This is a genomic window from Pseudomonas sp. KB-10 (assembly GCF_018221585.1).
Taxonomy (GTDB): domain Bacteria; phylum Pseudomonadota; class Gammaproteobacteria; order Pseudomonadales; family Pseudomonadaceae; genus Aquipseudomonas; species Aquipseudomonas yangonensis.
Map to the genome: position 1 here is coordinate 615,761 of NZ_QYYB01000003.1, position 47,876 is coordinate 663,636.

51 protein-coding genes, 2 other RNA genes and 4 pseudogenes (1 of these 57 cut by a window edge) are annotated in these 47,876 nt (G+C 61.6%); 26 read left to right on the top strand and 31 right to left on the bottom strand.

The features are described 5' to 3' along the window. The 3 genes in view from DXK50_RS11455 to DXK50_RS11465 are tightly spaced (at most 51 nt apart) and all read left to right on the top strand, a layout consistent with a single transcriptional unit that may run on beyond the window. On the top strand, nt 1-279 hold the final stretch of the coding sequence (locus DXK50_RS11455; protein WP_212630384.1) for a multicopper oxidase family protein. Its footprint begins 1,134 nt before the window's first position; 279 of the gene's 1,413 nt are visible here — the last part of the coding sequence; the start codon falls outside the window, past its left edge; it ends in the stop codon at nt 277-279. A gap of 51 nt (nt 280-330) precedes the next feature. After that, complete coding sequence (locus DXK50_RS11460; protein WP_212630385.1) at nt 331-825, top strand: cupredoxin domain-containing protein; 495 nt, start codon at nt 331-333, stop codon at nt 823-825. 19 nt (nt 826-844) lie between these two features. Beyond that, nucleotides 845-1,138 carry a copper-binding protein gene (locus DXK50_RS11465; protein ID WP_161865263.1) on the top strand — a complete coding sequence of 98 codons (294 nt, stop codon included), beginning with the start codon at nt 845-847 and terminating at the stop codon, nt 1,136-1,138. Between the two features lie 44 nt (nt 1,139-1,182). On the opposite strand, the gene DXK50_RS11470 is transcribed toward DXK50_RS11465, so the two are convergent. Next, nucleotides 1,183-1,461 (bottom strand): HU family DNA-binding protein, encoded by a 279-nt coding sequence (locus tag DXK50_RS11470; RefSeq protein WP_037054278.1) that lies wholly within the window; start codon nt 1,459-1,461, stop codon nt 1,183-1,185. A gap of 346 nt (nt 1,462-1,807) precedes the next feature. Between DXK50_RS11470 and DXK50_RS25480 the strand changes: the two are divergent. From DXK50_RS25480 to DXK50_RS11485, 4 genes and pseudogenes are all read left to right on the top strand, one after another. Continuing rightward, nucleotides 1,808-2,584, top strand: a pseudogene (locus DXK50_RS25480) (HAMP domain-containing protein); the annotation flags it as partial. A gap of 78 nt (nt 2,585-2,662) precedes the next feature. After that, nucleotides 2,663-3,442: a methyl-accepting chemotaxis protein gene (locus DXK50_RS25485; protein WP_438810727.1), complete on the top strand. Its 780-nt coding sequence runs from the start codon at nt 2,663-2,665 to the stop codon at nt 3,440-3,442. Nucleotides 3,443-3,546: 104 nt separating this feature from the next. Beyond that, nucleotides 3,547-3,643, top strand: an RNA gene (ffs, locus tag DXK50_RS11480) — signal recognition particle sRNA small type. 81 nt (nt 3,644-3,724) lie between these two features. After that, on the top strand, nt 3,725-5,113 hold the full coding sequence (locus tag DXK50_RS11485; RefSeq protein ID WP_212630387.1) for a tyrosine-type recombinase/integrase: 1,389 nt from the start codon (nt 3,725-3,727) through the stop codon (nt 5,111-5,113). Between the two features lie 30 nt (nt 5,114-5,143). Here DXK50_RS11485 and DXK50_RS11490 read toward each other — a convergent pair whose 3' ends face one another. From DXK50_RS11490 to DXK50_RS11525, 8 genes are all read right to left on the bottom strand, one after another. Then, on the bottom strand, nt 5,144-5,344 hold the full coding sequence (locus tag DXK50_RS11490; protein ID WP_179545049.1) for a hypothetical protein: 201 nt from the start codon (nt 5,342-5,344) through the stop codon (nt 5,144-5,146). A 10-nt stretch (nt 5,345-5,354) separates the two neighbouring features. Continuing rightward, nucleotides 5,355-5,603 (bottom strand): hypothetical protein, encoded by a 249-nt coding sequence (locus DXK50_RS11495; RefSeq protein ID WP_074940354.1) that lies wholly within the window; start codon nt 5,601-5,603, stop codon nt 5,355-5,357. 512 nt (nt 5,604-6,115) lie between these two features. Next, nucleotides 6,116-6,955 carry a BRO-N domain-containing protein gene (locus DXK50_RS11500; RefSeq protein WP_212630388.1) on the bottom strand — a complete coding sequence of 280 codons (840 nt, stop codon included), beginning with the start codon at nt 6,953-6,955 and terminating at the stop codon, nt 6,116-6,118. A 272-nt stretch (nt 6,956-7,227) separates the two neighbouring features. Further along, a complete protein-coding gene (locus DXK50_RS11505) occupies nt 7,228-7,731 on the bottom strand; it encodes a ribonuclease H family protein (RefSeq protein ID WP_212630389.1) in 504 nt (167 codons plus the stop codon). Nucleotides 7,732-8,123: 392 nt separating this feature from the next. Further along, on the bottom strand, nt 8,124-8,843 hold the full coding sequence (locus tag DXK50_RS11510) for a hypothetical protein (RefSeq protein ID WP_212630390.1): 720 nt from the start codon (nt 8,841-8,843) through the stop codon (nt 8,124-8,126). Beyond that, nucleotides 8,840-9,124 (bottom strand): hypothetical protein, encoded by a 285-nt coding sequence (locus DXK50_RS11515; protein ID WP_212630391.1) that lies wholly within the window; start codon nt 9,122-9,124, stop codon nt 8,840-8,842. The genes DXK50_RS11510 and DXK50_RS11515 overlap by 4 nt, the downstream gene beginning before the upstream one ends. Nucleotides 9,125-9,461: 337 nt before the next feature. After that, entirely contained in the window at nt 9,462-10,079 is a 618-nt protein-coding gene (locus DXK50_RS11520) for a recombinase family protein (protein WP_212630392.1), read from the bottom strand. A 344-nt stretch (nt 10,080-10,423) separates the two neighbouring features. Beyond that, nucleotides 10,424-11,677 carry a reverse transcriptase domain-containing protein gene (locus DXK50_RS11525; protein ID WP_212630393.1) on the bottom strand — a complete coding sequence of 418 codons (1,254 nt, stop codon included), beginning with the start codon at nt 11,675-11,677 and terminating at the stop codon, nt 10,424-10,426. Between the two features lie 824 nt (nt 11,678-12,501). On the opposite strand from DXK50_RS11525, the gene DXK50_RS11530 reads away from it, so the two are divergent. After that, nucleotides 12,502-13,047: a hypothetical protein gene (locus tag DXK50_RS11530; protein WP_212630394.1), complete on the top strand. Its 546-nt coding sequence runs from the start codon at nt 12,502-12,504 to the stop codon at nt 13,045-13,047. Nucleotides 13,048-13,080: 33 nt separating this feature from the next. Here DXK50_RS11530 and DXK50_RS11535 read toward each other — a convergent pair whose 3' ends face one another. Further along, a complete protein-coding gene (locus DXK50_RS11535; RefSeq protein WP_249186772.1) occupies nt 13,081-13,539 on the bottom strand; it encodes an endonuclease VII domain-containing protein in 459 nt (152 codons plus the stop codon). Nucleotides 13,540-13,792: 253 nt separating this feature from the next. On the opposite strand from DXK50_RS11535, the gene ffs (DXK50_RS11540) reads away from it, so the two are divergent. Then, nucleotides 13,793-13,889, top strand: an RNA gene (gene ffs / locus DXK50_RS11540) — signal recognition particle sRNA small type. A 138-nt stretch (nt 13,890-14,027) separates the two neighbouring features. Here the strand turns inward: ffs (DXK50_RS11540) and DXK50_RS11545 are convergent. After that, complete coding sequence (locus DXK50_RS11545; protein ID WP_212630396.1) at nt 14,028-15,071, bottom strand: LLM class flavin-dependent oxidoreductase; 1,044 nt, start codon at nt 15,069-15,071, stop codon at nt 14,028-14,030. A 343-nt stretch (nt 15,072-15,414) separates the two neighbouring features. Here DXK50_RS11545 and DXK50_RS25490 point away from each other — a divergent pair. Next, nucleotides 15,415-16,347 (top strand): annotated as a pseudogene (locus DXK50_RS25490) (HAMP domain-containing protein); the annotation flags it as partial. Nucleotides 16,348-16,668: 321 nt separating this feature from the next. Next, nucleotides 16,669-17,205: pseudogene (locus DXK50_RS25495) on the top strand (methyl-accepting chemotaxis protein); the annotation flags it as partial. A 66-nt stretch (nt 17,206-17,271) separates the two neighbouring features. Here the strand turns inward: DXK50_RS25495 and DXK50_RS11555 are convergent. The 7 genes from DXK50_RS11555 to ribBA form a co-directional block, all read right to left on the bottom strand. Next, a complete protein-coding gene (locus DXK50_RS11555; RefSeq protein ID WP_212630398.1) occupies nt 17,272-17,757 on the bottom strand; it encodes a flavin reductase family protein in 486 nt (161 codons plus the stop codon). Between the two features lie 79 nt (nt 17,758-17,836). Continuing rightward, the gene (locus tag DXK50_RS11560; RefSeq protein ID WP_212630399.1) at nt 17,837-18,853 is read right to left on the bottom strand and encodes an ABC transporter substrate-binding protein; all 1,017 of its coding nucleotides are present in this window, start codon (nt 18,851-18,853) and stop codon (nt 17,837-17,839) included. Nucleotides 18,854-19,091: 238 nt separating this feature from the next. After that, the gene (locus tag DXK50_RS11565; RefSeq protein ID WP_212630400.1) at nt 19,092-20,240 is read right to left on the bottom strand and encodes an ABC transporter ATP-binding protein; all 1,149 of its coding nucleotides are present in this window, start codon (nt 20,238-20,240) and stop codon (nt 19,092-19,094) included. Nucleotides 20,241-20,258: 18 nt separating this feature from the next. Further along, nucleotides 20,259-21,068, bottom strand: coding sequence for an ABC transporter permease (locus DXK50_RS11570; RefSeq protein ID WP_212630401.1), 810 nt, complete (start codon nt 21,066-21,068; stop codon nt 20,259-20,261). Between the two features lie 2 nt (nt 21,069-21,070). Next, entirely contained in the window at nt 21,071-21,967 is an 897-nt protein-coding gene (locus tag DXK50_RS11575) for an ABC transporter permease (protein ID WP_212630402.1), read from the bottom strand. Next, on the bottom strand, nt 21,964-22,989 hold the full coding sequence (locus tag DXK50_RS11580) for an ABC transporter substrate-binding protein (RefSeq protein ID WP_212630403.1): 1,026 nt from the start codon (nt 22,987-22,989) through the stop codon (nt 21,964-21,966). The genes DXK50_RS11575 and DXK50_RS11580 overlap by 4 nt, the downstream gene beginning before the upstream one ends. A 225-nt stretch (nt 22,990-23,214) precedes the next feature. Next, complete coding sequence (gene ribBA, locus DXK50_RS11585) at nt 23,215-24,324, bottom strand: bifunctional 3,4-dihydroxy-2-butanone-4-phosphate synthase/GTP cyclohydrolase II (RefSeq protein WP_212630404.1); 1,110 nt, start codon at nt 24,322-24,324, stop codon at nt 23,215-23,217. A gap of 83 nt (nt 24,325-24,407) precedes the next feature. On the opposite strand from ribBA, the gene DXK50_RS11590 reads away from it, so the two are divergent. Next, a complete protein-coding gene (locus DXK50_RS11590) occupies nt 24,408-24,701 on the top strand; it encodes a DUF1330 domain-containing protein (protein WP_212630405.1) in 294 nt (97 codons plus the stop codon). Nucleotides 24,702-24,775: 74 nt separating this feature from the next. On the opposite strand, the gene DXK50_RS11595 is transcribed toward DXK50_RS11590, so the two are convergent. The 8 genes from DXK50_RS11595 to DXK50_RS11630 form a co-directional block, all read right to left on the bottom strand. Then, on the bottom strand, nt 24,776-25,339 hold the full coding sequence (locus DXK50_RS11595; RefSeq protein ID WP_212630406.1) for an NUDIX hydrolase: 564 nt from the start codon (nt 25,337-25,339) through the stop codon (nt 24,776-24,778). Between the two features lie 3 nt (nt 25,340-25,342). After that, complete coding sequence (locus tag DXK50_RS11600) at nt 25,343-26,095, bottom strand: GntR family transcriptional regulator (protein ID WP_212630407.1); 753 nt, start codon at nt 26,093-26,095, stop codon at nt 25,343-25,345. A gap of 63 nt (nt 26,096-26,158) precedes the next feature. Continuing rightward, a complete protein-coding gene (locus DXK50_RS11605; RefSeq protein ID WP_212630408.1) occupies nt 26,159-26,554 on the bottom strand; it encodes a carboxymuconolactone decarboxylase family protein in 396 nt (131 codons plus the stop codon). A gap of 18 nt (nt 26,555-26,572) precedes the next feature. Continuing rightward, a complete protein-coding gene (locus DXK50_RS11610) occupies nt 26,573-28,012 on the bottom strand; it encodes an NAD-dependent succinate-semialdehyde dehydrogenase (protein WP_212630409.1) in 1,440 nt (479 codons plus the stop codon). Between the two features lie 167 nt (nt 28,013-28,179). Beyond that, the gene (locus tag DXK50_RS11615) at nt 28,180-28,665 is read right to left on the bottom strand and encodes a flavin reductase family protein (RefSeq protein WP_212630410.1); all 486 of its coding nucleotides are present in this window, start codon (nt 28,663-28,665) and stop codon (nt 28,180-28,182) included. 12 nt (nt 28,666-28,677) lie between these two features. Further along, a complete protein-coding gene (locus DXK50_RS11620; RefSeq protein ID WP_212630411.1) occupies nt 28,678-30,159 on the bottom strand; it encodes an aldehyde dehydrogenase in 1,482 nt (493 codons plus the stop codon). Beyond that, a complete protein-coding gene (locus DXK50_RS11625; protein ID WP_212630412.1) occupies nt 30,156-30,989 on the bottom strand; it encodes an alpha/beta fold hydrolase in 834 nt (277 codons plus the stop codon). The genes DXK50_RS11620 and DXK50_RS11625 overlap by 4 nt, the downstream gene beginning before the upstream one ends. Nucleotides 30,990-31,013: 24 nt before the next feature. Continuing rightward, nucleotides 31,014-31,610, bottom strand: a complete 597-nt coding sequence (locus tag DXK50_RS11630; protein ID WP_212630413.1) for an amino acid synthesis family protein — start codon at nt 31,608-31,610, stop codon at nt 31,014-31,016. Nucleotides 31,611-31,929: 319 nt separating this feature from the next. Here DXK50_RS11630 and DXK50_RS11635 point away from each other — a divergent pair, with 319 nt between their 5' ends. Beyond that, on the top strand, nt 31,930-33,507 hold the full coding sequence (locus DXK50_RS11635; RefSeq protein WP_349292094.1) for a BCCT family transporter: 1,578 nt from the start codon (nt 31,930-31,932) through the stop codon (nt 33,505-33,507). Nucleotides 33,508-33,575: 68 nt separating this feature from the next. Here the strand turns inward: DXK50_RS11635 and DXK50_RS11640 are convergent, their stop codons facing one another. Both DXK50_RS11640 and DXK50_RS11645 read right to left on the bottom strand, forming a co-directional pair. Then, entirely contained in the window at nt 33,576-33,863 is a 288-nt protein-coding gene (locus DXK50_RS11640) for a DUF3509 domain-containing protein (protein ID WP_212630414.1), read from the bottom strand. Between the two features lie 55 nt (nt 33,864-33,918). After that, nucleotides 33,919-34,140, bottom strand: coding sequence for a hypothetical protein (locus DXK50_RS11645; RefSeq protein WP_090428363.1), 222 nt, complete (start codon nt 34,138-34,140; stop codon nt 33,919-33,921). Between the two features lie 463 nt (nt 34,141-34,603). Here DXK50_RS11645 and dnaX point away from each other — a divergent pair, with 463 nt between their 5' ends. The 7 genes and pseudogenes from dnaX to DXK50_RS25500 all read left to right on the top strand — a co-directional run. Further along, complete coding sequence (dnaX, locus tag DXK50_RS11650) at nt 34,604-36,688, top strand: DNA polymerase III subunit gamma/tau (protein ID WP_212630415.1); 2,085 nt, start codon at nt 34,604-34,606, stop codon at nt 36,686-36,688. 25 nt (nt 36,689-36,713) lie between these two features. Further along, the gene (locus DXK50_RS11655; RefSeq protein WP_003460931.1) at nt 36,714-37,040 is read left to right on the top strand and encodes a YbaB/EbfC family nucleoid-associated protein; all 327 of its coding nucleotides are present in this window, start codon (nt 36,714-36,716) and stop codon (nt 37,038-37,040) included. 253 nt (nt 37,041-37,293) lie between these two features. Next, nucleotides 37,294-37,893, top strand: coding sequence for a recombination mediator RecR (gene recR / locus DXK50_RS11660; protein WP_212630416.1), 600 nt, complete (start codon nt 37,294-37,296; stop codon nt 37,891-37,893). A 30-nt stretch (nt 37,894-37,923) separates the two neighbouring features. After that, nucleotides 37,924-38,502 carry an eCIS core domain-containing protein gene (locus DXK50_RS11665; protein ID WP_212630417.1) on the top strand — a complete coding sequence of 193 codons (579 nt, stop codon included), beginning with the start codon at nt 37,924-37,926 and terminating at the stop codon, nt 38,500-38,502. Between the two features lie 67 nt (nt 38,503-38,569). Beyond that, nucleotides 38,570-39,718 (top strand): acyl-CoA dehydrogenase family protein, encoded by a 1,149-nt coding sequence (locus DXK50_RS11670; protein ID WP_212630418.1) that lies wholly within the window; start codon nt 38,570-38,572, stop codon nt 39,716-39,718. 32 nt (nt 39,719-39,750) lie between these two features. After that, complete coding sequence (locus tag DXK50_RS25175; RefSeq protein ID WP_074676714.1) at nt 39,751-39,849, top strand: acyl-CoA dehydrogenase family protein; 99 nt, start codon at nt 39,751-39,753, stop codon at nt 39,847-39,849. Nucleotides 39,850-39,872: 23 nt separating this feature from the next. After that, nucleotides 39,873-39,980, top strand: a pseudogene (locus DXK50_RS25500) (acyl-CoA dehydrogenase family protein); the annotation flags it as partial. 98 nt (nt 39,981-40,078) lie between these two features. Here DXK50_RS25500 and DXK50_RS11685 read toward each other — a convergent pair. Continuing rightward, a complete protein-coding gene (locus DXK50_RS11685) occupies nt 40,079-41,026 on the bottom strand; it encodes an AraC family transcriptional regulator (protein ID WP_212630419.1) in 948 nt (315 codons plus the stop codon). 327 nt (nt 41,027-41,353) lie between these two features. Here DXK50_RS11685 and DXK50_RS11690 point away from each other — a divergent pair, with 327 nt between their 5' ends. The 6 genes from DXK50_RS11690 to DXK50_RS11715 all read left to right on the top strand — a co-directional run bounded on the left by DXK50_RS11690 (nt 41,354) and on the right by DXK50_RS11715 (nt 46,547). After that, the gene (locus tag DXK50_RS11690) at nt 41,354-41,500 is read left to right on the top strand and encodes a hypothetical protein (protein WP_177323702.1); all 147 of its coding nucleotides are present in this window, start codon (nt 41,354-41,356) and stop codon (nt 41,498-41,500) included. A gap of 19 nt (nt 41,501-41,519) precedes the next feature. Next, entirely contained in the window at nt 41,520-41,819 is a 300-nt protein-coding gene (locus DXK50_RS11695; RefSeq protein ID WP_212630420.1) for an antibiotic biosynthesis monooxygenase, read from the top strand. A 113-nt stretch (nt 41,820-41,932) separates the two neighbouring features. Next, nucleotides 41,933-43,222 carry an NAD(P)/FAD-dependent oxidoreductase gene (locus DXK50_RS11700; RefSeq protein WP_212630421.1) on the top strand — a complete coding sequence of 430 codons (1,290 nt, stop codon included), beginning with the start codon at nt 41,933-41,935 and terminating at the stop codon, nt 43,220-43,222. A gap of 1 nt (nt 43,223) precedes the next feature. Further along, complete coding sequence (locus DXK50_RS11705; RefSeq protein WP_212630422.1) at nt 43,224-43,781, top strand: helix-turn-helix domain-containing protein; 558 nt, start codon at nt 43,224-43,226, stop codon at nt 43,779-43,781. A 28-nt stretch (nt 43,782-43,809) separates the two neighbouring features. Further along, complete coding sequence (locus DXK50_RS11710; RefSeq protein ID WP_212630423.1) at nt 43,810-45,156, top strand: glutamine synthetase family protein; 1,347 nt, start codon at nt 43,810-43,812, stop codon at nt 45,154-45,156. Nucleotides 45,157-45,179: 23 nt separating this feature from the next. After that, nucleotides 45,180-46,547, top strand: coding sequence for an aspartate aminotransferase family protein (locus DXK50_RS11715; protein WP_212630424.1), 1,368 nt, complete (start codon nt 45,180-45,182; stop codon nt 46,545-46,547). 145 nt (nt 46,548-46,692) lie between these two features. Here DXK50_RS11715 and DXK50_RS11720 read toward each other — a convergent pair whose 3' ends face one another. Together DXK50_RS11720 and DXK50_RS25180 are read right to left on the bottom strand one after the other, a co-directional pair. Beyond that, nucleotides 46,693-47,709 (bottom strand): alpha/beta hydrolase, encoded by a 1,017-nt coding sequence (locus tag DXK50_RS11720; protein ID WP_212630425.1) that lies wholly within the window; start codon nt 47,707-47,709, stop codon nt 46,693-46,695. Between the two features lie 36 nt (nt 47,710-47,745). Then, the gene (locus DXK50_RS25180; RefSeq protein ID WP_349292095.1) at nt 47,746-47,865 is read right to left on the bottom strand and encodes a DUF2790 domain-containing protein; all 120 of its coding nucleotides are present in this window, start codon (nt 47,863-47,865) and stop codon (nt 47,746-47,748) included. Nucleotides 47,866-47,876 lie beyond the last annotated feature (11 nt).

Here is a 47,876-nt window from a genome sequence, read left to right on the forward strand (position 1 = left end):
ACCGTGCCGATGATGACCGGCGACGGCCCGTTCGGCTCGGTGGAGATGGGCGGCATGTTCACCATGCTCAAGGTGCGCAAGGAGCAGGCCGCCGGCGACTACCTCGACCCGGGCTGGTTCAAGCATCCGGCCGGCACCGTGGCCTATGAGTGGAAGGGAGCACTGGCCAACCCGAGCCGCTCGCATGATGGCGGCGGCCAGTCGATGCCACTCAAGCAACCGCTCGAGGCGCCGGTGGAAGTGCAGGTACGCAAGCCCGGCGGTCATGCCGGGCATTGACGGGGCGGGCTGCCACGCGGCCCGATCCCCACAACAAGCGAGGCCTCACCGATGAAAACAGCACAGCTACTAATTCTGATCCTGATCGGGCTGCTCGGCAGCCCGGCAGCGCTGGCCCACAGCGAGGCGCACAAGGAACATCACGCCGCCGCAACGATCAGGGAGCAGAAGCTCTGGGGCATTGCCGGCGATGCCGGTGAGGTCGACCGCACCATCGAGATCCGCATGACCGACCGGATGCGCTTCACCCCGGATCGGCTGCAGGTCACACAGGGCGAGACCATTCGTTTCGTCCATTACAACGACGGCAAGATCCTCCACGAGTTCGTCATCGGTACCCGCGAAACTCTGGATGAACATGCCGAGGCGATGCTGCGTTTTCCCGGTATGGAGCACGACGAGCCCTACATGGCCCACGTTGCGCCGGGGCAGAGCGGCGAGATGATCTGGACCTTCAACCGCGCCGGCGAATTCGATTTCGCCTGCCTGATCGCCGGCCACTACCAGGCTGGCATGGTTGGCACCATCCAGGTGCTGGCCGACTGACCTACGAGAGGAAACACGCATGAAGAAGCCATTGCTGATCGCGGCGCTGGCCGCCCTGTTCAGCCTGCCGCTGCAGGCTGCCGATCCCGCGCCGCTGAGTCAGGGCGAGATACGCAAGGTGGACGCCGCCGCGCAGAAGATCACTCTGCGTCACGGCCCCATCGCCAGTATCGGCATGCCGCCGATGACCATGGTCTTCGAGGTTGAGAAAGCGGAACTGCTGGAAGGGGTTTCGGCGGGAGAGAAGGTGCGCTTCCAGGCGCGCCAGGAGGGTAACCGTTACATCGTTACCGAACTGCAGGTAGTGGAGTAGCCCGCAGAGCCGGCCCGGGCATTGCGCTCCGGGCCGGCGAACACTCAGTTCAGCGCGTCGCTCAGGGCCTTGGCCGGCACCAACTTGACCACTTTCTTGGCCGCGATTTCGATGCTCTTGCCAGTCTGCGGGTTGCGGCCGGTGCGGGCCGGGCGCTCGCTCACTTTCAGCTTGCCGATGCCCGGCAGGGTGATCTCACCATCGTTTTCCAGCGCGTCGCCGACAATTTCGCCCAGCTGATCGATCAGGGTGCGGACCGTGGCTTTCGGCAGGGATACGGCCTCGGCCAGGTCGCTGATCAGTTGGTCTTTGGTGATTGCCATGATGTAACTCCGTTTGCAGGTAAGAGGTTCGGCGCGACAGGCGGGGCCGCACAGCCGAAAACGTGGGAACGCTAGCACAAAAGATACGGCTCGGCAGCGCCGTAGCAGGCACTTCCGATAGGGCTTAGTGTCGCATCGCTCGGCGTGGTTCCGGTGCGCGACCAAAAAAACGCAGCGGCCGGCGTGGCCCCGGGTACCGTGGGCGGCATCGGATCACACGGCGTTAGTCATACCCGGGCGAGGGCATTATTGATGGAGGCAATTGTCGCTGTTGTTGCTCACGCCGACGGCGACTCGGCGCGGCTCGGCTAAGCTACAGGAATCTGCCCAATGCTGGAGTGCCATTATGCTGCGCACATTCGCTGATCTAGGGTTTCGTTGGAAAATCGCGCTGCCCATCCTATTGCTGGCCGTGTTGCTGGTGAGCATGGGGACACTGGGGATGCGGGGTATCGCTCAGGTTGCTGAGTCCAGCACCACGTTGACCAATCGTCATTTACCGGCAATCAGTCTGCTGCTCAACGCAGACCGCGATCTTTATCAGGCCTTCATTGCCGAGCGCAGTTTGCTCGACGAAGACTCCGAGGCGCATGCGGCGGAGCTTCGTGCCTCCCATGCGGAGAATCTGCAGCAAGCCTACGACCGGGTGCATGAATTCGCCGCAATGCAGCCGAGTCGTGAAGCGTTGGCGCTGGTGGCGGAATTCGATCAAGGTTATGAGCGCTGGAAAGCGACTTCGCTGCGCGTACTGGAAATGGCCGACAGCGATCCGAACGCAGCCAGTAGGCTGAGTTTCGCTGACAGCGAAGTGCATTTCGAACAAGCGCGTACCGCTATCGATAAACTGGGTGAGCTGGAAGACAGTGCTGCCAATGCGGTCGGTACCAAAGCCATTGCGCACGGCGAGGCGTTGGCCTGGCAGCAGGGGCTGATAATCGCCATCGGCTTGCTGGTCTGCGTGGTACTGGTGGTCGGTTTTCCACTTCTGGTAACCCGTCCCTTGCACAGCCTGCTCCACCGCATCGAGCAGATCGCGGACGGCGATGGTGATCTGCGGGTCCGCCTGGATGTGCTGTCCCGGGACGAACTGGGCAAGCTCAGCCACGCTTTCAACCGCTTCCTCGACAAGCTGCAGCCTTTGATCAGGGAGGTCGGACGGGTAACCGGCGAAGTGGCTGATTCGGCCAAGAGCCTGGCGGGAATGGCGGCGGCCAACGACCGGCTGATCAGCAGCGAACATGCCGCGGTGGATCAGGTCAGCACCGCTGCGACCGAGATGAGCGTGGCGGTGCATGAAGTCGCGCGCAACGCACAGAATGCCGCCGATGCCGCACGGCATGCCGAAGTGCAGTCACGTGAAGGCGCGCAGGTCGTCGGCGTGACCATCAACTCGATTCGACAATTGGCTCAGGAGGTGGAAAGCGCCTCCGACACCATACAAACCCTGGAGCAGGAAACCGCCAATATTGGCGCCGTGCTGGCGGTGATCAAGGGCATCGCCGAGCAGACCAACCTGCTGGCGCTCAATGCTGCCATCGAGGCTGCGCGGGCAGGGGAGCAGGGGCGCGGTTTCGCCGTAGTCGCCGATGAGGTGCGGGCACTGGCTGCGCGCACCCAGGAGTCGACCAAGGACATCCAGCAGATGATCGAGCGTTTGCAGACCGGTGTGCAGAATGCCGTCAAGGCTACCCACTCCGGGAGCGCCCGCGCGCGACAGAGCGTGGAGCAGGCAGCCGGCGTCGATCAGGCGCTGAGCGTGACCGGTGATTCGGTGCAGCGTATCAACGATATGGCTGCGCAGATCGCCACGGCCTGCGAGCAGCAGAGCAGCGTTACCGAAGAGATCGCACGCAACATCAGCGACATCCGCGACCTCTCCAACGAAGCGGCGCAGACCTCCGAGCAGAGCACGCGGGCCAGCCAGCACCTGTCCGAGCTGTCCAATGGTCTGGCCCAGCTGGTGGGCCGGTTCCGGGTTTGAGGTGAGCGGTCGGCGTATCTAAGTGTTTGAAGCAGTTGTAAGTTTGCGTTTAGTCGTTACAATGGCGCGGCCCGTCGCAATGACGGGCAGCGTTATGGTGGCCCTGCCGGTCCCCTCGCATTGATCAGCCGTGAACCCGGTCAGGCCCGGAAGGGAGCAGCCGCAGCGGTGACATCGAGTGCCGGGGTGTGGCTGGTAGGGTCCACCTCCAGTGACCTAAGTCATTGATTCTGAACGGGTTTTCACTCCAGTCCACGCAGTGGTACAAGGAGTGATACATCCGTGTCTACTGTCCCCTCTTACCTTCTCATGTCGCGCCATTCGGTCTTCTACTTCCGTATCGTGGTGCCTGAAGTCATTCGCCCTTTGTTCCCCCAGCGGGAGATACGCAGGTCGCTCCAGACGCGCTGCCGTAGGGAGGCGTTGATCCGTGGGCGTGAGCTTCTGCTGCAGGCCCAGCGACTGTTCACAGAGGCATTCCAGGGGCGTCGGCCATCGTTGGACCTCCTGAGGGGCGCCTGGGAGGCGGGTGGGAAGCGCGTTGCTAGCTGGGCCTCCTGGCTGCGCCAGCAGCAGTTGGTTAGTACCTTCGAGGCCGTGATAGCTACTCCTCGGGAGCAGCCGAGCAGGGGGCCGCAGAAGGTCAGCACGGTCCCCATTCGTGACGAGCCGCCGCTGGCCCCGTTGTTCTCCAAGGTCGTCGACGAGTACCTGCGCCAGCAAGCTCGGGAAGGTGTCTCTACCAAGACCCTCGACGACAAGCGGGCAATGGCTTCCCTGTTCGTCCGCGTCATCGGAGACCATCCGATAAACCTCATTACCCGCAAGGAGACACAGCAGTTCCGGGAGACAGCGCTGAAGCTGCCGCCCCGGATACACCAGCTCTCCGTCACGTCCCTGGAGCAGGCCATTGCCGAGGCCAAGACCACCATCAGTCAGACCACGTTCAACAACTACGTGAAGAACCTGACGACGTTCTTCGCCTATGCCATCCGGGAGGGGTACTGCGATAAGAACCCGCTCTACAGGCTTGGCATCAAGCGCAGGGGGAAGGTGAACCAGGAGCGTTCGGCGTTCACTGAGGCCGACCTGAAGGCCTTGTTCGACAGGAGCAGGTACGCGCCTGCAAATGGGCCGAAGCCGAACCAGTATTGGCTACCCCTGTTGGGGCTCTATACGGGCGCACGGCTGAATGAGCTGTGTCAGCTGTACCTGGACGATATCGTGGTCGTTAATGGTGTGGACTGTCTTCACATACGGAAGGGCCGACCGGACCAGAAGCTCAAGAACGATGGCTCTGAGCGTTTGGTCCCGATTCACTCTCGCCTGAAGGCCCTTGGGTTCATGGAGTATGTCGCCAGGCAGCGTGGGGATGGAGATGCGCGGCTATTTCCGGAGCTGACCCTTCACAAGAAGCATGGCTACAGCGCTGCCCCCTCCAAGTGGTTCGCTCGGGTCAGGGCGCAACTGGGCTTTGAGGGGAAGAAAGACTTCCACAGCTTCCGGCATACATTCGCAGACCACTTGAAGCAGAAGGGGGTGTCTGAAGCGTTGGTCGGCGGTGTACTGGGGCATCAGACAGGCGGGGTAACATTCGGTCGTTACGGGAAAGACTTCAGGCCGGAGGTGCTGGTGCCCGTGGTGGAAATGGTAACTCTGAAAGCACCCTAAACAGGGGCCGCTCCCTGGCCCCCCTTATCGTCAGGTGGTGTGACAGACGTAAGAGCAGTAGTAGCAGCCATTGGCGGTGGGGTACATGCGGCGAGCCGCAACCACAGCGGTCTGGCAACCGGCGTGATAACCAAGGTCTGTACGATTAACAGGGAGGTACTGGCAGGTGGCCTTATGCACCTCATGGTCACCATTTGCCTGCTGACGCTGGTTGACGTAGTAACGTTCCATGATGGTCTCCTCAGCGCTTTTTGTTGCTCTGCGAAACCACCGAGCCAGCCAAGGCCTTGGTGGTGTCACTGGAGCGTGGGTTGCGGAGTGCCTGCGAAGCTTTGCTCTCCATGTCAGCTCCGGTCTCTTTCCCAGTGGTCGCTTGCGCAAGTGCGGAGCCGGCAAGACTCTTTGCGATTGCAGAAGCATTGGGGTCGCGGAGTGTTTCGGATGCCAACGTAGCGATGCTGGCCGATGTATCTTTGTCGTTCTTCGCCATGATGGTATTACCTCAAATAGGCGATTGCGGTAGTCGGCCAGCTCGGGGAACCATTCGGCAGCTGCGCGTTGACGGAACAACTGTCGCAATTGCTTAATTGGCCCCCCGTCAGGGCCGGTTCGTGTAACTACTGCTGAGCTCCCGGTGGGGCGGGTAACTGCGCTGTCGTCTCCACAACTTCAGGCGCAGTTGCTCGCTGACTTCCTTTCACTCGACCTCGCAATGAGGTCTGCAGCACGGGTAGAACACAATATATTGTGGTGTTCTGTTCCGTGAGCATCAAGATAATGTGCCCGGATAGGCGCTGCAACGCCACGGTGAAGAACAGCCTGTGGATAACGTGTGCGCTAGATGTGGTTGTTTTTTGATCTCCCTTTAGAATCTTGTACTTAGCTGACGATTACCGTTCGTCGGGGTCCTTTGTATTGGTGACTGCTTTTAGTTGATTTCTCTGCAGGCCCCGTCAATCCGGCGATAGCGCTGCCCCTGCTTCAGCGCGGTTCATGGTTCCGTCAATTTTCCAACCTTGTGTAGCTCTCTTTGGTGAGCCTTGGGTGGGGTATCTCCAGGTCGATACGTGCCAGGGGCTTGAAGCCGGTCTTCATGGTCAGGCGTCCGTCGTGATAGAGGTTGACCAGGAGCTGCTGCCCCTTCTCCAGGACGACGATTTTCGAGCGTCCATCGGGTGCCAGTACCTCGTCGAACAGGACGCCCTTGAACTTGTGCCGCACGGCCCAGTGCCCGTTTTGCTTGAACAGGTGCTGCATGACCATGAGGTCTTTCTGAACCTGCATGGTGTTGACGCCTTCGAGCTTGCGGGCGAACTCGACGACGCCGATAAGGGAGCGTTGGCCGACCGCCTGACTGACTTCAGCAGCCGGGAGGAGGCGTTGATTGGTTGCTTCGAGGGCGGCTTTCTCCTGGGGTAGGAGTTCCAGCTTGCGCTGCATGATACCCATAGCTTTCGGTATCAGCTCGTCCTCGCCCATTTCGCCGGTCGCTACCTTCTCCTCGACCAGGATGTAGGCGCCGTCCTTGCGGATGGCCGGCAGAACCACTCGAGTAACCCAGTCCTGGAAGGCTTTGGCCTCGGGCTTGTCGGAGCGCATGATCAGCTTGTAGAGGCCGGATTCTTTGACCAAGCGCCCCGGCACCGCCCCCCTTATCGGAGTAGTGGATACTTCTTCAGCGGACAGAGTCTTCAGGGCTTGCGTAGTGTTGACGCTGCCGTCTGCCTTCATGTTGTAGCCAATGGCCTTACACACGTCGGCGGCGATGAACCACGGCTGGCCATCCTGCTCGATGACGCGCAAGTCCATCAGGCCGAAGTTGAATTTCTGTACCTGGCTCATGCCTTCACCTCGCTCAGCTCGACCAGGGCTTCCCGGATGCGTGCTCGATGCTCCCGCATGTCCTCGATGTTCTTGTCCAGGACGAACAGGGCGTCGCGCATGGCTTGCTTGGCGTGCTCCAGGCGCTCCTCGATGGTGGGTTACTGGTTCATTGCTTGTCCCCCTGCAGGAGCGCTAAGCCGCGCTTGGTTAGGTCGGCCAGAAAACAGCAGGGGGGAAGACACGCCCGAGCGAACCTTCTGGCGAGGGCTCTGCAGGGGCGTGATAATGGGTTAGACCACGGTTATTTCTACAGCCGAAATCCGCTTCCGGTGTGGCTTCTGGAACTCTGCTGCCTTGGCGGCGAGTGCGTCGACACGTTCATTCTCGACGTGGCCGCTGTGACCTTTGATCCAGTGGGCGGTGACGTTGAACTGGCCGAGCAGGGTATCGATGACCTGCCAAAGGTCGTCATTCTCGACGGGCTTCTTATCAGACTTCCTCCAGCCCCTGGATTTCCAGCCTGGCAGCCATTCGTTGATGCCGAGGACTACGTACTTGCTGTCGGTGTAGAGGTCGACCACTGCAGGCTTCTTGATGATCTTCAGGGCCTCGATGGCGGCAGTCAGTTCAGCCCGCTGGTTGGTCGGATGGTGGCCGTCGTTCAATGGGCCAGCGGCTTCTATGGTGACGCCTTCCGCGTTGCGGATGACGACGCCCCAGCCAGCTCTGGCGATGATGGTGCCGTTGTTGAGGCAGGAACCGTCGGTGAAGGCGGTGTAGGTACGTGCGGTCATGTGATGTGTTCCTTGATAGTGAATTTGAGGTGCAACCTTCCCGGCATCCTCAGCGGAGGGCGCCTGGTGGCTGATGGGGGTAGGGTGGACAGGGCGGAGCGGACCAATTCCCGACAGAGTTATAGGTGGTTCACTGGTCCGCTTAGGAGGCAGTTTTCAATGCAGCCTCGGGAGCGTTATGTCAGGGGCGGTCGTGGAAGACGGCAGTAGCGCAGCTGCTGTCGGCTTTCCGAAGAGACCGACCAAGAAAGAAGACCAAGGAGGACGGACAGGGATGGGGTGTCCTTAGTCCATCCTCAATTCATTGATGGCTGGTCAGGCTTTCTAGGTCCAGACAGCCGCTGCGCGACTGCCCAGCCCACGCCTGCCCTGAGTATGGCTACCGTCTGAGGTCAAATGCATAGCCGGTCAAGTTCGGCATCGGGCTTGAAGGCTGGGGCATCATTTGCTGCTGGTCGTTGGGCCAGATGGCCAAGACGCCCTTGAAGCTGTTCTGCAACGTTGGCATTCCGTTTACATCGAACCTCAACTGGCTCTTTAGACGCCTGGGGGAAGGCGACGTAGATCAGCTCGCCAATTACCTTCTTCCACGACGTTTCGGGGAACAGCTGGGCAAAGTAAGCAGCATATTCCTCAGCCCGGTCATGAAGCTGTCCCGCCAGTATGGCCAGCATGTCATTGGCCGCAACGGGGGCTTGTCGAGGAAGCCATTCGGGGATGATCAGCGCTTCTTTGCCTTGGGAGGCTGCTGCTTCCTTGAACTGGTTCTTCAGGTACTGATACTGGTTCTCCGTCATGTTGAGAACCCACGAACCTCTCTCGCTGTCTAGGCGAAGACCATAGAACTCACGGAGGATCGGCCACATCTCAGAGCGACGTACCCCACCTGCTCGGGTGCTAAGTTTCACCAGCTCGGTAATGGCATCGGCGCGTGTCATTGTTGCCTGATGTTCGAAGGCAACTGGATTGTCGTCATCGGTCTTCTGCGCTTCTTGCTTGATCTTACGTATCTGGCGTCGGGAGAGTCCGGTCTGCTCGACGGTGGCGCGCTCGGAGGCTTTGGTCTGCAGCAGTTGGATTACCTGCTGTCTCTGGTTGTCGGTCGCTGTCACTGCTGCTGTCTCCCTGCTTCCAGGATGGACCTGGCACTGGGCCGTCTGACGATGGGGCCTAGGGCGAGCCAACGCGGCTCCTCCCGGTCGCTACGGGCCAAGTCCAGGAGGTCGTCATCCTCCCAAGACAAGCCCGCTGTCAGGGCCAGTTCCATGGCTTCAGCCAGGCGCGTGTCGCGGCATTTCTTCTTGCCCAAGGCGCAGGCCAGGGTGGTCAGTCGGTCAAGGTGGTCAGGCCGTAGGTGCAGGTTCAACCGAACCCGCTCGGTGTTGGTGTTCATTGGATCGAAGTCCTTGGTGATAGAGCAAACGCCAGCGCCCCGCCTGGAGTGCTCCGGGCAGGGTGTCGTGGTCGTCGCGGGGAAGTGGTTGGGGAGTGGCTACAGCGCTTCGCTTTCCCTTGGTCCTGGGGGGGAAGCCGGTGGGCTTCGCGTCTGTACTCACAAGGTATGGCCGTAAATAGCTCCCGGCCTCCAGCAGTGCGTTGCGCTGTTTACACAAGGGGTGGCCGTATTAGCCGGGGGGGTTCTGCAGGGGCTGTGGCTGGTTGTCCAATGGGGGGCCGTAAATAGCCAGGAGGATGGCGCGGGGGGGGCTCCTCCTCGATGGTGGTAGTGGTCAGGCGTCCGTCGTGGCTTGCTCCTGGAGCTGTTTGGCGCGTTGTTTGGTGGCAGTGCTGTTGTTGGCTTCAGCGGCCTTTCGCGCCCTGAAGACGGTTGCCCGGTCTATGCCTAGTAGGCGTCCAATCTCTGTATCGCCTTTACCATCGGCCTTCATCGCTAGAATCTGATCTTGAAGCGGTAGCCCTTTCGGCTTACGTCCCTTGTACTTACCTTCACGCTTTGCCTTGTCGATGCCCTCACGCTGCCGTTCCAGCATCATTTCACGCTCGAACTGAGCGACCGCCCCTAAGACATTGAGCATTAAGCGTCCGCTTGCTGTGGTTGAGTCGATATTCATGTCGAGGATGTGTAGACCGGCACCTACCTTGTCTAGGTGCTCGACTATCTCGCCAAGGTGGCGGACGCTGCGGGCCAATCGATCCAGCTTAGTCACTACCAATGTGTCCTCTGGCCGAATGTTGGCCAGCATATTCTCCAGCTCAGGCCGGGCGGCAACGGAGGAGACCTGCTCCCTGTAAATTCGGCCGGCTCCTGCAGCAGCCAGCGCCCTTTCCTGAGCTTCAAAGCCAGCTACTTGGTCTAGTGTCGAGGTGCGTGCATAGCCGATTCGCATGCGGGCTTCTCCGTTGCGGGTGGTGTTGCATTGGGATCTTAGATGTCCGAAGGCTATCGTTGCAGAAATAGAAAGTCAATTCTTGTGCAACGGTTCCTGCAACACTTCTTGGCGTTGCGCTGGGGCAAGGTCCATTGCAACGAGAGAAGGGCTAGGCATCTGTTTCAGCGCAAAGCTGATTACGGTAGGAGAAGAGGATGTGCTGCAGGAGTTGAGGTCTTGGGTGGCGGCGCAGGTACAGGCGAATACAAGTCGAGGGCCGGGGGTACGGGGGGACTGGACTGCGACAATACTTATTAAGGGCGCTCAGATTTTTCGGTCAGAAATAGTCCGCACTTTGCCTGTTAGCTCGATGCTGGTTCTGGCGCCTTAGTAGAGGTAAGCAGTCGAATTCCCAAAATTCGCCTGCGCGTACTCGGGGCGGCCTTTGCCAGCAAGTTGTTTTTCTCTTTTTCAAGAGCCATCAATTGGTCTGAAATGAAGGCATCCATGGCCGCCATAGTCTGAGAGCCATTGCAAAAAGAGAAGGCTTTACCCCATCCCAAGATGATCTTGTCGATCCTGTAGAGCATGGAGGCGTATGAATATTTGTTTTCGCCATCACTGTATTTGGCGTTGTAGTGAAGACAGCGTTTGGTAATCTCGAACTCCGTGGAGAGCTTCGTTTTGAAACGTTTCCTCGTGGCTTCTGAGGGTTGGATAAGCCCAGGAGAAACATTGCAGCCTAGGAAGTCGAACCCCTTGTTGACTGGGCCTCTGGAAGCCTTATCTCTGTTCGTGGTTGGGTCATAGGCGTTTAAGCTCAGCTTGGCCAAGGCCTTTTGAGCTCGATTGAAGGCTCGGTCTACGTCACTCTGGCTTTTGCCTAGGATCAGAAAGTCATCAATGTAGCGAAGGCAAACTACATCCTTGGAGTTCATGAGTGCATCGAAGTCTGCCAGGTAGATATTGGCGAGTAGTGGTGACAGAGGGGAGCCTTGCGCGACGCCGATGATGCCGATTGGAAAGTGGTTGTCGAGTTCTCGACGTCGGAGGTCGTCGATATTTGCAAGATCCGTCTTGACGGCCGCGTCAAAGAGATCAAGCGTGTCGGGGCATCGAATATGGGGGGCGAGAATGGTACGAACCCGCTCCTTATCAATCTTGGTAAAGAACGCAGGTATATCTGATCGGATGTGAAATCGTGCCCCGGCCCGCATCGCCGCCTTGGCGTCCTCAATCGCCATGCTTACCCGTTTGTTGGGCAGGCCTCCGTAGCTCCATTGGATGGCAAGCACCTGTTGAACAAACTTGACTCGGCGTTGGAGAGCATCCAGTAGGGCGCGCTGGACGATTCGATTTGGGATCGGTGCAAGTACGAGAGGACGGACTTTTCCGCTGGCCTTCTGCTGCGCTACGCCAGTTTGTTGGAGAAAAACGAACTCCTTTTTAGATAGAGCCCGTTGTATTTCCGTCAATGAGTCGGGAAGCCTACTTTCAAACGCTTCCGCCTCAAGCCTGATTTCTTCAGAGTTCGAGAAGGCGGCGCTGCTCCGAACCTTTCGCCATGCGTTGTAGAGAGTTCGGTGGCTGCAAATATCCTTATAGAGTCGACTCACACGAACCTTCCAGGCGTTGTGTTGTTGGGCACTGCCAGTACGCTCTCGCCCAACTGCTACAGGGACTCACTACCTTCGGGAGACCCAGATACCTGAACGGCGATCTTGGTCGCGACCCGCACAGCGACCTCCGAAGAGATGACGCTGCCGTCTGGCAAACTTGGTTCAACGCCGCAGCGCGGCTCGACCAGCAAGCAAACGAAGTAGCTGGCAGCTAGAAACAGCAGAGCTGCCGGACGCGCCAAATTGGCACGTTTTTGCACGGGAGCATGTTGGTTTCCTCTGGGGCAGATTGGGCACGGTTCAGCGTACCTTTTTCGCGCCCTCGGTCAACAGCGCCACGCGCGGCCGAACGACGAGCACCGCACTGAAAATAAAGCTGCCAACCGCCTGGCGTGCCCCACGAATGGAGAGAGTTACGGTTGTAGATGCAGCAGTCGAGCGACACTCACTACCTTCGGGAGACCCAGATACCTGAACGGCGATCTTGGTCGCGACCCGCACAGCGACCTCCGAAGAGATGACGCTGCCGTCTGGCAAACTTGGTTCAACGCCGCAGCGCGGCTCGACCAGCAAGCAAACGAAGCGGCTCCATGATAACAAATTGCTATCGGCAGGCTAGTGGGAATTGAACAAGCGCTGTAGAGCTTAGATTGCTGGCGACCTCATCGTGATTATGACGTCTCGCTCTGCAGAGGCGGCCAGTATATTTCTTATCAACCTCCTGACTCTTTTAAGGGGCTGGTGGCTGCTAGCTCGAGATAGCTGTGCTCTTTCGTACCGATGTGGCTTAATGCCGTGCGTATCAAGACAAGGAGATCTAAGTGCTCAGGACAGTAGTAGCAATTGTCATCGGGCTTGTGTTCTGCATGGGGAATGATATCGCAGGTAATTTGGATTATCGGTTTGCTGCAGAGTCTCTCGAAAATGTGAAACGAGCGGAGAGAACGATAATCGCCTTACAGGCTGATCTACGAAAGGCAGCCATTCTAAGTGCCGGAGGGACCCTCAACTTGAAATTGCAGTCTTGGGGAAAGTCCGAGATCGATCAGGCAAAGCTTTCCCCGCGAGAGCTTTACGCGGTCATGGCCTCATCCATGCGTAGTCTTGCAGCCCTAACACAAGCGGCTTCTTGGGATGACGCAACTATGTGTCATCTGAAAGAAGCAGCTGTCTTGGATGATATGGCCGCAGGAAAGACAGCAAAACCTGCCAACTGCCGTGCATCTGTCTACGGAGCCACCCAAGCCACCGCACTAAGACTAGGCCCGCAGTTGAGCGACCCCAAGATTGCAGGCGCCATTAATCAATGGGCTGCCAGTACCGTGCTGTCTAACTACTACGCAGTCAAGGCAGATATAGCGCGTTGAGGTTAGGGGTAAGGCTCGGCGGTTTGATCTTGCTCAGGCTTTCCGACTCTCCAGTAATAGAGGGCTTGCGGTCGCGGTCCTGAGGTAGTTGATTGCTCGCTGCAGTACTTCGTCTGAATCTTTCAGCAGGCCCAGCGCCCTGTTGCAGTTGTGGCAAAGCAGGCCTCTGACATGACCGCTTGCATGGCAGTGGTCCACCACTAGCTTCATTTTATGATGGCTTGCCATGACAAAACCTTCACCGTCGCAAATGGCGCATAGGCCTGCTTGCTTTTGGCGCAAGGCCTCGTACTGCTTCAGCGTGATGCGGTAGTTACGCTGGAGATAACGGCCCGTAAGCATTCGATTGGCGCACGCTTGGCTGCAGGAAAGATGAGAAGGTGCTTGTGGCTGGAAGACTTCCCCGCATTCGCGGCAGGGTTTGGGCCTGAAGTACCCCTGAGGATATTTGCTGGGGGAGGCCGTCATCTCCGCTTGGGGCTTGTTCTGCATTGCGTAAACCATGCCTGTTTTCCGAGCTGTTCTGATTGGTGCTTCTATACCAATCCGGCTGCAGGCTTGTCCCTCAAGTGATACAAAAGGGGGGCAAACAGGTGATACAAAGCGCCTTGCAGGCTGACCCAGGTGGTCGCCTACAATGGCCTCGATTTCCATTTTTCTGCGTGGTCTGGTGAAGACCGCTTCAGAGGTGGCGCTGACTCATGAAGGCTCTAGAGCGGGCTGTTTAGCAGCGTTATGGTGGCCCTGCCGGTCCCCTCGCATTGATCAGCCGTGAACCCGGTCAGGCCCGGAAGGGAGCAGCCGCAGCGGTGACATCGAGTGCCGGGGTGTGGCTGGTGGGGTCCACCTCCATCTTCTGGCTCCCCTGATCATTACTGCGCTCGTCAGCATTGCGTCCAGACGCTGTGGGCGATCGCCATGACGCAATACGCCCGCCAGGCATCAACCTTAGCGGGCGTCGCGGTTGAAGCAGAGGCCGGTCAGTGGAACGCCGGCACTACCTGTTCAATGAACAGTTGCAACGATTTCTTCTTCTCGGCGTAGGGCAGGCTGTTGTCGGCCCAGAAGCTGAATTCGTCGACGCCCAATTCCTGATAATGGCGTATACGCGCGATGATTTCTTCCGGGGTGCCGATCATGGTGTTCTTGCGGATGTTCTCCAACTCGAACTCCGGGCGCTCCTTGAATTTCTCTTCCGGGCTCGGCGCCAGCAGGCCGTTTACCGGCGTCTGCTTGTTGCCGAACCAGGCATCGAAGGTGCGATAGAAGCGCGAGATGGCTTCGGCGCCGATCTTCCAGCCTTCTGGGTCGTCTGCGGTGTGCACATGGGTGTGGCGCAGCACCATCAGTTGCGGGCGTGGCACGTCCGGGTTGTTGGCCAGGGCGTTTTCGAACTTGTTCTTAAGATCCACGACTTCTTCGTCGCCTTTCATTAATGGTGTGACCATCACATTGCAGCCATTGGCAACCGCGAAGTTGTGCGAGTCCGGGTCGCGGGCGGCGATCCACACCGGTGGGGTGGGTTGCTGCAGTGGGCGCGGCGAGGAGGTAGCGCTAGGGAACTTCCAAATCTCGCCGTCATGGGCCACGTCACCCTGCCACAGGGCCTTGACCACCGGCACCATCTCACGCAGGTACTTGCCGCCGTCGGTGGCGGGCATGCCATTCATCATGCGATCAAATTCGTATTGATAGGCGCCACGGGCCAGGCCGACCTCCATGCGCCCGTTGCTGATCACATCAAGCAGGGCGCATTCACCGGCTACGCGGATGGGGTGCCAGAATGGCGCAATAATGGTGCCGGCGCCGAGGCGGATTTTGCTGGTGCGGGCAGCTAGATAGGCCAGCGTGGGCATGGGGCTGGGAGAAATGGTGTAGTCCATGGTGTGGTGCTCACCGATCCACACCGTGGAGAAGCCGCCTGCCTCGGCCATGAGCGTCAGTTCGGTGAGCTCTTCGAAGAGCTGGCGATGACTGACTTGCTCGTCGTATCGCTCCATATGAACGAATAAAGAAAATTTCATGCTGCTTTCCTCAAGTCTGTGGTTCGTGTTCGACCGGCTGTTGAAGCGTGCGCTGCGCTTCTCGATGGATGGCTCCGCTATCGGTTCGGGCGCTATGCAAGGCGGCGCGGATCGCTATATATTGGTATACCATAATACGGAATGTCTGCAAGGCTTTCCAACTCATTCCCAACTCAAAGGGCGCTACATGAGCATTAAGCAAAAACTGGTCATGACCTCTGCCGTCATTGCCAGTCTTCCGGTCATTCTGGTCGCCATTCTGGTGGTGATGAACCTGCGGGACGCATCCAGGGACGATTTCATCGATAGCAGCGGGCGCGAGATTCGTCAGGTGGAAAATGCCATGCGCCTGTTCTTCGAGGGGATCGAACAGAATGTCGATTATCTGGCCAAGCATCCGCAATTGGCTGGTATCGATGCAGATTTCAAACGCTATCTTTCCTCCGATACGGCCAGCCAGCCGGAAGGGACGCGTGATCGCGCGGTGTTCGAGCTGTTCGCCGGTTTGGCGGAGAGCCATCCGGCTTATGCCTATGTTTCGCTGGGCACCAGTGAGGGTGGCTACGCGTTCTGGCCTGGCGATCCGAACCTGAGCAACTATGACCCGCGTACGCGCCCCTGGTACCAGCGAGCGATGGCCCAGCCGGATAAGACCCAGCGCACCGAGGCCTACTACTGGGCGGCCGACGACGTGGTGCTGGTCAGCACCGTGCGTAGCTTCGCCAATCGTCTGGGGCTGCAGGGCGGAGTGGTGAATATCGATGTATCGCTGCGTCAGCTCACCGACATCGTCAAGCAGATCAAGCTCGGCGACAGTGGCTACCTGATGCTGATGGAGCGCAACGGCACCGTGCTGGTCGACCCGAGCCGGCCAGAACACAATTTCAAGGCGTTGAAGGATCTCGGCCCCGGTTATACCGAGCTGGCCGCAACCCGTAGTGGTACGGTAGAGCTGAACCTGGACGGCGAGGCGTACATGGCCAATGTCTACTCCTCGGACAAGCTGGGCTGGCAGTTCGTGGGCCTGATCAAGAAGAGCGAGGTGATGGCCGGCGCGACGAGAGTGACGTGGGTGATCGTCTTCCTCGCCGCCATCGTCGCGCTGGCCTTCGCGGCCCTCGGCGCGTTGTTCGCCGGCATGATCGTACGGCCGATTCAGGCCGTAGCCAGTGGCCTGGAAGGCATCGCCCAGGGTGAAGGAGATCTGACCCGAGAGCTGGCCGTGCGTGGCCGTGATGAAACCGCGCAGCTTGCCGGCTGGTTCAACCAGTTCCTCGCGGCCATCCGCGCCATGATCCTCAGCATCGGCCAGGCGGCTGGAAGCATCCATAGCAGTTCCAGCAGCTCCGCTGGTGTGGCCCAGGAGCTGGAGGACGTGGCGGCACGTCAGCGCGAGGCGGTGGACATGGTATCGACGGCCTTCCACGAGATGGTCATGACCGCCAATGAGGTGGCGCGCGCCTGTTCCGAGGCTGCCGGTTCGGCCGATGCCGGCCAGCGCCAGGCGCATGCCGGGCAGCAGCAGATCCAGACATCGGCTGACAGCGTCACTCGCCTGAGCGACGAGATTGCCCGTTCGGTGGAGTCGATGCAGCAGCTGCAGCAGGACAGCGATTCGATCCAGTCGATTCTCGGCACCATTCGCGCCATCGCCGAGCAGACCAACCTACTGGCGCTCAATGCCGCGATCGAGGCAGCGCGTGCGGGCGAACAGGGTCGTGGTTTCGCCGTGGTGGCCGATGAGGTTCGGGCGCTGGCCAAACGCTCTTCCGATGCCACCGAGGAAATCGACGGTCTGCTTGGCAACCTCGCCCGGCGTACTCAGGACACCGCGCGGCAGATGCACGCCAGCCTCGATGTGTCGCGGCAGACCGTCAATGCCATGGGCGAGGCGCGTTCCAGTTTCGAGGTGATCCGTGAGGCGGTGGACAATATCCGCGACATGAGTACGCAGATCGCCACGGCAGCTGAGGAGCAGCATCAGGTAGCTGAGGACATCAACCGCCACATCAGCCAGATCCACAGCGATTCGCAGCAGGTGGCCGAACTGGCCAGTGCGACCAGCAGCGATGCCAAGACCCTGACGGCGCTGTCGGACGAATTGAATGGTCTCGTGCGTCGCTTCAAGACCTGAGGAAGGCGAGCGCCTGTGCGCTCGTAGCGAAGATGCGGCCACCTCGATGGGTGGCCGCTCTAGCTGTCAGGCCGTGGCGGCCAGCGCGCCCATCTTGCCGCGGCAATAGATCATCGGGGCGGCGCTCTGCTCGGGGACGATCAGATTCTTCACCGCGCCGACCAGGATGGCGTGGTCACCACCCTCGTACTCGCGCCACAACTCGCATTCGATGATCGCCGTCGCACCTGGCAGCAGCGGGTTGCCCAATTCGCTCAAGGTCCATTCGATGCCCTGTGCCTTGTCCTTGCCTTTCTTGGCAAAGGCGTAGGCCTCGTGCTGCTGTCCGGCCGATAGCAGGTGAATGGCGAAGCGCTTGTTGCGAATCAGCACCGGGTAGGAATCGGAGCTGTAGTTGGGGCAGAACAGCACCAGAGCAGGGTCCAGCGACAGTGAACTGAAGGCACTGGCGGTCAGGCCTGCGACCTGACCGTCATCATCGAGGGTGGTGATGACGGTAACGCCGGACGGGAAAGCGCCCATGACTTTCTTGTAAGTATCGGGGTGGATCATCGCAGTAGCCTCTGAATGAATTGCTGAGGTATTACGATAATATGGTATACCAAAAAACGAGGCGCGCAAGTTCTCGTGGCTACTGCCCTTGCCAGGCGTACCAACGCTTGCTGATGGCCTCGCCGTTACGGCTCCAGTACTTGAAGTCGAGAGTGATCTGACCCGCCGCATGGGCGCTTGGCAGTTCCGCCGCGAGCTGCGCCGGAATCAACGCCGCACTGCCCAGGTTTACCGGGGCGTAACCACTGCGCATGGCGAAGTCGGCCTGGGCAGCAGCACTGGTGGCATGACCCAGAAAACGCTTGGCCGCTTCCTTGTTGCGCGTGCCACGGGGGATGACCAGAAAATCACCTGTGACCAGGTTCTGCTGCCAGTCGATGCCTACGTTCGCGCCGTCACGCTGCAGGGCGCTGACCCGGCCGTTCCAGAACATGCCCATGCTGGCCTGACCGGAGGTCAGCAACTGCTGTGACTGATCGCCGCTGCCCCACCAGACGATCTGCGACTTGATGCTGTCGAGTTTCTTGAAGGCGCGGTCGAGATCCAGCGGGTAGAGCTTGTCGGCCGGCACGCCATCGGCCAGCAGGGCCATTTCCAGAACGCCCGGGCTTGGCCACTTGTACAGCGCGCGCTTGCCAGGGTGGCGTTCGAGGTCGAACAGCGCCGACCAGCCCGCTGGCTTTTCACTGAGTGCCTGGGTGTCGTAGCCGAGAATGAAGGAGAAATAGAACGAGCCGACGCCATAGATGGTGACGAAGCGTGGATCGATCTGGCGTTGGGCGACCTGTTTCAGGTCCAGTGGCTCTAACAGACCTTCACGGCCGGCGCGCAAGGCGAAGTCGGCCTCGACGTCGACCACGTCCCAGGTGACGTTGCCGCTCTCGACCATCTTGCGGAAACTGTCGTAGTCGGTGGGGCCGGCCTGCCTGACGCGAATGCCGGTTTCGCGCTCGAACGGCACGGCCCAGGCCTGTTCCTGTGCGGTCTGGGTGGAACCGCCCCAGCTGACGAAGGTCAGGCTCTGTTGCTCGGCATGGACCGAATTGCACTGGCCGGCGGCGAGCAGTGCCGCGATAGCCAACAGCTTGATGTTCATGTGACCCTCCTTGTTATGGTTATGGGGGACAACAGCAATTTAATCTGTGCGGGTTTCGGCTTTGCACCTTCTGCCTGCCCATCGGGCTTGCACGGTCTTGGTGTGATTGTCGGACAGAAAGGGTGGCGCTGTGCCAAATGCCGGTTTGCCGGCCATGAAGTCAAATACCAGTGCGAGCGTTGTGATGGCCTGCCGGTTTCAGCGGTCCGGCAGGCGCTGTGTGCTCTGGCGCCGGGGTTCAGTGGCTACCGGCTCCCTTGAGCAGATCGCTGTCATCCCAGTCGTGGTAGACGCAGGTATGCGCTACCTGCCAGCGAACCCGCACCTCGCTGCCGGTTGCTTGCACCGTGGCCGCCACCGACAAGGCCTTGAGGCTCAAGCGGCTGCCACCGGCGGTCACCAGGCTGTAGGTCAGGCTGTCGCCGAGAAACACCACTTCCTCGACTCGCGCGCTGATCTCGTTGCTGCCGGCGGGCAGCGGGACCTCGCTGGCCTGTTCGACGCTCAGCAGTTGCGCCTGCTCCGGGCGGACCATCAGCAGCACCTGCTGGCCTGTGTGTCGCCCGGCTTGCGCAGGCACATGCAACGGCTGCTGCTCGAACATCACTTGCTGAGCGTTTAGGGCCGTGGCCCGGAGGAAGTTGGAGTTGCCCAGGAACGAGGCGACGAACGCGTTCGGCGGCGCCTGGTAGAGGTCGCTGCCGGTGCCCAGGCCGACGATCCTGCCATGGCTGAAGATGGCGATGCGCTGCGACAGGCGCATGGCTTCTTCCTGATCATGAGTGACGTAGACGATGGTGATGCCCAGGCGTCGATGCAGATGTCGCAGCTCGTCCTGCAGGTCCTCACGGAGTTTCTTGTCCAGCGCTCCAAGCGGTTCGTCCATCAGCAAGATGCGCGGCTCGTAGACCAGTGCACGGGCGATCGCCACGCGCTGTTGCTGGCCGCCGGATAGCTGTGCCGGGCGGCGGTGGGCGAAGGGCTCGAGCTGCACCAGTTTGAGCATGGCGTCGACGCGCTTCTCGATATCGGCGGCGGCCAGTTTGCGGATGGTCAGCGGGAAGGCGATGTTGGCGCGCACGTCGAGGTGCGGGAACAGCGAGTAGCGCTGGAACACCATGCCGATATCACGCTTGTGCGGCGGCACCTTCACCAGTGACTGGCCGTTGACCAGAATTTCCCCGGAGGTGGGCGTCTCGAAGCCAGCGAGCATCGACAGCGTGGTGCTCTTGCCCGAACCGCTGGAGCCGAGGAAGGTGAGAAATTCGCCGTCGCGGATGTCCAGGTTTATGTTGTCGACTGCGGCGAAGTCGCCGTAATGCTTGTTCAGGTTACGTAGGCTGACCAGGGGCGCCTGATCGTCGGACGTTTTGAGTACCGCGCTCATCTCATGTACCTCGGGTTGTCAGGCGTTCGATTCGCTGCGCCGGCGTAGCAGCGCGGCGATCAGCATGATGACGATGGACAGGCCGATGAGCAGGGTCGAGGCCACGGCGATCACAGGCGTCAAGTCCTGGCGCAGGGTGCTCCACATCTTCACCGGCAGGGTTTGCAATTGCGGGCTGGCCATCATCACGCTCAGTACCACCTCGTCCCACGACACCAGGAAGGCGAACAACGCGCCGGCGAGGATGCCGGGGCGGATAGCGGGGAAGGTCACCTTTACGATGGCCTGCAGGCGCGAAGAGCCGCAGATCACCGCAGCATCCTCGATGGACTGGTCGAACAGTTTCAACGAGTTGATGATCGAGATGATGGTGAAGGGCAGGGCGACGATCACGTGGCTGATCACGAAGGCCAGCAGCGTGCCGGTATAGCCGAGTTTGAGGAACAGAGCGTAGACGGCCACGGCGATGATCACTAGCGGCACGATCATCGGCAGGGTGAACAATGCGTACAGCGCTTCGCGGCCGGGAAACTTGCCGCGTATCAGGGCGAAGGCACACGGCAGGCCGAGAGCCACGGCACAGACAGTGGTGAGCACGGCGACCTTGAGGCTGGCCAGGGCCGAGGCCATCCACTCCGGATTGGCGAAGAACTGGCCGTACCATTTCAGCGTCCAGCCCGGTGGCGGGAACACCAGCCACTGCGAGGAGCCGAACGACAGCAGTACGATGAATACGATCGGCAGCAGTAGAAAGGCGGCGATCGCCCCGGTGGTCAGGTACAGGCCGGCACGCAGCCGGCCACCGATGGCATTAGGGGAGAGCAGCATCTTTACCTCGCGTTACTGGAGGCGACCGGCGATTCCGCCTGCAGCTTCAGGTAGACGTAGAACAGCAGCAGGGTGATGGCGATCAGCAGAGCTGCCGCCGCGCTGGCCAGGCCCCAGTTGAGGAAGGACTGCACCTGCTGGACGATGAATTCCGGCAGCATCATGTTCTGCGCGCCACCCAGCAGCGCCGGGGTGACGTAGTAACCCAGGGACATGACGAACACCATCAGCCCGCCGGAGAACAGCCCCGGTCGGCACAATGGCAGGAACACGCGGAAGAAGTTGCTCCAGGGGCTGGCACCGCAGATCGAGCCGGCTTGCAGCACCATCGGGTCGATGGCGCTCATGGTCGCCTGCAGCGGCAGAACGATGAAGGGGATCATGATGTAACTCATGCCAATCACCACCCCCGTCAGGTTGTGCACCAGCTCCAGCGGTTGCTCGATCACACCCAGCCACATCAGCGCCGAGTTGATCGCCCCGGAGCCCTGCAACAGCACCAGCCAGGCGTAACTGCGTGCCAGTAGGCTGGTCCACATCGACAGCAGGACGATGCTCAGCAACCAGCGCCCCCACCCACGCGGAGCGAGGGTGATGGCCCAGGCCAGGGGAAAGCCCAGCAGCAGGCTGATCAGCGTGACCAGTCCTGCGACCGAGAAGGTGTTGAACAGCACCTTGGCGTAGGACGAATTGGCGAACAGGGTCTCATAGTTGCCTAGTCCGGGCGTCGGCTCCAGCACGCCACGCAGCAGCAGCCCGATCAGTGGCGCGAGAAAGCACAGCATCAGGAACAGCAAAGCAGGCAGCAGCGGTAGCGAACCCTTCCAAAGAGCCAGGCGCGCCGGGCGGGAAGAGCCGCCGGCGGGTGACTGGGTCAACGGCGCGGCGGCGATCTTCATTTCAGCAACCACTCGTTCCAGCGGGCGGTAATGTCATTGCCATGCTCGGCCCAGTAGGCGAAGTCCAGAGTCACCTGATCGGCCTCATGCGCGGTGGGCAGGCTGGGGGCCAGCTCTGCGTCGAGCTGCGGCACCGAATCCAGGTTGACCGGGGCGTAGGCGGTGAGGTTGGCGAACTCGGCCTGACCTTCGGCGCCACTGGCCAGGGCCAGGAACTTCATGGCGGCGTCCTTGTTCTTCGCACCCTTGGGCACGACCAGGAAGTCGGCCATGACCAGGTTTTGCTTCCAGCTCACGCCCACCGAAGCACCTTCCTGTTCCAGGGCATGGATTCGCCCGTTCCAGAACTGGCCGAGGCTGGCCTCGCCGGAGGCGAGCAGTTGTTGCGACTGGGCGCCACCGCCCCACCAGACTATGTCTTTCTTGATGGTGTCGAGCTTCTTGAAGGCGCGGTCCAGATCCAGCGGGTAGAGCTTGTCGGGGGTTACGCCGTCGGCCAGCAGGGCCAGCTCCAGCACGCCGGGGCTCGGCCACTTGTACAGTGCACGTTTGCCCGGGTAGGTGGCGGTATCGAACAGCGCTGTCCAGTCCTGTGGCTGTTTGCCACTCAGGCGGCGTTCGTTGTAGCCGAGAACGAATGAGAAGAAGAAGGAGCCGACGCCGTGATCGGAAACGAAGCGCGGGTCGAGGCGATCACGCCCGATGACGTTGAAGTCCAGCGGTTCGAGCAGGCCTTCGCGAGCGGCACGCAAGGCGAAGTCCGCCTCCACGTCGACCACGTCCCACTGCACGTTGCCACTCTCGACCATGGCCTTGAGCTTGCCGTAGTCGGTGGGGCCGTCCTGCAGCACCTTGATCCCGGTCTTCTCGCTGAAGGGCACGGCCCAGGCGTCTTTCTGCGCATCCTGGGTGGTACCGCCCCAACTGACGAAACTGAGGCTCTCGGCTGCACTGGCAGTGGCGATTGCCGCACCCATGAGCGTGGCGACTAGTGTTGCCGCTATGGTTTTCTTGAACACCATCTTGCTTGCCCTCGTTGTTGTGTTTGTGCGCAAGCGGGCGATTGTTCACGCCCGCTTTTCAGGGAGCAGTGACCCCATTCGGGGTGTGTTAAGTCGGGCCGGGGCAGGCAGGGCGCTTGTTGGTGTTGTGCTGTTGCGCCTGAACTGCGTCGACCTTTGGAATGTCATATTATGGTATTCCAAATTTTGCGCAAGACTTTCTTGCCTTTCCTGTGCGGGCCTGATTCAAGCGTTGAAAGGAATGTTCTCCAGTACCTCCAGGTCGTAGCCGGTCAGGCCTGCATACTTGAGCGGCGGACCCAGATGGCGCAACTTGCCGACACCCAGGTCCTGCAGGATCTGCGCGCCGGTGCCCACTTCAGAATAGATACGCGACTGCGTATTGCTGAAGGGCCTGCGTGGCTGGGTCAACTGCGGCACGCGCTCGAGCAGGGCTTGCGACGATTCGTTGTTAGCCAGCACCACCACTACGCCATGTCCGGTCTCTGCCACTTTCTGCAGGGCAGCCCAGAGCGTCCAGTTCTGAGGCCCGGTGTACTCGGCGCCGACCAGATCGCGCAGTGGATCGATCACATGCACACGCACCAGAGTCGGTTCATCGTGGCGGATATCGCCCATCACCATGGCCATATGCACGCCGCCGGCGATGCGATCCTCGTAGGTCACCAGGCGGAAGGTGCCGTGCACGGTAGGCAGTTCACGCTCACCGATGCGCAGCACGGTGTGCTCGGTGCTCAGGCGGTAGTGGATGAGATCGGCGATGGTGCCGATCTTGATGCCATGCTGGCGGGCGAACGCTTCCAGCTCGGGACGGCGCGCCATGCTGCCGTCCTCGTTCATTACCTCGACAATCACCGAAGCCGGTGTCAGCCCGGCCAGCCTGGCCAGGTCGCAGCCGGCTTCGGTGTGTCCGGCGCGGGTCAGCACGCCGCCGTCGCGGGCGCGCAGTGGGAAGATATGACCTGGCTGTACCAGATCCTCGGTGACGGCGCCAGCGGCCACGGCGGTGAGCACGGTGTGGCAGCGATCCGCAGCGGAAATACCGGTGGTCACGCCCTGCGCAGCTTCGATGGAAACGGTGAAGGCGGTGCTGAAGGCGCTACCGTTGGCCGGGACCATCTGCTCCAGGCCCAGGCGCTGGCAGTGTTCTTCGGTCAGGGTCAGGCAGATCAGACCGCGTGCTTCGCGGGCCATGAAATTGATCGCCGCTGGCGTGCATTTCTCCGCGGCCAGCAGCAGGTCGCCCTCGTTCTCCCGGTCTTCGTCATCGACCAGCAACACCATCTTGCCCAGGCGAAAATCTTCGATGATTTCTTCGATGGAATTGAATGACATGGAAGGGGTACCTGATAGTGTCTCGGATGAATGATTTTATGGTATACCATAATACATGAAAAGCCACTTACTCAGGAGTCAGCATGAAGGCCTACTGGATCGCCCACGTCGATGTCACCGATCCCCAGCAATATGGTGAATACACCCGGCGCGCGCCAGCGGCCTTTCAGCGCTACGGGGGGCGCTTTCTCGCGCGTGGTGGTCGCTCGCAAGCCATGGAGGGGCGGCCGACGCCGCAGCGCAGCGTGGTGATCGAGTTCGATTCCTACGCACAGGCGCAGGCCTGTTATCACTCGGATGAATACCAGCAGGCCTGTGTGCATCGCCAGGGTGTGGCGAAGGCAGAGGTGATCATCGTCGAGGGCATCGAGGCGTGACGTCGGCAGGGTGAGTTGAGGCGTGCCCAAAGGCAGTCCGGAGCATGTCTGCCTGGGCGGTTACGGGGCGGTGATCAGCGCATGAAATGCACTTTGCCGGTATCGTCGTTACCCATGTAGATGCCGTACACGCCAGCCAGGCGCTCTTCGATGTAGCGTTCTAGGATCTGTCGGATGGCCGGGTAGTAGATCTGCTCCCAGGGAATATCCTCAGGAGCGAAGAAGCGATAGGCGAGGGTTTCCGGCCCATGCTGGCCGGTGATCTCCAGCGCCATGGCGCGGAAGATGATGTACACCTCGCTGATGCGTGGCACGCTGAAGATGGAGTAGGGCGAGAGAATCTCGGCGCGCACGCCGGTTTCTTCCCAGACCTCCCGCAGAGCGGCCTGTTCGGTGGTTTCACCGTTTTCCATGAAGCCGGCCGGCAGGGTCCAGGTGCCGACGCGCGGTGGAATGCCGCGCTGGCACAGCAGGTAGCGGCCTTCGCGCTCGATGATGCAGCCGGCGATGACCTTGGGGTTTTCGTAATGGATGTAGTCGCAGGCCACGCAGATCAGCCGCTTATGGGTGTCGCCCGCAGGTTGTTGGCGGCTGAGGTCGCCCGAGCCGCACTGCGGGCAGAAGCGCGGAGCGGGCATGGGTCAGCGTCCGATCCTTGGTTCTTGCACGGCGATGGGGGCGACCAGATCGCGTACCTCGTGCGTCTCGGCCTGCTTGGATTTCAGGTAATCCAGCGCCACCTTGGCCGCTGCGCGAACGTGATCTACCGATGCCTGGTGCGCGACCAGCGGATCACCGCTCTTGATCGCCTCGACCATGCGCTCCATTTCCTGGTTGCTGGCACCGCGGCGGTTGGTCTGGGATACCGAGGTGGCGCGCAGGTAACTGATGCGTGCCTGCAGCTGGCGCAGTTGGGTCGCCGCGATCTGGTTGCCGGAGCCTTCGAGCAGGACCTCGTAGAAACCCTGGACGGATTCCAGTACTTCTTGCAAATCACCGCTTTCCAGGGTCTTGCGGTTCTCTTCCAGGGCCTTCTCCAGCGCACGGATATCCCTGGGCTTGGCGTTGAGGGTAAACAGCTGGACGATCAGGCCCTCGAGTACGCAGCGCAGTTCGTAGATATCACGGGCATCTTCCAGGGTAATGATGGCCACACGCGGGCCCTTGGCGCCGGCGAACTCCACCAGCCCTTCGGACTCCAGATGACGCAGGGCTTCGCGCACCGAGGTGCGGCTGACCCCGAGGCGGTCGCAGAGGTCGCGTTCGACCAGGCGGTCGCCCGGCAGGAGCTGGAAATTCATGATGGCGCTGCGCAACTTGTCCAGCACGATTTCGCGCAGGGTGACCGGGTTGCGATTGACCTTGAAGCTGTCGTCGAGTGGCAGGCGTTTCATGGGGTCCGCTCTTGTGAGGCTGTCCGTGGAAAAAATGAAGGAGCGCCCTGGGGCGCTCCTTCATCAGTCTTGCTGGCCCTGCTCCGCGTCCGCTTCGGCGAAGGCTTCCCGAGCGAGGCGGAAGCTGTCCACCGCTGCCGGTACACCGCAATAAATGCCGACCTGCAGCAGGATTTCGCGGATCTGCTCACGGCTCAAGCCGTTACGCAGTGCGCCGCGAACGTGCAGCTTCAGTTCATGCGGGCGGTTGAGGGCCGAAATCATGGCCAAGTTTATCATGCTGCGCTCTTTCAGCGACAAACCCTCGCGGCCCCATACGTGGCCCCAGCAGTATTCGGTGACCAGCTCCTGCAGCGGGCGGTTGAAGTCGTCGGCGTTGTCGATAGATTTGTTGACGTAGGCTTCGCCCAGCACCTGGGTGCGGATTGCCAGTCCCTTGTCGTATTTCTCGTTGCTCATGCGCTCGTCTCCCGTGGCTTACAGGCCACCCATCAGGGTGTATTTGATTTCCAGATAATCCTCAATGCCGTATTTCGAGCCTTCGCGGCCCAGCCCCGAGGATTTGACCCCGCCAAAGGGCGCCACCTCGGTGGATATCAGCCCTTCGTTGATGCCGACCATGCCATATTCCAGCGCTTCGCTCATGCGCCAGGCGCGGCCCAGGTCGCGGGTGTAGCAGTAGGCGGCCAGGCCGTACTCGGTGTCATTGGCCATGCGCACGGCCTCGGCTTCATCGCTGAAGCGGAACACCGCCGCCAGCGGGCCGAAGGTTTCGTCGCGTGCGACCTTCATCTGCTCGGTCACCTCGGCCAGCACCGTAGGCTGGAAGAAGCCGTGGCCTAGTGGGTGGCGTTCGCCGCCCAGTACCAGGCGTGCGCCTTTGCTCAACGCGTCCTGCACGTGATCCTCGACCTTCTGCACAGCGCGCTCGTTGATCAGCGGGCCGAGTTTGACGTCCTGGTTGAAGCCGTCGCCAACGCCGAGCTCTGCGACCCGCTCTGCCAGGCGTGCGACGAAAGCGTCGTGAATACCGGCCTGCACCAGGAAGCGGTTGACGCATACGCAGGTCTGGCCATTATTGCGGTACTTGGCGATCAGCGCGCCGTCGACGGCTCTTTCCAGGTCGGCATCGTCGAAGACGATAAAGGGCGCGTTCCCGCCCAGTTCCAGTGAAACCTTCTTCAGCGTGTTGGCCGACTGCGCCATCAGCAGCTTGCCGATGGGCGTCGAACCGGTGAAGGAGAGCTTGCGTACTTGGGGGCTGCCGGTCAGTTCGCCGCCGATGGCTATGGCATCGCCGGTGACCACGTTGAGCACGCCGGCAGGAATGCCGGCCTGTTCGGCCAGGGCCACCAGCGCCAGGGCGGTGAACGGGGTTTCCGGCGCCGGTTTGACGATGCAGGTGCAGCCGGCTGCCAGGGCCGGGCCGACCTTGCGGGTGATCATCGCTGCGGGGAAGTTCCACGGCGTGATCGCCGCGACCACGCCGATTGGCTCCTTGCTCACGACGATGCGCGCATCGCCCTTATGGCTGGGGATGGTGTCGCCATAGATGCGCTTGGCTTCCTCGGCGAACCATTCGATGAAGCTGGCCGCATAGAGAATCTCGCCCCTGGCCTCGGCCATTGGCTTACCCTGTTCCAGAGTGAGAATGCGCGCGAGTTCGTCGGCGTGTTCGAGGATCAGTGCATGCCAGTCTTTAAGCAGGTGGCTGCGCTCCTTGGCGGTCAGTGCCCGCCAGGCCGGCCAGGCGCGGTCGGCGGCGGCGATGGCCTGCTGCGTTTCAGCTGCGCCCATGTGCGGTACGCTTCCGATTTGCCGGCCGTTGGCCGGGTTGAAGATGGCGCTGGTCGAGCCGTCCAGGGCATCGAGCCAGCGCCCATCGATGAAAGCCTGCTGGCGAAACAGAGAGGTCATGATGGCTCCGTTGCAAACTGGCTCTTGGGGAGCCAGAGCTAATGGGGGCAGATGGCCTGCCGCGCTCGAGTGCTAGCGGGGCGGGTCTGCCGCGGCGCCTGGAAGGCGCCGCGTTTGGAATAAAAAAGGCCGCTACCGAGGGGGGTAAGTGGCGCGGCCAAAGAGAATCAGGCGAGTTGCGGCAGGGCGCCGAGCTTGCCGCGGTGGTAGAGCATGGGCGTGACTTCCTGCTCGGGCAGGATCAGATTTTTCACTGCGCCGACGATGATGGCGTGATCGCCACCGTCGTATTCGCGCCACAGCTCGCACTCGATGATGGCGCTGGCTTTGCCCAGCAGCGGGTTGCCCAGCTCGCTCAGGCGCCACTCGATGCCTTTGGCCTTGTCCTTGCCTTTGCCGGCGAAGGCGTAAGCTTCGGCCTGCTGGTCAGCGCTCAGCAGGTGGATGGCGAAGCGTTTGCTGTCACGCAGAATCGGGTAGGTGTCGGAGGCGTAATTGGGGCAGAACAGCACCAGCGCCGGATCGATGGACAGCGCGCTGAAGGCGCTGGCAGTGATGCCGACGATGGCACCTTCGCTGTCCAGGGTAGTCACCACGGTGACGCCGGACGGGAAGGAGCCCATTACTTCTTTATAGATGCCGGGTTCGATCATCTGTGGATACTCCTAGCGCATCACGAAGGGGTCGGGCATGGGCGCCTGCGAGAGATTGATCCATACCGTTTTCAGTTCGGTGTAGGCCAGCACCGAGTCGATGCCGCTCTCGCGGCCGTAGCCGCTGTTATGGAAGCCGCCGATTGGCGCCATGGCCGATACCGCGCGGTAGGTGTTGACCCAGATAATGCCGGAGCGAATGCCTTTGGCCAGGCGATGGGCACGGCCCAGATCGCGCGTCCAGATGCCGGCAGCCAGGCCGAATTGCGAGTCGTTGGCCAGGCTCAGCGCTTCGGCTTCGTCCTTGAAGCGGATCACCGAAGCCACCGGGCCGAAGACTTCTTCCTGCATGATCTTCATCGAATGGCGGTCGCATTCGAACAGGGTCGGCTCGTAGTACCAGCCCTTGGCGTCAATCGTGGGACGCTTGCCACCCAGGCGTAGGCGGGCGCCTTCGGCGATGGCGTCGGCCACCAGGCCTTCGACCACGGCCAGCTGTTGCGCAGTGGCCATGGGGCCCATTTCGCTGGCGTCGTCCTGTGGGTTGCCGATGCGGATACGCTGGGCGCGTTCGATCAGGCGTGCTACGAATTCGTCATAGATCTCATCCTGCACCAGCAGGCGCGAGCCTGCCACGCAGCTCTGCCCGGAGGCAGCGTAGATACCTGCGACGGCGCCGTTGATGGCGCTGTCCAAGTCGGCGTCGGCGAAGATGATGTTGGGCGACTTGCCGCCCAGCTCCAGCGACAGTTTGGCGAAGTTATCCGCGCTGCTGCGTACCACGTGGCGCGCAGTGGCGGCGCCGCCAGTGAATGCGATCTTGCGTACCAGCGGATGGCGGGTCAGTGCCGCGCCAGTGCTCGGGCCGTAGCCGGTGACCACGTTGACCACGCCGGCGGGAAAGCCCGCTTCGATAGCCAGGCGGGCCAGTTCAAGGATGGTCGCCGAGGCGTGCTCGGACGGCTTGAGCACGATGGTGTTGCCGGCGGCCAGGGCGGGGGCCAGCTTGATCGCGGTCAGGTACAGCGGGCTGTTCCAGGGAATAATTCCGGCCACCACGCCGAGCGGCTCGTGGGTGGTGTAGGCAAACATGTCCGGCTTGTCGAGGGGCAGGGTGCCGCCTTCGAGCTTGTCGGCCAGACCTGCTGTGTAGTGGAAGAACTCAGGCAGGTAGCCGACCTGACCGCGTGTTTCGCGGATCAGTTTGCCGTTGTCGCGGCTTTCCAGTTGCGCCAACTGTTCCTTGTTTTCGGCGATCAGGTCGCCCAGGCGGCGCAACAGCTTGCCGCGCGCAGTGGCGCTGAGTGCTCGCCATGCCGGATTCGCGAATGCGGCCTGAGCGGCTTGTACGGCGCGGTCGACGTCTTGCTCGTCGGCGTCCGGCAGCTCGGCCCAGGGTTCGGCAAGAGCCGGATTGAGACTCTGGAAGGTCTTGCCGGAGAGGGCATCGACCCATTGGCCGTCGATGCACATCTGGAAGCGTGCGAGTGTCATGCAACGATCCCCTTGTTTTGGTTCTGGAAGCTCTGCACTTGTTGCAGGAAGCTCAGCAGCGCCTGGTTGACCAGACGCGGCGACTCCACCGGCATCATGTGCCTTTGTTCATCGAGTATTGCCACTTGTGCGCCGGTAATATGGCTGGCCAGCTGCCTGGCCATATCTGGAGTGGAGCCGGGGTCCAGCTCTCCGGTCATCACCAAAGTGGGGGCCTGGATGCTGTGTAGGTCATCGACCCGGTACATGTCCTGGGTTGCGAACAATTCATAAGTCGTCAGATAGCCCTGCGGGTCGTTGCCTGCCAGGGTCTGTCGAATTGCCGCCATTTGAGCGGGGTTTGCAGCCTGGTATTCATGACTGAACCAGCGTGACAGTGCCGCCTCGGCATTGGCGTCCGGGCCGTGTTCGGCGGCCTGCCGAGCGCGTTCGATGACGCCGGCGCGCTGTTCTTGGCTGCGGTTGAACACGCTGTTGAGAATGACCAGGCTGCCAAGGCGTTGCGGGAAGTGCAGGGCAAAGGCCCTGGCGACCAGGCCGCCCATGGAAAAGCCGATAACGTGCGCCTGCGGCAGGTTTAGGTGGTCGAGCAGTTCACGCAATTGCTCGGCATAATCCAGCAAGCAGGTGCCGGCGCCGGGGCGCGGGCTGGCGCCATGGCCGAGCATGTCATAGGCGATGACCTGAAAATGCGGAGCCAGGCCAACGATCTGGCCGCCCCACATTTCCTTGTTCAGGCCGACACCATGGATCAGCACCACGGGCTGTCCCTGGCCCGTGGCCAGGTAGCTGGTGCCGTTCGGTGTGCGTTCAGCTGTGAGCCGAATCATGGAGTGCTCCTGCACGTTCTCGGGTTACTGGGCGCTGGCTTTTTCAGCCGCCAGTTCTTCCAGGTCGATGTAGCGGTTGCCGATGCGCGGATGCAGGCGGCCACCGTCGGCGGCGCCGAGCACGACGATGATTTCATCGGCGCGTGGAGCGTCTTCGATCTGCATTTCCAGGGTGATGTAGTGCGAACGCAGGCCTTCGTCGTCCTTGTGCATCATCGGGATCTGGATCGAGGTGCCGGGACCGCCACGCTTGTTGGTGAAGCTCAGATAGCTTTTGGCGTTGACGGCCTGGCGATAATGGTTGCCGAAGCGCAGGGTGTGGATCACCGCCGAGGCGTGCTCAATCTCGCCCTCGGCGCCAACCACGGCGGCCTTCCCATAGGCCTCGATCTTCTCAGCGCCGCCGATTGCAGCAGTCAGACGCTCGACCATCAGCGCGCCGAGGTCGGAGCAGTTGGCCTTGATTTCCGGCTTGAGGTCTTCGACGAAGCCGCGGCCCAGCCAGGGGTTCTTGATCACTACGGCCAGGCCCACCATGGTCACCGGCTTGTCGGTGGCCTTGCCGCCTTCGATGCGGGTTTCTTCGATGTAGGTGACGATCTTGCGAATTTCGAAACTCATGGGGCAATCACTCCGGGAGGGGTAAAGGCGGTTTGTCGTCTCATGGTATACCATAATACGAAATGCGCAAGTATCGCTTTGCAGGTGCCGAATCTGGCGAACCAGGGCAATGCAAAAGGGCATTGAAAACCATGATTGGTTGATGGTATACCATAATACGTGCAATGGCTGGTCGCCTGAATTCGGCTCAGGACGTTGGATGCAAGGCGTTTCCCGTGCAGGATCGAAGGATGTCTCCGTGATAGTGCGGACGTCCCGATGCCGGGCGGCTCGCCATTGCCACGCTGCTTTGGTTCACAACAAAAATAAGGAGACGCCTGTGCGCGAACATCCCACCCTCGACCGCGAACGCTGGTTTGCCGGAGTCAATCCGACGATGGCAATCGCTTCGATCGCAATGGTTCTGCTTTTTCTGCTATTCACCCTGAGTAATGCCGAGCTAGCCAATGGCATCTACACCGGTATCAAGGCCTGGATCGAGCATTCGCTCGGCTGGTACTACATCGCTGTGGTGAGCCTGGTGCTGTTCTTCGCCTTTTGGGTGGGGCTCAGCCGCTTTGGCAACCTGCGTCTCGGGGCCGATCACGAGCGGCCTGAGTTCAGTAATTTCTCCTGGTTTGCCATGCTGTTCAGTGCGGCGGTAGGAACCGGGTTGTTGTTCTGGAGCATCGCTGAGCCGCTGATGCACATGCAGGGTAATCCCTTCATGGATATGGCCGGAGTCAAGGCCGGCACTGCGGAAGCGGGGCAGATCGCGCTGCGTATCACCCTGTTCCACTGGGGGCTGCATGGATGGTGCATCTATATCCTGGTGGGGCTGGTGTTGGCCTACTTCACCTATCGTCACAACTTGCCGCTGACCATTCGCTCGGCTCTCTATCCGTTGCTGGGCGAACGTATCCACGGCCCTATCGGTCATGCGGTCGATCTGTTGGCGATCTTCAGTACCCTGTTCGGCACGGCAACCACTCTGGGCCTTGGGGTATCGCAGATGAATGCAGGGCTGAGCTACATGTTCGGCTGGGAGATTTCCACCACCAATCAGTTGCTGCTGATCGCGGGGACTTCGGTGGTTGCCACGCTGTCGGCGGTGTCCGGCGTGCGTCGTGGCATCCTCTGGCTCAGTGAGTGGAACATTCGCCTGAGCAGCATCCTTTTCCTCTTCCTGCTGCTGGCTGGCCCTACGGTATTCCTGCTCGGGCTTTACGCTTCTAGTATCGGTGACTACTTGGCCCATTTCGTGCCGATGGGGCTGTGGACCGATCCGGATCCTGAGCGCCAGTGGCAGGGCTGGTGGACCATTTTCTACTGGGGCTGGTGGCTGTCCTGGGGCCCGTTCGTCGGCATGTTCGTCGCACGTATTTCACGCGGTCGCACCGTGCGTCAGGTTGTGTTGGGCGGCATGCTGTCGTCGACGCTCGGTGCTTTCCTGTGGATCGTGATCATGGGCGGTACCGGTGTGCACCTGCAACTCAGCGGTGTGGACCTGGCTGGTGTCGCCAACAGCGATCTGACCATGGTGCTGTACAAGACCATCGAGGGGCTGGGCGTGGAGTGGGCAACGCTGCCTATGGCCGCCGTGGCGACGCTGATGATCGTCAGCTGGTTCGTCACCTCCGCCGATTCAGCCACCCTGGTGATCTGCACCATCGTGTCGATGGGCAACCAGAATCCTCCGCAACGCTATCGCGTGATCTGGGGCTTGGGACTCGGCGCACTGGCCGGCACCCTGCTGCTGGCGGGCGGTTTGCAGGGGTTGCAGGCCGCCACAATCGCCGCCGCGCTGCCGTTTTCGGTGATCTTGCTTGTAATCTGCTATTGCCTGGTCAAGGCACTGTATCAGGAGGAAGCCGCTGCGCTAGCCGGCCTGGCGCCGACGCAGCCACTACGCGGCTAAGCTCCAGCGCACACGAAAACGCCCGATGCCATTGGCATCGGGCGTTTTTCATTGCAAGCGTGCAGGTCTCAGGCGATGCGGTAATTCAACACGCTGTCCTGTTCCTTGAGCGTCTTACGCAGGTCGGCCGGGATGTTACCGGCGCGTACGGCCAGATCGAGACGAATTTCTTCGAGGCTCTGGGTGAAGGCGCTCTGGTCGTTGACTTGCGGTTTGGTCAGGACGCGGCTGTAGACAGTGCTGTCGCTCTCGTCGAGCAGGGCGAGGATGATGCTGCCGTCCGGGCGTGGCAAGCTGAAGCTCGCGCGCAGTGGACTGAACAGATGGTCGACGAGTTCTTGGTTGGTGAGTTTCAATATCCCACTCCATCCTGATGGTTGGTCACCTTCGACCTCGGGATGGTGGATTGGTTCAGGCCGTAAGCGACTGGCGGGTACGCTCGATTACCTGCTGCAGCGACTCGTCATTGTACTGGCCGGGATACAAACGCTGGCTGTATTGGGCAATACCGGTCTTGTCTACGAGGGTAAAACTGAAGCTGCCCTTGCGCGCGGCCTGGATACGGCAGTCGAAGGGCGCGAAGGCATGAGTCAATGTGCTGATGGCTTTCTGGATCTGATGTTGAGTATTCATTTTTCTAAGTATTTCCTTAAAACATGTGCGCGTCGGTGCGCGTTGTATTGCTCCATGAGGTCGGCCGAAAAAAGGGCCCAAGCAAGTAACCATTCGGAGCTTTATTGGCACGATAAAGTTCCATTGTTACGGTTCTTCGGCGTGGTCGGTACGTCGGACACAGGCGGGATATAGCACCGATGAACGGTGAATTGGCCTGATCAGTCAGCAGATGGGATCGGGGAGGGCGACAGCGCGGGGATGCGCTAGACGTTGAACCGGGAAACCAGCGAGGGGGCGCAAAGGCCTTTATGACTTGCAGCGTGGTACGAACAGCGCGGATGATACATGGCTGTTCAAGTTTTGACCAGTTCTATTTGCCGACTCCATGAGCGGCGTCCGTCGGGTTCGGTTGGCGGATGCAATTTGCCGGTTGCTCCGCTAGGATTAGCCCACTTTTGCTTTCCTCATACGACGGTTTTCCATGAGTTATCAGGTTCTTGCACGTAAATGGCGTCCGCGCTCGTTCCGCGAAATGGTCGGCCAGACCCATGTGCTCAAAGCCCTGATCAACGCCCTGGACAGCCAGCGCCTGCACCACGCCTACCTGTTTACCGGTACTCGCGGTGTGGGTAAGACCACCATCGCGCGGATCATCGCCAAGTGCCTGAACTGCGAAACCGGCATCAGCTCCACGCCCTGTGGCACCTGCTCGGTCTGTCGGGAAATCGATGAAGGGCGCTTCGTCGACCTGATCGAAGTCGACGCCGCCAGCCGCACCAAGGTGGAAGACACGCGCGAGCTGCTCGATAACGTGCAGTATTCGCCGAGTCGCGGACGCTTCAAGGTCTATCTGATCGACGAAGTGCACATGCTCTCAACCAGTTCCTTCAACGCGCTGTTGAAGACCCTGGAGGAGCCGCCGCCCCATGTGAAATTCCTGCTCGCCACCACCGACCCGCAGAAGCTGCCGGTCACCGTGCTGTCGCGCTGCCTGCAGTTTTCGCTGAAGAACATGCCGCCGGAGCGGGTGGTCGAACACCTGACCCATGTTCTGACCGCCGAGAATGTACCGTTCGAAGACGACGCGTTGTGGCTGCTTGGCCGCGCCGCTGATGGCTCGATGCGCGACGCCATGAGCCTCACTGACCAGGCCATCGCCTTCGGTGAAGGCAAGGTGCTGGCTGCCGATGTGCGTGCGATGCTGGGTACCCTTGATCACGGCCAGGTCTACGGCGTGCTGCATGCGCTTATTGAGGGTGACGCGCGCGCGCTGATCGAGGCAGTGCGTCATCTGGCCGAGCAAGGGCCTGACTGGAACGGCGTGCTGGCGGAAATGCTCAATGTGTTGCACCGAGTGGCCATCGCTCAGGCGTTGCCGGATGCCGTGGACAACGGTCAGGGTGATCGTGAGCGCGTATTGCAGCTGGCCCAGGTGCTGCCGGCCGAAGATGTGCAGTTCTATTACCAGATGGGGTTGATCGGTCGTCGTGATTTGCCCCTTGCGCCTGAGCCGCGCGGTGGCTTCGAGATGGTGCTGCTGCGGATGTTGGCGTTTCGCCCCGCAGGCGCCGACGACGCGCCAAAGGTCACGCTAAAGCCCTTGGGGATCAGCCAGGCCACTGCTGATTCCCAACAAAGCCCAGTGGCCGGCACCGCTATGCCGGCTCCTGTGGTTTCCGCCCCCGCGGTTCCTGCCATGCAGGCGCCCGTTGCTCCGGCTGCTATCGAACCCAGCCCGCCCGCTGCGGTTGCGGGCGCTGAGCCTGCGATCCCCGAACCGGCTCTGAAGGTTGAAGTATCCGTGGCGCCAGTCGCTAATCTGTCGCCCGAGCCCGAGCCCGAGCCCGAGCCCGCTGCTCTTGAGCCTGCGGCTGCCGTCGATGTGCCTTGGGAAACGACTAAAGCGCCTGAGCCAGTCGCCGCACCCGCTGAGCCGGTTGCAGCGGCTGAGCCGGAGCCTGTAACGGCGCCTGCTGCTGCGGTTGCAGAGCCTGTCCTGAACGAGATCATGCAGCCTGTAGTGGAAGGCGATGGCGGTGAGGACGAACCACCGCCCGGCGACTACGACTACGTCGAAATGGACGCGGAGACGCTCGATTACGACTTCGGCCAGCCCGAAACCGAACAGACGCCGGTAATCGAAGAACCCTTACCAGCCTCCAAGCCCGCTACCGGCCTGGCGGCGGAATGGCTGTCGCTGTTCCCGCAGCTTGGCCTGGGCGGCATGACCGGCAGCATCGCCGCCAACTGCACGCTGATCGAAGCTAATGGCGACGACTGGCTGCTGCATCTGGATCCGGCGCACAGCGCGCTGTTCAACCCGACTCAGCAGCGCCGCCTCAACGACGCGCTGAACCAGCAGCAGGGTCGCACCATCAAACTGCGTATCGAGCTGTGCAAGCCGGAGCAAGAGACCCCGGCGCAGGCTGCAGCCCGTCGCCGCGCTGAACGCCAGCGCAGTGCCGAGGCCTCGATCCATGCCGACCCGCTGGTGCAGCAGATGATTCAACAGTTCGCCGCCAAGGTGCGCGACGACAGCATCGAACCTATCGATACCCCCAGCTAACACCCCGAATACCGAGGATACCGACATGATGAAAGGTGGCATGGCAGGCCTGATGAAGCAGGCTCAGCAGATGCAGGAAAAGATGCAGAAGATGCAGGAAGAGCTGGCCAACGCCGAAGTTACCGGCCAGTCCGGCGCCGGTCTGGTGAGCGTAGTGATGACCGGTCGCCACGACGTCAAGCGCATCACCCTGGACGACAGCCTGATGCAGGAAGACAAGGAAGTGCTCGAAGACCTGATCGCCGCAGCGGTGAACGATGCCGTGCGCAAGGTCGAGCAGAACAGCCAGGAGAAAATGTCTGGCATGACGGCAGGGATGCAGCTGCCCCCAGGTTTCAAGATGCCCTTCTGACAGGCACGTGCCGTCCAGTCGAGCACATGGCGGCGTTGCCGGCGAACTCGGAATCCTCATGTGCTGCAGCATTCTGCGGTTCCTCGTCTGCCGGCGCCTTGCCCTGCACGCCGCCTGATCGCCGCTCTTACTTGTGTTGCTCGCATGCGCAGGACGGGCGACAGGCTTCAAATTTGTAGCCCGGATACAATCCGGAAATGATCTGTAACCTGTGCTCCCGGACTGCATCCGGGCTACGAACCCTAGGAACGCCATGAGCTTCAGCCCCCTGATTCGCCAGTTGATCGACTCCCTGCGCATCCTGCCCGGCGTCGGGCAGAAGACTGCGCAGCGCATGGCGCTGCAGTTGCTGGAGCGCGACCGCAGCGGCGGTCAGCGCCTGGCGCAGGCGCTGAATGCGGCGATGGAAGGTGTGAGGCACTGTAGGCGCTGTCGCAGCCTGAGCGAGGACGAGGTTTGCCAGCTGTGCCTGGACGAGCGTCGTGATGACAGCCTGTTGTGTGTGGTCGAGGGGCCGATGGACGTGCATGCCGTGGAGCAGACCGGCTTTCGCGGCCGTTATTTCGTGCTCAAGGGGCACCTGTCGCCACTCGATGGCCTCGGCCCGGAGGCCATCGGCATTCCCGAACTGCTCGAGCGCATCGAGGCCGGCGCCTTCAGCGAAGTGATCCTCGCCACCAATCCTACGGTGGAAGGCGAGGCCACGGCGCACTACATTGCGCAGATCCTCGCCGGCAAGGGCCTGGTCGCTTCGCGCATCGCCCATGGCATGCCCCTAGGTGGCGAACTGGAGCTGGTCGATGGCGGTACTCTGGCTCATGCCCTGGCCGGTCGGCGTCCGATCAGTCTGTAAGTCCTCGGAACCTTCCAACTCGGAGTGCCTGTGATCACCGACACTCTGCGCCGCATCGCTCTGCTGCTCCTGCTGGGAGCGCCCCTGGTCGCCCAGGCCCAATGCCCGACCGGGCAGATACAGGTCTGCCTGGGCGGTTCCTGTCTGTGCGTGCCCGATCCGGTACGCGTTCGTGAAGATGGTCTGAAGATGGCGGCGGCGCGCCTGGAGGCCTGGCTGCTGCAATCGCGCGAGGCGGCGCTGCGGGCCGGTACCGAGCCGATCCCCCTGATGATTCGCGCGCAGCTCGCGCCCTTCTACGACGATGCGTTGCTCGATGAAGTACGCTTTCGCGTGGGCATCACCGACGAGATGGACGCCGCCACTGTCATGCTGCAGAACCCGGACGTGCAGGCCGTGACGCTGGTGGATGTGGTGGTGTTTCGTGATGCGCAGGCAGCTGCCGAGGATCCCGTACTCTGGGCGCATGAGCTCTGGCATGTGCAGCAGTACCGGGACTGGGGCACCGACGGCTTTGCCCAACGTTATACGCGCAACTTTCAGTCAGTCGAAGGGCCGGCCTACGAAATGGGCGAGCGCGTGAGAAAGGCGCTGCGTGAGCAAAAATAAAACGCCTGCTTGAAAACCAAGCAAGCGCTAGGTTAGGGTGGCCAAAACAATAACGGGAGAACCCCGTATGGCCGCCCCTCAGTCGTACTTCGATGATTCCCATCAGTTGATTCGCGACTCCGTTCGGCGTTTCGTCGAGCGCGAGATCCTGCCGCATATCGATGAGTGGGAGGAGGCCGAGGAATTCCCTCGCGAGCTATATCAGAAGGCGGGCGCGGCGGGCATACTCGGTATCGGCTATCCCGAGCAGTACGGCGGCAGCCATGAGGGCGATGTGTTCGCCAAGATCGCGGCCAGCGAGGAGCTGATGCGCTGCGGTTCCGGCGGCCTGGTCGCCGGGCTCGGTTCGCTGGATATCGGCTTGCCGCCCATCGTCAAGTGGGCCAAGCCCGCCGTGCGCGAGCGCGTGGCGCCGCAGGTGCTGGCCGGCGAGAAGATCATGGCACTGGCGGTGACCGAGCCATCGGGCGGCTCCGACGTGGCCAATCTCAAGACCCGCGCCGTGCGCGATGGCGATCACTACCGCATCAGTGGCAGCAAGACGTTCATCACCAGTGGCGTACGCGCCGACTACTACACGGTGGCGGTGCGCACGGGGGGCGAAGGTTTTGGCGGCGTCAGCCTGTTGCTGGTGGAGAAGGGCACCCCGGGTTTCAGCGTCGGCCGCAAGCTGAAGAAGATGGGTTGGTGGGCGTCCGACACCGCCGAGCTGTTCTTCGACGACTGCAAGGTGCCGGTGGAGAACCTGATCGGCGTGGAGAACGCCGGCTTCGCCTGCATCATGGCCAACTTCCAGAGCGAGCGCCTGAGCCTGGCGATCATGGCCAACATGACCGCGCAGCTGGCGCTGGAGGAGTCGCTGAAATGGGCGCGCGAGCGCCAGGCGTTCGGCAAGCCGGTGGGCAAGTTCCAGGTGCTCAAGCACCGCCTGGCCGAGATGGCCACGCAGCTGGAGGTGTCCCGCGAGTTCACCTACCGCCAGGCCGCGCAGATGGCAGCCGGCAGGAGCGTGATCAAGGAAATCTCCATGGCCAAGAATTACGCCACCGATATCGCCGACCGCCTCACCTACGATGCCGTGCAGATCATGGGTGGCATGGGTTATATGCGCGAATCTCTCGTCGAGCGCCTGTACCGCGACAACCGCATTCTCTCCATCGGCGGTGGCACCCGCGAGATCATGAACGAGATCATCGCCAAGCAGATGGGGCTGTAGAGGCGGCATCTGGGCCTCAATGGCGCGAATCGTTGGTCGAGCGGCTGTACCGCGACAACCGCATCCTTTCCATCGGCGGTGGCACGCGCGAGATCATGAACGAGATCATCGCTAAGCAGATGGGGTTGTAGAGGCGGCATTTGGGCCTCAATGGCGCGAATCTCTCGTCGAGCGCTTGTACCGCGACAACCGCATCCTTTCCATCGGCGGCGGCACGCGCGAGATCATGAACGAGATCATCGCCAAGCAGATGGGGTTGTAGCAGGTATCGTAGGAGCGGCTTTAGCCGCGATCTTTAACAAAGGGCGGAAAAGCTCGCCGCTAAAGCGCCTCCCACGGGCGCGTGGTCCAGCGCGGCATTCAGGACGCCACCTGGTTCTGCGCCGCCTGCCGCAGGCGAGCGATATCGCGCTGCGGCGGGGCGCCGAACAGGCGGCTGTATTCGCGGCTGAACTGCGAAGGGCTCTCGTAGCCCACGCGGTAGCTGGCCGCGGCCGCCTCGAGGTTATCGCACAGCATCAGGCGGCGAGCCTCCTGCAGGCGCAGTTGCTTCTGATATTGCAACGGGCTGAAGGCGGTGACGGCCTTGAAGCGGTGATGCAGGGTCGATGGGCTCAGGTTGACTTCGCGGGCCAGCTCTTCGATGCGCAGCGGCTGGTCGAAATTCTTGCGCAGCCACTCGATGGCCCTGGATATGCGCTGGCTCTGGCTGTCCGCTATCACCACTTCATGCAGGCGATGGCCCTGCGGGCTGAGCAGCATCCGATAGAAGATCTCACGCAGGGCCAGTGGCGCCAGCATGGCGATGTCGCGCGGGGTTTCCAGCAGACGCAGCAGGCGGATCACCGCATCCAGCAGGCGCGGATCGAGGCGGTCGAGGAACAGGGCGCGTTGCGAGGCTGCATCAGGCGCCGGGATGGGTGGCATTTCGGTCAGCAGGCTGCTGATCAGGGCCGGGTCGATCTCCAGCGCGAGACTCAGGTACGGCGCCTCCGGACTGGCTTCGATCACCCGGCCGGTGACCGGCAGCATCACCGACGCCACCAGATAATTGAGCGGATCGTAGACATAGAGCTCGTCGCCCAGACGTACCTCCTTGCGACCCTGCGCGATGATGCACAGGCAGGGATCGTAAACCGTCTGCATCGGCAGGCTTGGCGAGGTGGCGCGTGCCAGTTTGAGGCCTGGAATGGCCGTCAGGTGCAAGCCGTCGTCAGGCACGAAGCGCTCAACCAGGCGGGCCATTTCGTGGCTGAGTTCAGCGAGTGGGGTATCGAGGGTTGCAGCGGTAGCAAGGGGTGACTGCATGATGAGCCTCCTGGAAGTCAGCGAAGCCTAGCCAGGTTTTTCAGGCAAGTCATGAGGGGTGGCAGGATTAGGCAAATATTTGCCAGTAATGGGCAAATGGCGGGTGATACAGAGTATTTCAAGCTGTCCTGCAACGCTGTGCACCTGCCTGGTGCAAATTCTGAGGCTGCAGTTTTAGGCAAGAATCTGCCAGTAATCGACTAACGCCCTGGTGACCTTCGTCTTAATCTCTGTAGCCATCGCGCCGTTCCTCTGCGTCGGCTCGAAGCCATGCATTAGCGATGTACCCGCTGAGCGGTGCCCCACCTGTCAATCAAGGAGCGAACCATGTCCAGCAAATGGTTGATCGCGCCACTGACGCTATTGCTGCTTGCCACGGCCTGGCTCGATTCCCGCACCGCCGGCGATGCGGTTTTCGCCGAGCCGCAAGCGGCGCCACATGTGTTGCAGCGAAATGCTGCCGGTATGTACTGACTCATTCCAGGAGGTTGCCATGAGCATCATTCACCGTATGACCGTTCGCGCCCGCCAGGATCGCTCGACCCGGTTGGGGCAGTGCCTGGCTCGGCTGGATGAGGTAGGTCGGGACATCCCCGGTTGCCTGCGCCTGCGGATTTTCTCGCTGCGCAGTGATTCGCTGACCTGGCAGGTAGAAGGGCAATGGCGCTCGGCGGCGGCGCGAGATGCCTTTCTCGGCAGCGAAGGTCTGCGCCGGGTATTGGCGCAGGCGATAGACGAAGCGCTGTTCAGCCATCTCGAATGCGCTGTGGAGCTGCAGCAACAGGTGGCCTGAGGTCGGTTTCAGGCAGTCTTTCGCAGGGCTCACAAGCCGCTCGAGCTTGCCTTTGTGAATTTATCTCTATAGATTTTCATGAAATTAATTATTTTAAATTTCATGAGCCGTCTATGTTTCGCCACGCCAGTGAGCACGTCGACAGTTATTACGCCCATAGCTGCAAGGATCGACTGACCCCGTATCCCGCTTTGCAGGGGCAACTGCGGTGTGATGTGCTGGTCATCGGCGCCGGCTTCAGTGGCCTGCATACCGCCTTGCGCCTGGCCGAGGCTGGGCGGCGGGTGATCGTTCTTGAAGCCAGCCGGGTGGCCTGGGCCGCGTCTGGGCGCAACGGCGGGCAGGCGATTCTCGGTTGGTCCTGCGATATGCCGCCGCTGGAGAAAGCGCTTGGCATCGAGCGTGCTCGCCGCCTCTGGGACGGCATGGCCTGGGCTGCGCGGGAGCTGCGCGAATTGCCGCAGCGCCATGGCTTCGATTGCGATTACCGCCGTGGCCATCTGTGGACGGCGGTGCTGCCAAGGCGGGTAGCATTGCTGCACGAATGGCAGGAGGAGGCCGCCTACAAGTGGGGGCACCGCGCGCTGCAGTTCGTCTCCCGCCAGCAGATGCCGGAGTGGGTCGCCAGCGAGCGCTATCACGCCGGCCTTTACGACCCCGAGGCCGGGCATCTCAACCCGCTCAAGCTGGCGCTCGGCCTGGCCGAGGCTGTCGTCCGCGCCGGCGGGCAGATCTTCGAGCAGAGTCGCGCGCTGAGCCAGGAGGCCCATGGCGCGGGCTACCGGGTGCGTACCGAGCAGGGCAGTGTGCAGGCCGACAATCTGGTGCTGGCCTGCAATACCTATATCGACGATCTGGAGCCACGCCTGGCGCGGCGCATCCTGCCAGTCGGCACCTACCAGATCGCCACCGAAGCGTTGGGCGCCGAGCGGGCCGAGGCACTGTTGCCGCGCAATGCCTGCGTCACCGACAACCAGTTCGTGCTCGATTACTTCCGCCGCACGCCCGATCACCGCCTGCTGTTCGGTGGCGGTTGCACCTATCTCGGCGGCCTGCCGAAGGACATGGCGGCGGCGACGCGGCCATTCCTCGAACGCGTCTTCCCGCAACTGTCGGGCGTGGCCATCGACTTCGCCTGGGGTGGGCATATCGACGTGACCCGTGCTCGTACGCCGGATTTCGGCGGCGAGAATGGCCGCTACTGGCTGCAGGGCTTCTCCGGCCACGGGGTGTTGCCTACGCTCGCGGCGGCGCGGGCGGTCAGTGACGCGATTCTCGGCGATGACGATGAGCTGGCGCTGTACCGGCAACTGCGCAATCCCGCCTTTCCCTTCGGCGAGCGCCTGGCGGCGCCGCTGGAGGCTGTCGGCAAGGCCTGGTACCGACTTAGAGACTATTTCTGAGATGGACAAGAACGAAGAAATGGCAGCGCTGGCTGTCCTGATTCACGACCTGCGCAAGCACAAGAAGGTCACCCTCAACGAGCTGGCCGAACGTATTGGCCGTTCCGTGGGCTTTCTGTCGCAGGTCGAGCGTGGCCTGTCGCGCCCCACGGTGGCGGACCTGACGGCGATCAGCGAGGCGCTCGACGTGCCCACCACCTATTTCTACAACCTGCCCAAACCCAAGGCGCTGGACTGGGTCACCCGACCGGACGAGCGCCGCACCCTGTATCTGGCCGGCGGCATCACCGACATCATGGCATCGCCCACCCTGCAGGGCGCCTTCATGGTGGTCGACAGCCTGCTCGATCCCGGTGCCAGCAGTGGCGAGCGGCAGATGAGCGATCGCTCCGAGCAGGCCGGCTACGTGCTCGAAGGCCAGCTGACCCTGTGGCTGGGCGAGCACGAACAGAGCGCCACCCTGTATCCCGGCGATGCCTTCCAGGTGCCGAGCTACGCGCGCCTGCGCTATGCCAACCAGGGTGAAACGCCTGCGCGCGTGCTGTGGATCTACACCTGAACCTACTCGTGAACCGGAAACAATCATAATGAATGCCACCCGAGTCGAGCTGCTCGATGAAGTCCGCCAATTCCGCCAGGCCCACCCCGAGGTGCGCTTCGTCGACCTGATCTGCCTGGACATCCCCGGGCATTTCTACGGCAAGCGCTATCCCATCGAGATGCTGGAGAAGGTCGCCGCCGGCAGTGCCCTCAAGTTGCCGCAGAACTGCGTACTGCTGGGTGCCCAGGGCGGGCTCTACGAGATCGGCGACTATTGCTTTCACGATGGCGATCCGGACGCGCCTCGGCGGCTGATTCCCGGCACGCTCAAGCTAGTGAACTGGGAGCGCCAGCCGCTGGGGCAGATGCTGATCAGCTCCGACGGCACCGAAGCGCCCATCGAGTTCGAGCCGCGCGAGGTGCTGGCGCGCGTGGTGCAGCGCCTGGCCGCGCGCGGCATCCGCCCGGTGGTGGCGTTCGAGCTGGAGTTCTACCTATTCGACAAGGCGCTCAAGGACGGCTTGCCGCAGTACCCGCGCGATGACGTAAGCGGCGATGCCGACGACCAGCCGAACATGCACATCGAGCGGCTCTCGCGCTTCGCCGAGGTGCTCGACGACATCAGCGAGACCGCGCGGCTGCAGGGCATCGATACCACGGTGATCACCGCCGAGATCGGCCCGGGGCAGTTCGAGATCAACTTCAGCCATAACGCCGATCCTATGCAGGCCGCCGACTGGTCGGCGCTGTTCTGCCGGCTGACCCGCGGTGTGGCGCTGAAGCATGGCCATCGCGCCAGCTTCATGGCCAAGCCGTACCTGCAGTATCCGGGCAGCGGCATGCATATCCATGTCAGCCTGTACGACGAGGCTGGCGACAACCTGCTGGCTCGTGACGGGCAGCGTCCGTTGCGTCATGCCGTGGCCGGCTGTCTGGAACTGTTGCCGGAGCTGATGCCGATCTACGCACCGAATCACAACAGCTACCGTCGCTTCGGCGCCCAGGTGAACTCGGCGAGCAAGGCCAGCTGGGGCTTCGAGGATCGCGACGCCTGCGTGCGCATTCCCGAGTCGGACGCGCGCAACCTGCGCCTGGAGTTCCGCCTGCCGGGTGCCGATGCCAACCCCTATCTGGTGCTGGCGGCATTGCTGACCAGCATCGAGCAGGGGCTCGATGCCCAGGTCGAGCCCATCGCACCGCTCAATGACGACCGCCAAAGCGGTGTCGGCTTTCCAAACGACATGCTCGACGCCGTACGCCGCATGCAGGCCAGCGAGCGCGTCGCCGCCGGCCTCGGCAGCGAGTTCGTCATGGTCTATTGCGAGAACAAACGCCAGGATCACCTGGCCTTCATGCACGACATCAGCCCGCGCGAATACCGCTGGTACCTGTGATGTCACGGATAGAAGGAGGCGACATGAACCACTCGAAAACCGCACATTGGCAGGCCCTGAGCCAGGCCCACCACCTGGCGCCGTTCAGTGACTACAAGCAGCTGGCCGAAAAGGGTCCGCGCATCATCACCGAGGCAAAAGGCGTGCACCTGTGGGACAGCGAGGGCAACAAGATCCTCGATGGTATGGCCGGCCTGTGGTGCGTGGCCGTCGGCTACGGCCGCGAGGAACTGGTCGAAGCTGCCGCGACGCAGATGCGTCAGCTGCCGTTCTACAACACCTTCTTCCAGACCGCCCACCCGCCGGTGCTGGAGCTGGCCCATGCCATCTCCCAACTGGCGCCGGCCGGCATGAACCACGTGTTCTTCACCGGCTCCGGTTCCGAAGGCAACGACACCATGCTGCGCCTGGTGCGCCACTACTGGGCGTGCAAGGGTCAGCCAAACAAGAAAATCGTCATTGGCCGCGAGAACGGTTACCACGGCTCCACCGTGGCCGGCGCCAGCCTCGGCGGCATGAAGTTCATGCACGAGCAGGGCGATCTGCCGATTCCGGGCATCGCCCATATTCCGCAGCCCTACTGGTTCGGTGAGGGCGGCGACCAGTCGCCCGAGGAGTTCGGCATCTGGGCCGCCGATCAGCTGGAGAAGAAGATTCTCGAACTGGGTGAAGAGAACGTTGCCGCCTTTATCGCCGAGCCGATCCAGGGCGCCGGTGGCGTGATCATCCCGCCCGAGACCTACTGGCCGCGGATCAAGGAGATCCTGGCCAGGTACGACGTTCTCTTCGTCGCCGACGAGGTGATCTGCGGCTTCGGCCGTACCGGCGAATGGTTCGGCAGCCAGTACTACGACCTCAAGCCGGACCTTATGACCATCGCCAAGGGCCTTACCAGCGGCTACGTGCCGATGGGCGGGCTGACCGTCAGCGACAAGGTGTTCGATGTGATCGAGGCGCACGGCGACTTCAACCACGGCTTCACCTATTCCGGTCATCCGGTGGCGGCTGCGGTAGGGCTGGAGAACCTGCGCATTCTCAAGGACGAGGGCATAGTTGAGCGGGTCAAGGCAGATACCGCGCCTTACCTGCAAAAGCGCCTGCGTGAACTGGCGGATCATCCGCTGGTGGGCGAAGTGCGTGGCGTCGGCATGCTCGGCGCCATCGAACTGGTGCAGGACAAGGCCACGCGCAAGCGTTTCTCGGGTGATCTGGGGGTGGGCATGATCTGCCGTGGCCACTGCTTCAACAACGGACTGATCATGCGCGCGGTGGGCGACACCATGATCATTGCGCCGCCATTGGTGATCAGCCAGGCGGAAGTGGATGAGTTGGTGGAGAAAGCACGCAGGTGCCTGGATCTGACCTGGGAGCAGATCCGTGGTCTGGCGTAACGCGTGATTCGCGGCTGAAGCCGCTCCTAAAGGCGCAGCAGCCTTGGCATAGGAGCGGCTGGGCGGCGTTCCGCTTCAGCTGCGAAGGACGAGCAAGAGAAACCCCGCCACCGTTACCGGTCGCGGGGTTTCGTTTTTCAGCCGCTTACTTGAGGCTGTTCTTCAGCGTCTGCGCGGCCTGGTCCATGGCGGTACGTACCGCTGGCACTTCGGCCAGCACATTGAGCAGGCCATAGTCGTGGATCATGCCGTTGTAGCGTACGGCGGTCACCGGCACGCCGGCGGCGTTCAGGCGGCGGGCGTAGGCTTCGCCTTCGTCACGCAGCACGTCCATCTCGGCAGTTTGCACCAGGGCCGGCGGCAGGCCTTTGAGCTGTTCCAGGCTGGCGCGCAACGGCGAGGCATGGATCTCGTTACGCTGCTTCGGGTCGGTGGTGTAGTTGTCCCAGAACCATTCCATCATGCCGCGGGTCAGGAAGTGGCCCTCGGCAAACTGGTTGTAAGACGCGTTGTTGAAGTTGGCGTCGGTCACCGGCCACAGCAGCACCTGGGCGCGCAGTTTCGGCGTGCCGGCTTCCTTGGCCTTGATGGCGACCACGGCAGCCATGTTACCGCCAACGCTGTTGCCGGCCACGGCCAGGCGCGAACCGTCGACGCCGATCTGACTGCCATTGTCGGCGACCCATTTGGTCGCGGCATAGGCCTGATTGATCGCGGTCGGATACTTGGCCTCGGGCGACGGCGTGTAGTCGACGTAGATGGCAGCGGCGCCAGAACCCACAACCAGGTCGCGGATCAGGCGTTCGTGGGTCGGATAATCACCCAGAACCCAGCCACCGCCGTGGAAGAACATGAAGCCCGGCAGGACGCCGCGCGCATCTTCAGGGCGTACCACTTTCAGAGTGATCGACTGGCCATTCACCTGGATCACCCGGGTGTCCACCTTGATGCCGGACAAGTCCACCTCGACGCTGGCCTGAGCCCCCACCAGCACAGCGCGGGCATCTTTCGGCGAGAGGGTTTCCAGCGGCTGACCGCCACCTGCTGCCAGGGCGTCGAGGAAACCTTGGGTGGTGCGCTCCACGCCGGGGCTGCCGGCGGCGAAGCTGCTGTTGATTGCCAGGGCGAGCAGCCCGGCTGTCAGAGTGCGAGAGAATTTCATGGTCAAACTCCTTTCGATCAATTGGGCTGCTGGCTGTCAGTTCTGGTTAGTGCAAACGCTGGAGAGTTGCTCGTAGCTGAGGGTTTCCACCTCACCCGCACTGTTGCGGTAGGTCATCTTCGCCGTGACCACTTCGCACTGGGCGCTGTTGGGCACGTCGATGGAGA

Excerpts from the sequence above, each read along its gene's own strand:
- DXK50_RS11460 (WP_212630385.1), top strand. The coding sequence starts at position 331 with ATGAAAACAGCACAGCTACTAATTCTGATCCTGATCGGGCTGCTCGGC.
- DXK50_RS11465 (WP_161865263.1), top strand. The coding sequence starts at position 845 with ATGAAGAAGCCATTGCTGATCGCGGCGCTGGCCGCCCTGTTCAGCCTG.
- DXK50_RS11470 (WP_037054278.1), bottom strand. The coding sequence starts at position 1,461 with ATGGCAATCACCAAAGACCAACTGATCAGCGACCTGGCCGAGGCCGTA.
- DXK50_RS25485 (WP_438810727.1), top strand. The coding sequence starts at position 2,663 with ATGGCGGCGGCCAACGACCGGCTGATCAGCAGCGAACATGCCGCGGTG.
- DXK50_RS11490 (WP_179545049.1), bottom strand. The coding sequence starts at position 5,344 with ATGGAACGTTACTACGTCAACCAGCGTCAGCAGGCAAATGGTGACCAT.
- DXK50_RS11495 (WP_074940354.1), bottom strand. The coding sequence starts at position 5,603 with ATGGCGAAGAACGACAAAGATACATCGGCCAGCATCGCTACGTTGGCA.
- DXK50_RS11500 (WP_212630388.1), bottom strand. The coding sequence starts at position 6,955 with ATGAGCCAGGTACAGAAATTCAACTTCGGCCTGATGGACTTGCGCGTC.
- DXK50_RS11505 (WP_212630389.1), bottom strand. The coding sequence starts at position 7,731 with ATGACCGCACGTACCTACACCGCCTTCACCGACGGTTCCTGCCTCAAC.
- DXK50_RS11515 (WP_212630391.1), bottom strand. The coding sequence starts at position 9,124 with ATGAACACCAACACCGAGCGGGTTCGGTTGAACCTGCACCTACGGCCT.
- DXK50_RS11520 (WP_212630392.1), bottom strand. The coding sequence starts at position 10,079 with ATGCGAATCGGCTATGCACGCACCTCGACACTAGACCAAGTAGCTGGC.
- DXK50_RS11535 (WP_249186772.1), bottom strand. The coding sequence starts at position 13,539 with ATGCAGAACAAGCCCCAAGCGGAGATGACGGCCTCCCCCAGCAAATAT.
- DXK50_RS11545 (WP_212630396.1), bottom strand. The coding sequence starts at position 15,071 with ATGAAATTTTCTTTATTCGTTCATATGGAGCGATACGACGAGCAAGTC.
- DXK50_RS11555 (WP_212630398.1), bottom strand. The coding sequence starts at position 17,757 with ATGATCCACCCCGATACTTACAAGAAAGTCATGGGCGCTTTCCCGTCC.
- DXK50_RS11560 (WP_212630399.1), bottom strand. The coding sequence starts at position 18,853 with ATGAACATCAAGCTGTTGGCTATCGCGGCACTGCTCGCCGCCGGCCAG.
- DXK50_RS11565 (WP_212630400.1), bottom strand. The coding sequence starts at position 20,240 with ATGAGCGCGGTACTCAAAACGTCCGACGATCAGGCGCCCCTGGTCAGC.
- DXK50_RS11570 (WP_212630401.1), bottom strand. The coding sequence starts at position 21,068 with ATGCTGCTCTCCCCTAATGCCATCGGTGGCCGGCTGCGTGCCGGCCTG.
- DXK50_RS11575 (WP_212630402.1), bottom strand. The coding sequence starts at position 21,967 with ATGAAGATCGCCGCCGCGCCGTTGACCCAGTCACCCGCCGGCGGCTCT.
- DXK50_RS11580 (WP_212630403.1), bottom strand. The coding sequence starts at position 22,989 with ATGGTGTTCAAGAAAACCATAGCGGCAACACTAGTCGCCACGCTCATG.
- ribBA (WP_212630404.1), bottom strand. The coding sequence starts at position 24,324 with ATGTCATTCAATTCCATCGAAGAAATCATCGAAGATTTTCGCCTGGGC.
- DXK50_RS11590 (WP_212630405.1), top strand. The coding sequence starts at position 24,408 with ATGAAGGCCTACTGGATCGCCCACGTCGATGTCACCGATCCCCAGCAA.
- DXK50_RS11595 (WP_212630406.1), bottom strand. The coding sequence starts at position 25,339 with ATGCCCGCTCCGCGCTTCTGCCCGCAGTGCGGCTCGGGCGACCTCAGC.
- DXK50_RS11600 (WP_212630407.1), bottom strand. The coding sequence starts at position 26,095 with ATGAAACGCCTGCCACTCGACGACAGCTTCAAGGTCAATCGCAACCCG.
- DXK50_RS11605 (WP_212630408.1), bottom strand. The coding sequence starts at position 26,554 with ATGAGCAACGAGAAATACGACAAGGGACTGGCAATCCGCACCCAGGTG.
- DXK50_RS11610 (WP_212630409.1), bottom strand. The coding sequence starts at position 28,012 with ATGACCTCTCTGTTTCGCCAGCAGGCTTTCATCGATGGGCGCTGGCTC.
- DXK50_RS11615 (WP_212630410.1), bottom strand. The coding sequence starts at position 28,665 with ATGATCGAACCCGGCATCTATAAAGAAGTAATGGGCTCCTTCCCGTCC.
- DXK50_RS11620 (WP_212630411.1), bottom strand. The coding sequence starts at position 30,159 with ATGACACTCGCACGCTTCCAGATGTGCATCGACGGCCAATGGGTCGAT.
- DXK50_RS11625 (WP_212630412.1), bottom strand. The coding sequence starts at position 30,989 with ATGATTCGGCTCACAGCTGAACGCACACCGAACGGCACCAGCTACCTG.
- DXK50_RS11630 (WP_212630413.1), bottom strand. The coding sequence starts at position 31,610 with ATGAGTTTCGAAATTCGCAAGATCGTCACCTACATCGAAGAAACCCGC.
- DXK50_RS11645 (WP_090428363.1), bottom strand. The coding sequence starts at position 34,140 with ATGAATACTCAACATCAGATCCAGAAAGCCATCAGCACATTGACTCAT.
- dnaX (WP_212630415.1), top strand. The coding sequence starts at position 34,604 with ATGAGTTATCAGGTTCTTGCACGTAAATGGCGTCCGCGCTCGTTCCGC.
- DXK50_RS11655 (WP_003460931.1), top strand. The coding sequence starts at position 36,714 with ATGATGAAAGGTGGCATGGCAGGCCTGATGAAGCAGGCTCAGCAGATG.
- recR (WP_212630416.1), top strand. The coding sequence starts at position 37,294 with ATGAGCTTCAGCCCCCTGATTCGCCAGTTGATCGACTCCCTGCGCATC.
- DXK50_RS11670 (WP_212630418.1), top strand. The coding sequence starts at position 38,570 with ATGGCCGCCCCTCAGTCGTACTTCGATGATTCCCATCAGTTGATTCGC.
- DXK50_RS11685 (WP_212630419.1), bottom strand. The coding sequence starts at position 41,026 with ATGCAGTCACCCCTTGCTACCGCTGCAACCCTCGATACCCCACTCGCT.
- DXK50_RS11690 (WP_177323702.1), top strand. The coding sequence starts at position 41,354 with ATGTCCAGCAAATGGTTGATCGCGCCACTGACGCTATTGCTGCTTGCC.
- DXK50_RS11695 (WP_212630420.1), top strand. The coding sequence starts at position 41,520 with ATGAGCATCATTCACCGTATGACCGTTCGCGCCCGCCAGGATCGCTCG.
- DXK50_RS11700 (WP_212630421.1), top strand. The coding sequence starts at position 41,933 with ATGTTTCGCCACGCCAGTGAGCACGTCGACAGTTATTACGCCCATAGC.
- DXK50_RS11705 (WP_212630422.1), top strand. The coding sequence starts at position 43,224 with ATGGACAAGAACGAAGAAATGGCAGCGCTGGCTGTCCTGATTCACGAC.
- DXK50_RS11710 (WP_212630423.1), top strand. The coding sequence starts at position 43,810 with ATGAATGCCACCCGAGTCGAGCTGCTCGATGAAGTCCGCCAATTCCGC.
- DXK50_RS11715 (WP_212630424.1), top strand. The coding sequence starts at position 45,180 with ATGAACCACTCGAAAACCGCACATTGGCAGGCCCTGAGCCAGGCCCAC.
- DXK50_RS11720 (WP_212630425.1), bottom strand. The coding sequence starts at position 47,709 with ATGAAATTCTCTCGCACTCTGACAGCCGGGCTGCTCGCCCTGGCAATC.